The sequence below is a fragment of the Paraburkholderia sp. OAS925 genome, assembly GCF_040543975.1.
Classification (GTDB): domain Bacteria; phylum Pseudomonadota; class Gammaproteobacteria; order Burkholderiales; family Burkholderiaceae; genus Paraburkholderia; species Paraburkholderia graminis.
Genome location: NZ_JBEUNO010000002.1, coordinates 1,665,975 through 1,722,466, shown reverse-complemented (window position 1 = coordinate 1,722,466; position 56,492 = coordinate 1,665,975). Strand labels below are relative to the sequence as shown.

Below are 56,492 nucleotides of genomic sequence, written 5' to 3'. Positions count from 1 at the left end.
TGTGCCGCATGTTGGTTCTCCTTGAACCGGCTTGAACGAGGCGCACGCGCACGGCGTGCCAGGAACAGGTGTAGCTGGCGGCCTGATTGGGATTGCCGCTCGTGTAAGTGCCCTTGGCGGGATTTCGGCGCGGCTGTATTGCCGTTCGTCAGTTCGATGCACGCGGCGGCAGCGTTAGCCGCATCGCGAAACCCGCCCGCCCCGAGTGAATGCACTATAGAGCACACTTAACATGCACCATAATGCTCGTTAACACTAGCGCAGCGCGTTGCATCGGGTCGACGAGGGCTCGCAGAGGGCCGCTCCGTCGACGGCCGCCGGGCGGCGATATACTCGGCTACTTCAGCCGTCCGCCTTCGTGGGAATCGAATGAATTCATCGCCGACCGACGCGGCCGCCGACGCAGCGCCCAAAGAGCCCGTGCTCGTCGCACTGGGTGAGCGCGTCCGTCTTTTGCGCGCGCGGCGAGGCATGACGCGGCGCGATCTGGCTCATCAGTCGAACGTGTCCGAACGTCATCTGGCCAATCTGGAGATGGGCAGCGGCAACGCGTCCCTGCTCGTGCTCGCGCAACTCGCGCAAACGCTGGGCTGCTCAGTCGCGGCGCTCGTCGGCGATCCGTTGAGTTGCTCGGCCGAAGGCGAGCAGATCCTGGAGTTGTTGCGCGATCAGCCACCGGCTGCGTTGCAGCACGCGCTCGAAACACTCAGGCAGTCGCTCGCCGCCCGTTCCGCGGACCCTGGCCGCTATCGGCGGATTGCATTGATCGGCTTGCGAGGCGCCGGCAAATCGACGCTCGGCAAAATGCTGGCCGATGCAATGGGCTTGCCGTTTATCGAACTCACGCGCGAGATCGAGCGGATTGCGGGCTGCAAGCCGTCCGAGGTTCATGCGCTGTATGGCGCGACCGCCTATCGGCGTTATGAGTTCAGAGCCCTCGAAGAAGTCCTGAAGCGCGAAGCGGAAGCGGTCATCGCGTCGCCGGGTGGACTGGTATCGGAGACGCGCACATTCAACCTGCTTCTGTCGCGCTGCTTCACCGTCTGGTTGCGCGCGACGCCCGAGGACCACATGCAGCGTGTTATCGATCAGGGCGATCTGCGGCCGATGGCAGGCCGAAGCGAAGCCATGGACGACCTGCGCCGCATCCTCGCCGGCCGCTCGGAACTCTATGCGCGCGCGGACGTTGCTTACGACACCAGCGGCAAGACGTTGAAGCAGGCTTATCGAGGATTGCGCGAGCTGGTGACGGCGAGCGTCGAATCAAATACGGGGGATGGCTCTTGGGCGTCAACTTCGACCTGAACGATTTGCAGGCGTTTCGAGCCGTCGTGGAGTTGGGCAGTTTCCGCAAGGCAGCGGAGGCGGTCAATATCTCGCAGCCGGCGCTGAGCCGGCGCATCGAGAAACTCGAAGCGGCGCTCGGCGTGCGGCTGTTCGAGCGGACCACGCGCAGCGTGACGCTGACCACCGTCGGCCGCGTGTTCGCTCCGAGCGCGGAACAGCTTCTCGACGATCTCGACGTCGCCTTGCTTGGCATCCGCGACGTTTCCAGCAGCCGCCTTGGTCATGTGACCATCGCCTGCGTGCCGTCGGTTGCGTACTATTTCCTGCCGAGCGTCGTTGCCGCCTATCACGCCCGCTATCCGCGCATCCGCGTCAAGCTGCTCGACTCGAGCGCGAACGAAGTGCTCGGCTCGGTCATCAGCGGCGAAGCCGACTTCGGCGTCAGCTTCATGGGCAGCCAGGAGCCCGAGGTGGAGTTCAAGGTTCTGCTACAGGAAAGGTTCGTCGCGGCATGCCGGCGCGATCATCCGCTCGCCCGCAAGACGCGCGTGTCCTGGAGCGAGCTTTATGAACACGAATACGTTTCCGTCGACAAGACATCCGGCAACCGCCTGCTGCTAGATCAGGCGTTGACCAGCGTGGCGCCGCCCGTGCCGAGCGTCTGCGAGACGCGCCATGTGACCACCCTGCTCGGCCTGATCGAAGCGGGACTCGGTGTGGCCGCGGTGCCTTCGATGGCGATGCCGATGCGCGATCATCCCATCTTGACCGGCGTGCCGCTCGTCGATCCGGTCGTGACGAGGCGCGTCGGCATTCTCAAACGCCGCGGCCGCCCGCTTGCGCCGGCCGCGCAACAGTTCCATCAGATGATTCTCGAGGCCAGACGCAGCAGCACGGCGCGCGCGGCCAAGAAGACTTCGAAATGACATTGGCCAGGCCATTGCGGCTGCTTTACGTGCAGGTGCTGCTCGGCATGGCGCTCGGCATGACCGTCGGCCATGTGTGGCCGCAGATCGGCGCATCGCTCAAACCGCTCAGCGATGCGTTCGTCGCGCTGGTACGCATGATGATCGCGCCGATCGTGTTCTGCACGATCGTCACCGGCATTACTTCGCTCGCGAGCGGCTCGAAGATCGGCCGGACCATCCTGAAGGCGCTGGCGCTCTTCTACTGTCTGACCATCGTCGCGCTCGTTCTCGGGCTCGGCACCGCGTTCGCGCTGCATCCGGGCGCGGGAATGCACATCGACGCGCATCATCTGGATACGGCCATCCTCGCGCACTATTCGGCGCGCACCGAGTCGCACGGACTCGTCGAATTCGCGCTGCATGTGATTCCGCAGACGCTCGTCGGCGCGTTCGAGAAAGGCGAAGTGCTGCCGGTTTTGCTGCTCGCCCTTCTGTTCGGCTTTGCATTGAACGCGAGCCCAACAGCCGGGCGGCGGGTGCAGGAAATGATCGACAGTGTCGCGGACGTGCTCTTCCGCATCCTCGCGATGATCATGCGGCTTGCGCCCGCCGGCGCGTTCGGCGCGATGGCGTTCACGGTCGGCCGCTTCGGCATTCGTTCGATCGGCTCGCTCGGCATGCTGATGCTGTCGTTCTACGTGGCGTGTCTGCTGTTCGTGATCTGCGTGCTCGGTCCGCTCGCGCGGCTGCATGGCTTCTCGCTGTGGAGGCTGCTGCGCTACATTCGCGAGGAACTCGTGATCGTGCTCGCGACGTCGTCGACGGAACCGGTGTTGCCGCGCCTTATCGTCAAGCTCGAAGCGCTCGGCTGCGACAAGGGCATCGTGGGTCTCGTGCTGCCTGCGGGCTACTCGTTCAACCTGGACGGCACGGCGATCTACCTGACGCTTGCCTCGATGTTCATCGCTCAAGCCTGCGATGTCCCGCTCTCCGGCGGCCAGATCGCGACGATGCTCGCCGTCATGCTGCTGACGTCGAAGGGCGCGGCGGGCGTATCGGGCAGCGGGCTCGTCGCGCTCGTCGCGACGCTCGCCGTGATTCCCGACTTGCCGCTTGCGGGTGTCGCGCTGCTGGTCGGAATCGATCGATTCATGTCCGAAGCGCGCGCGCTGACGAGTGTGATCAGCAACGCGTGCGCGGTGATCTTCGTATCGATGTGGGAGCGTGCCTGCGACCGGACGCGTCTGGGAGAAGCATTGAGCCTCGCGCACGCGCCGGAAGAAGCATTCGATCAGCCCGCCGATCTGCCGGGCTGAGTGCTTGCCTTCAATGATTGCGTTGAATGGTTGCCTTCGTCAGTGCGAGGCGACGGAATCGAGCCCGGTCGATCGCACTTCCGGCTGCGCGGCGGGCGACGCAAGATACTCAAGCAGCGCTTTGGCCTCCTTCGGATGCTGCGCGCCGACCGGAATGCCGGCCGCGAAGCGCGTGACAGACTGCAGCGACTCCGGAATCTTGCCGACGTACGCCGCGCCCTTCACGGGCAGCAACTCGCTCACCTGCTGAAATCCCAATTCGTAATCGCCGCTTGCAACGACCGACGCCACCGGGATCTTCGGGATCATTTTCGCCTTGCCCTTCATCTGTTCCTCGATGCCGAGCCGCTTGAACAGTTCGCGCTCGACATACACGCCGCTTGCGCTGTCCGAGTAAGCGATCGAGCGGGCATGCAGCAAGGTTTGCTTAAGCGCCGCCTCGGAGCCGATGTCGGGCTTCGGCGAGCCCTCACGCACGACCATGCCGATGCGCGAATCCGCGAGTTCGACGCGCGAATCGGGGATCACCTTGCGCTGCTTGATGAGGTCGTCGAGTGCATAGCCGACCATGATGACCACGTCGGCCGGCTCGCCGCGTTCGAGCCGGTTCCGAATGGCTTCGGGCGACTTGCCCATCGACGGGCCGAACGCGGTATCAAGTGTATTGCCCGTCGACGCCGCGAATTGCGGTCCGAGCACTTTGTAGGCGGCCGTGAAGCCGCCCGAGCTCATCACGCGCAGATCGGCGGCCTGCACATTCGTCACAGCGGCGGCGCTGCCGAGCAACGCCACGGTACACAAGTTCAGGAAGAAGGATTTCATGGTCGGAAGAATGTCAGTGTGAAGTCCGAACGAGCGACGCAGCGATGCATCACTAAGCTGCACGCAGCGGCGCGGCACGGCGTCGATACAGTGCGATGGTCGCGCCGAGGCCGCACATCGCGGCGAAGCTCATCCAGTAGCCCGGCGCGGCCTTGTCGCCTGTCATGTGAATCAGCGCGGTCGAGATGACGGGCGTGAAGCCGCCGAACACCGCGGTCGCGAGGCTGTATGCCAGCGAGAAGCCAGCCACGCGCACTTCGACCGGCATCACTTCGGTGAGCGCGACGACCATCGCGCCGTTGTACATGCCGTACATGAACGAGAGCCACAGCAGCACCAGCAGCATGTTGACGAAGCTCGGCGCGTGAGCCAGCAGCGACAGCGCGGGATAGGCCGTCGCGATCGCCAGAAGCGTCATGCCGAGCAGCAGCGGACGACGCCCGATGCGATCGGACAGCGCGCCGCCGATGGGCAGCCAGATGAAATTCGAGATGCCCACGCACAGCGTGACGAGCAGACTGTCCGCGGTGCTCAGATGCAGGACCGTCTTGCCGAAGGTCGGCGCATACACCGTGATCAGATAGAAGCTCGTGGTGGTCATCGAGACCAGCAGCATGCCCGCGACCACGACATTCCAGTTCTGCACGAGCGTCGCGAAGACTTCTTTCATGCTCGGGCGATGCTGACGCTGCTTGAATTCCCGCGTCTCCTCGAGATTGCGTCGCAAGATGAAGATGAACGGCACGATCATGCAGCCGACGAAGAACGGCACGCGCCATCCCCACGCAGCGATCGCCGCCGTATCGAGCCACTGATTGAGCCCGAAGCCGAGCGCCGCCGCGATCACGATCGCCACTTGCTGGCTCGCCGACTGCCAACTGGTAAAGAAACCCTTGCGGCCCGGCGTCGCCATTTCGGCGAGATAGACCGAGACGCCGCCCAGTTCCGCGCCCGCCGAGAAACCTTGCAGCAGGCGTCCAATCAGCACGAGCGCCGGCGCAACAAGTCCGAGCGTCGCGTAGCCGGGTACGAATGCGATCAGGATTGTGCCGCTCGCCATGATCGACAGCGTGACGATGAGGCCTTTACGCCGGCCGACATCGTCGATATACGCGCCGAGGATGATCGCGCCGAGCGGCCGCATCAGAAAGCCCGCGCCGAACACGGCGAACGTCATCATCAGCGAAGCGAATTCGCTGCCCGCCGGGAAAAACACGGCGGCGATCTGCGTGGCGTAAAAGCCGAACAGGAAGAAGTCGAACTGCTCGAGGAAGTTGCCTGCCGTCACGCGCAGCACGGCGGATGTCTTCGATTGCCCGGGAGCCACAGGCGTTGAGGAAGCATGCATCGAGGGTGTCTCCAGAAATTTCGAACTCGCGGGGGTGCGGGCGGTTTGTTGTTTGTCGAATCTTCGCCCGGCGCGCGGGAAACGATAAGTGCTATTTTCTGAATGATCGATGCACGGTGGTTATCAATCGCGGCGCGGCTCAACCGGTCTGCGATTGCGGGCACTCCGTCTGAAACCAGTAGTCGACGAGGCGCTGCGCGGCTTGCAGATCGTCGGGATAGTAGGGATCGTCATACCAGGGCGACGGGTCGTAGCCGGCTTTCCTGAGAGCCGCGAGTTCGCTTTGATGTTGGCCCATCGTCGGCGGCGCGTTGGTTTTTAGCGCCGCGAGGTCGCGGCACTCCGTCGGGCTGAGATGCGGTCCCGCGTATGGCGCGCCGCCGACCACGCAACCGGCGAGCAGAAGCGCGAAAGCCGACGATGCCCACACTGCCGGCAGTGCCCACCGTGCCGGCCGAAATGTTTGCCGTGTGCTCATACCGGTTGCGCTCCACAAAAATACTGCATGTCGAATTTACGACCGTTACACGCGAATGTTGGAACAGCGTCTATTCGTCTCCACTGTAGTACACATAGCCCGGCTGACGCAGACGAACCTGTCCGTACGGTTCATCGGTCGTATTGCCTTGCATCGGAAACTTGTCCCACAGCAACGCCCTGCCCTCCATCTGCTGTCTGTCCACCTCGGGATGCGTCGCCTTGTACTGATTGAGAAACTGCTCGAAGGGCGATACGTATAGCCCTTTTGTCGCATCCGAAGCGTTATTTGACGAGCGGCCGAATAGCTTCATTTCACTCTCTCACATCGTCCACATTGAAGGCGCACGCCGAACCGCGCGTGCGCGTGTGCATTGCTGAATACAGCTAGCCGCGTGCCACGCGGCGCATACCGGCAACAAGCGCTAACGCGGCCCGTGCCGTTGCTTTGCGCCGCCGCCGGCTCCGTGGTCCTTGCCGGCCTTGGTGTGATTCGCCGCGTGTTGTCCGCTGCCCGGCTTGCCGCTGGGCGTCGTTGCAGGCTTGCCGGAGTTTGCTTCGGCCTTGGCGTCCTGCTCGGTGCGATTATCGGGGGGAGCGGTCTTCACGATTGGTCCTCCATTTGCGCATGGCGCGGTAACGATCCAGCGACGCGCGAGCCGCACACGTCGCTGGTCCAAAAAAACAAGCGCTGCTTCGCGAGCGGCGCTTCGATAGGTCACTTCGACGAAGACACCCCAAGCGCTTGTGCCAGCTCGGCTGCATGTTGCAGATGTTCCTTGCCGACGGGCACACCTCGCGCCGCGAATGCCTTGACGTCCCGGTCTTCGCCCTGCGCGGCCTCGCTGGCATAGAGCGAGTTACCCATCCGATGAATGTGCAGTTGCGAGATCATGTATTCGCGATCGAATTGCGCTCCGGACAAATGCGACAGTTCCGAGTAAAGCGTGTGATTCGCGGGGTCCATCGCCTTCAGGAGCCGGACATGTTTCGTGTCCGCGAGCTGCGTGAGCTCGGCGTTGATCCGCGTATGTTCGGCGACCATGTGCTCGCCGAACGAGCGGACTTCCGGCGAACTGCCTCGCGTCGCCGCCAATTGGCCGAGGTCGATTTCAGCGGTTCCGACGCTCGCCGCCGTCAGCATGAACTGCTGATCGGTGGGCGTGACTTCGGCGCCCGACTGCATTAAACGGCATCCCGCTGCGGCGAGCATCGTGGCGCAACACAGCGCGGCAAAAGCAAAGAACCGGCTTCGCGGCGCGTGGCGCGACGTGTTGCGCGCCTGGGTTGACGCGCCGCTAGTGCTGTCGATGCGATTCATAGTCGGCTCTCCCGGATGCAACCGCCTGCGATGCGTGGGCAGCGGTCGTTGCTCGTCGAAGGCGATGGCGGCCTCGTTCATCCGCTCGCGATACGCGGATGCCTGGGCGCAAGTTCATCTCGACGACGTACCGAGCATGGGCTATGCCTGGCGCGCGATCAGCCCGGTTGAGCTTGCGTGCATTCGGTCTCGTACCAGATGTTCACCTGGCGCTGCGCCGCTTCGAGATCGGCCGGGTAATAAGGATCGAAGCGCCATTCCGGGTGATAGCCCGCGCTGCGCAGCGCCGTCAGCTCGCTCATGCTGCGCTCGTGCGTGGCGGGCGCCTTGTTGCGCAGATCGGTGAGATCGCGGCATTGCGCGGCGCTCAGATGCCGTTGCGCGGTCTGCTGCATGCCGCCCGTCGCGCAACCGGCGAGCGAGAGCACCAACGCCGCAAGCAGCGGCTCGAACTTCGTCGCGATCTTCATGTGGTGTCTCCTTTAATCCAACTTAGCCAAACTTGATCCAACGATCACGGCGGCGCATGCCGTGTTCCTGGCTCACAGTGCGGACGTCGGCGAAGATGGCCAAGTCTGCAAGAGCTCAATGCGACGACACATACGTCGCATCCGCGAAAGCCGGCAGCGCGAAACTTTCGCGCATGCGCTTCGCCTCCGCCGCCGGCGTCAAGCCGAACAGGCGCTTGAACTCGCGGCTGAACTGCGAAGGACTCGTGTAGCCCACGGCGTGACCGGCGGCTTCCGCAGTCAGGTCCTGGCGAACCATCAATAGACGAGCCTGATGCAGACGCGTCGACTTCACGTACTGCATCGGCGACACCTGGGTGACCGCCTTAAAGTGGCTATGGAAGCTCGGCACGCTCATGCCCGCCTCGTCGGCAAGCTGCATCACGTCGAGCGGCTCTGCAAAAGCGGCATGGATGAGGCGCAGCGATCTGCCGATGCGGCCGAACGGTCCGCGCATTGCCAGCGCCTCTCTCATCGAGCGTCCCTGCGCGCCGGTGAGCACGCGGAAGTACAGTTCGCGCAGCAGCCCCGGACCGAGGACAGCGCCTTCGAGCGGCCGATGCAACGCTTCGAGCAAGCGCAATACCGACGACTGCATGGCCGCATCCATCGGCGTCGACATCATGCTCTGGGGCGCCTCGATGGCTTCCGTCGCGGCTTCCGTCACGCCTTCGCGATCGATCTGCGCGGCGAGTTCCGCGGCCATCGCGAGATCGAGATGCAGATACAGCGCAAGCAGCGGACGCGCCGGGCTCGCGTCGGTTTCCATCGTGAACGGTACGGGCACGGACACGGCAAGGTAATGGCGCTCGTCGTAGAGATAAAGCTGATCGCCGAAGTAACCTCGCTTGCGTCCCTGGCAAACGATCACAATGCCGGGATCGTAGAGCACCGGCGTACGCGACAGCGCCCGGTTCGAGCGCAGGATGCGCACGCCCGGCAACGCGGTCAGGTTGTAGCCCTCGTCGGGCGCGAGCTTGCGCAGCAGCGCAACGATGCGCTTCTGGTTGGCGCGCAACAGTTCAGGCTGCTCGGCGAAGACGCGTTTTGCGTTCATAGTTTGCGTTCATAGCTTTAGGCAAGAAAATTAGTGGAACCGGGCTTTCGGTGTCCCGCTCGCAAGATTAGCATGCACTTTTCACTCAACACGACGGAGCGTGCTTCAATGTCATCCAGCAAAACTCTGCTTATCACGGGCGTCAGCAGCGGCTTTGGCCGGGCGCTCGCGCAAGAAGCGCTCGCGATGGGCCACCAGGTCGTCGGTACGGTAAGAAGCGCGGAAGCCAGGCGCGACTTCGAGTCGCTCAGCGCGAGCGGCGCTATTGGACGCATTCTGGATGTGACCGATTTCGATGCCATCGACGGCGTCGTGGCCGAAATCGAAACCAGCGTGGGCCCGATCGATGTGCTCGTGAACAATGCCGGCTACGGTCATGAAGGCATTCTCGAGGAATCGCCTTTATCGGAGATGCGTCGACAGTTCGATGTGAATGTGTTCGGCGCTGTCGCCATGATCAAAGCCGTGTTGCCCTTCATGCGAACGCGCCGGCGCGGCCACATTCTGAACATCACGTCGATGGGCGGCTACATCACCATGCCTGGCATTGCTTACTATTGCGGCAGCAAATTCGCGCTTGAAGGCATGTCCGAAGCGCTTGCCAAAGAGGTCAAGCCATTCGGTATCGCGGTGACGGCCGTGGCGCCCGGCTCGTTCCGCACCGACTGGGCCGGCCGTTCGATGAAACGGACACCCCGCTCGATCGCGGACTACGACCAGACGTTCGATCCCGTGCGCCAGGCTCGCGAGGAAAAAAGCGGCAAGCAACTGGGCGATCCACGCAAAGCCGCGCGCGCGATGCTTGCCGCAATCGACGCAGCCAATCCGCCCGTTCATCTCTTGCTCGGCAGCGATGCACTCGCGTTGGTGCGAGGCAAGTTGTCGTCGCTCGAAGATGAAATCCGCGCGTGGGAAAGCGTCACTGTCTCGACGGATGGCTGAGCATGCCAGGCAACGTGCAAGCACGCTGCATTGCCTATTCCTCTCGAAGCGCGGCGCCTGAAGCCTCGCGGGCGTACTGCGTCGGCGGCATGCCGACATGACGTGTGAACGCGACGCTGAATGCGCTCGCCGAGCTATAACCTACGCGCGTCGCGATGGTTGCGACGCCGACTTCGGCCCGGCGCAGCAGGTTTCTAGCGATCGCCATGCGCCACGACAACAGGTATTCCATCGGCGCGACGCCGACTGCGCGGCTAAATCGGTCGAAAAACGACGAGCGTGAGAGCGCGGCGGCCTTCGCGAGTTCTGCGACGGTCCAAAGCTTTTCCGGGCTTTCGTGCATCTGGCGAATCGCAGGCGCGAGACGCGCGTCGGCGAGACCGCGGATGAGTCCGGGCGATGCGCCGGTTTGCGTCGATCGCAATGCTTCAATGAAGAGCACTTCGAGCAGGCGCGCGAGCACGACTTCGCGCGCGGGCCGCTGCGCGCGCGATTCGTCCCGCACGAGTTTGACGAGCGTCGCGAGCCGGCGATCGCCGCGCACCAGCACGAGCCTGGGCAGAAGCGAGACCAGCAACGCGGCATCCGGCGAACCGAACGCGCAGAGGCCGGCAAGCCACTGCGCTTCCGGCGCGGCGGAGGGATCGCCGAAACGAAACGTGCCGTCGGGCAGCGCGGTAGGCGCGCTCTGAGGCAACGCGTCGTCGTCGGGCGGCTCCATGCTCGTTACCGAAAAGCCAAAAACCTCCGGGACGAGCACGAAGTCATCGGCCTGCAGAACGAGCGGCTCGCAGCCGTTGACGGACAGACGCAGCGACCCGTCGAGCACCACGCAATAAAACGGCTGTCCGATTTCCGTGCGGCTCGCGCGCCAGCGCCCGGCGCCGCTCAGCACCTTCGAGAAGGTCGGAGTCGGCTGAAGCAAGGTGACGACTTCAGCGAGCGGATCGGTCATGGATGGACGATTTCGAATGAAACATGGACGTTCGATTGTAGCAAGTCCGACCCTTCACGAAGTATCGTCTGGGGACTGTCACCGACCCCAGGAGTCGACATGAAGACCGTTTTGATTACCGGCTGCTCGTCCGGTTTTGGCGTGGAAATCGCGCGCTATTTTCTCGCTCGCGACTGGCGCGTGATCGCCACCATGCGCACGCCACGCGACGATGTGTTCGCAGCTTCCGACCGTCTTTTGATTCTTCCGCTCGACGTAACGGACGCGCAAAGCATTCGCGCCGCCGTCGATGCGGCCGGTCCGATCGACGTGCTCGTCAACAACGCCGGCATCGGCTTTCTGAACGCCGTCGAAGGTACGCCGATGGACACCGCGCGCGAGATCTTCGAGACCAACACGCTCGGCACCATCGCAATGACCCAGGCCGTGTTGCCGCAGTTTCGCGAGCGCCGCGAAGGCGTGGTCGTCAATGTCACGTCGACGGTGACGTGCAGGCCGTTGCATCTGCTCTCGGTCTATACCGCGAGCAAGTCGGCGGTCAATGCGTTCAGCGAATCGCTCGCGCTCGAACTCGAGCAGTTCAATGTGCGCGTACGGGTGGTGCTGCCGGGACGCGCACCTTCCACGCGCTTCGGCGAGAACGCACGGTCGCGGATGCAAAGCGGCTTTCCCGAGCCCTACGGCGCGCTCGTCGAGCAGATATTCGCAAACTGGGAGAAAGAGACGACCGTCACGCACGCAGCAGATGTCGCGGAAGCTGTCTGGCTCGCGGCCACCGATTCTTCGAGCCCGTTCAATATTCCCGCAGGAGAAGACGCTGTCGAGTGGTACAACGCGCGCGGCCTACGCTAATGGAATTGTCCGTCGTATCGGCAACGTACTTCGACGTTCGCCATCCTAACTAATTAGTCGCGCATTGGCCGCCATGTTCCGACATGGCCGGCATGCACTTGCGGCGAGCGACGCAAGATAAACTTAAACGTCGCCCTGCCGCAATACACCTGCTATCCAACGTTCCTCCGACGCTTTGAGGTGCGTCCGCATGGCCGTCTGCGCGGCAATCGGATCGCCGCTCTGCAGCGCCTTGAGAATTTCCTCGTGCTCCCGTACCGCGGCCGACCAGGTTTCGGTGCTTTCGGAGTGATCGCGAATCGCCGCCGCAATCGGGTCATGGCGGCTATCGAACATCTCGGCAACGAAGCGGCTCAGCACCGAATTGCCGGCAATCTCCGCGATCAGCATATGAAATTGCCGGTCGGCATCGACCGGCGATTTGCCCGCGGCCGCCAGGCGCTTCATTCGCAGCACCGTGCGGCGCAATCTGTCGAGCGTGGCCGCCGACAGCTTGCCTGCTGCCAGCACGATCACAGTCCCCTCTATTGCCGCCCTCGCCTGCATCAGTTCGGAAGGACTCTCGCCGAGGGCCGGCACCGCATTGTCGCCGCCGGTCTTCGAATCGCGGACATAGACGCCCGAGCCCATCCGTATCTCGATCTGCCCGCCTATTTCGAGCGCGATCAACGCTTCACGCAACGAAGGACGCGATACGGCGAGCGTATTGGCAAGCTCGCGTTCGGCGGGCAGACGCGCGCCCGGCTGCAGCCCGGCCTGTTGAATTAGCGCGAGAATCTGCGTCGCCACAGATTGGTAAAGCCGCTTTGGCTCAGTTTGCTTCATTGTCCGCAGGGTCCGTCGGAGGGCCGCAAAGCGCGGCCGCGGCAAAGTCTAGCACGCGGCCACGAGGCCCGGCCACGCGTGCAGTTGCGAACTCAGGGTTTCCCTTATTGGAATGACCAGTTGTGCAACGCTAAATTGGCTTGACCAGATAAGCGGTTATGCGCTCTAATTTGCTCAAATTGGACTGACCAGTCGGCGGGATTCCGTTCCTGTGTGCCGGCTCGCAGATTCCTGAACAAATGGAGACGGGATTGACACAAACGACCGCGCAGCCGCGGCCAGGCCAGGCGCCTGAGCCGCCAGTTCCCCGGGAGGTCTTGCAACTCAGGGGAGTGGGCAAGCGTTTCCCCGGCGTCGTGGCGCTGGACGGCGTCGATCTCGATCTGCGCTCCGGCGAAGTGCACGCGATCTGCGGCGAGAACGGCGCGGGCAAGTCGACGCTGATGAAAATCATCAGCGGTCAATATCACGCGGACGATGGCGTGATGTGCTACGACGGCGCGCCCGTGCAGTTCTCTTCCACCTCGGAGGCGCAGGCGGCCGGCATCGCGATCATTCACCAGGAACTGAACCTGGTGCCTCATCTGTCCGTCGCGGAAAACATCTTCCTTGCGCGCGAACCGAAGCGCGGCCCGTTCGTCGACTACCGGACGATGAACGCCAACGCGCAGCGCCTGCTGCAACGCATTGCGCTGAACGTGTCGCCCACTACGCTGGTCGGCGCGCTGTCGATTGCGCAGCAGCAGATGGTGGAAATCGCGAAGGCGCTGTCGCTGAATGCGCGCGTGCTCATCATGGACGAGCCGACGTCGTCGCTGACTGAATCGGAAACGGTCCAGTTGTTTCGCATCATCAAGGAACTGCGCGCCGACGGTGTCGCGATTCTTTATATCTCGCATCGGCTCGACGAAATGGCCGAGATCGTCGATCGCGTCACGGTGTTGCGCGATGGCCGTCATATCGCAACGACCGATCTCGCGGCGACCAACGTGAATGAAATCGTCGCGCGGATGGTGGGCCGCGCGCTCGACGACGCCTATCCCGCGCGTCAGTCCACTCCGACGAACGACATTCTGCTCAGGGTGCGCGATCTGCAGCGAGCGGGCACCTTCGGCCCGGTCTCGTTCGAGTTGCGCAAGGGCGAAATTCTCGGCTTCGCGGGCTTGATGGGCGCGGGACGCACCGAAGTCGCCCGCGCGATCTTCGGCGCGGAGCGGCCCGACTCGGGTTCGATTCTGCTCGGCGATACGCCGGTCGAGATCCGCTCACCGCGCGAAGCGATTCGTCACGGCATCGCGTATCTGTCCGAGGACCGCAAGAAAGACGGCCTCGCGCTGTCGATGCCGGTGTCGGCAAACATCACGCTCACCAACGTTCGCGCCATCTCGTCGCGCGGCTTTCTGCGTTTCGCCGAAGAGACGGCAATCGCGGAACGCTACGTTCGCGAACTCGCGATCCGCACGCCGACGGTCAGGCAGATTACGCGGAACCTGTCCGGCGGCAATCAGCAAAAGATCGTGATCGGCAAATGGTTGTACCGCGGCTCGCGCATCCTGTTTTTCGACGAGCCGACGCGGGGCATCGACGTCGGCGCGAAGTACGCGATCTATACGCTGATGGACCAACTGGCCGCGAAAGGCGTCGGCGTCGTGCTGATCAGTTCGGAGTTGCCGGAACTGCTCGGCATGACCGATCGCATTGCCGTATTTCACGAAGGGCGCATTACCGCGGTCCTCGAGACAAGACAAACGAATCAGGAGGAGATCTTGCACCATGCATCAGGGAGAAGTCATGCTTGAGATCACATCGGGCCGCGAGCAGGCCATCGAGAAGCAGGCGCGGCAGCGACGCCGCGACCTGATCCAGAAATTCGCGGCGCTCGGGAGCCTGGCAGTTCTGGTCGTCGCGTTTTCGCTGACCAGTGCCGCGTTTTTCTCGGTGGGCAATCTGCTGACCGTTGCGCTCCAGGTCACGTCGATCGCGTATCTCGGCGTGGCCGCGACGTGCGTGATCATCACGGGCGGCATCGACCTGTCGGTGGGATCGGTGCTGGCGCTGGCCGGTGTCGCGGCCGCGCTGCTCGTCAAGGCGGGCGTACCGGTTCCTGTCGCGATGCTGGGCGGCATGCTGGTTGGCGCAGCGTGCGGATGGGTCAACGGCATTTGCGTCACGCGCATGGGCTTGCCGCCGTTCATCGCAACGCTCGGCATGATGCTCGTCGCCCGCGGCGTCGCGTTGCAGATCACGGGCGCAAGACCTGTCTCCGGTCTCGGCGACGCCTTCGGCGAACTCGGCAATGGCGCGCTTTTCAAGGTCTCTCACATCGGCGCCGACGGTTTTCCCGACACCGTCTTTCCGGGCATTCCGTATCCGGTCGTGATCATGGTGGTGCTGTTCGTCGCGGTGTCGATACTGCTTTCGCGCACCTCGCTTGGCCGTCATATCTACGCGGTCGGATCGAACGCGGAAGCAGCGCGGCTTTCCGGCGTCAACGTGCAAGGCGTCAAGCTCTTCACCTATGTGCTGTCCGGCGTGCTGGCCGGCGCGACCGGCTGCGTGCTGATGTCGCGCCTCGTCACCGCGCAGCCGAACGAAGGTGTGATGTATGAACTCGATGCGATTGCGAGCGCGGTGATCGGCGGCACGTCGCTGATGGGCGGCGTCGGCACGATTTCCGGCACGGCCATCGGCGCATTCGTGATCGGCGTGCTGCGCAACGGGCTGAACATGAACGGCGTATCGAGCTTTATCCAGCAGATCATCATCGGTGTGGTGATTCTCGGCACCGTATGGATCGATCAACTTCGAAACCGGAAGTCATAAAGTCGTAATCAGAAGACGCAGTTGAAACCACAAATCAAGGAGCGAGACATGAAAAAGGTATCCGTACTGGCTGCGGCCGCGGCGATGTGTGCAATGTTCAGCGCGTATGCGCAAGCGGCAGGCGGCGAGATTGCCGTGATCGTGAAGACGGCCAACTCCAACTACTGGCAGAACGTCCAGAAAGGCGCGACCGCTGCAATGGCCGATGCGAAGGGCTACACGATGACCTTCCAGGGTCCCGCGACGGAGTCGGCTATCGCGGACGAAGTCAACATGGTCGAGAACGCTGTGAACCGGCATGTGGCGGGCATCGTCCTCGCGCCGTCGGACCCGGATGCGCTCGTGCCCGCGATGAAGAAAGCGTGGGAAGCCCATATTCCCGTGGTGCTGATCGACTCCTCGGTGTCCGATGCCGGCAAGCAGTACTACCAGTCGTTCCTGTCGACCGATAACGCGAAGGCCGGCGAACTCTGTGCAAAGGCGATGATCGACCGCGTCGGACAGACCGGCAAGGTGGCGGTCATGTCGTATGTGCCGGGCGCCGGATCGGAAGTTGGCCGCGTCGGCGGATTCCGCAAGTACATTGCCGCGCATTCGAAGCTGCAACTGGTCGGCCCGTTCTACTCGCAGTCGCAGATGGCGAACGCGCTCAATCAGACCACCGATGTACTGTCGGCCAATCCCGATCTCAAGGGCGTCTTCGGCGCGAACGAGCCGACCGCCGTGGGCATGGGACGCGCCCTTCAACAGTCGGGGAAAAGCGGCAAGGTGATTGCCATCGGCTTCGACGGCAATCAGGATTTGCAGGGCTTTGTTCGCGACGGCACGATCCAGGCCATTGCGGTTCAAAGCTCGTATCAGATGGGCTACAAGGGAATCGAGACGATCGTGAAGGTGATCGAGCGCAAGCCTGTGTCGAAGCAGGTCGACACTGGAGTGATGATGGTCGAGAAACAGAACCTCGATTCGTCCGAGGCAAAGAACGTTCTCTATTGATGAGCGTTCGCCGGCGCGGCGCTTTATAGCTGCGCGCCGGCATGTGCCCATTCGGACGACCTTCGTGCCCACGCCAACGTTTTATCGGCAACGTATGCCGTTTTTTTACAGAGTCGATCCGCCGTCCGGTGATCGACAAGACCAATCAAGAGGATGCCGAAATGCTTAGCGTCATTTGCGAATCGCCTGGCGTGCTGCGCCGTGAAGACCGCGAACCACCTCACCGTGCCGAAGGCGAAGTGCTTTTGCGCGTCAGCCGCGTGGGTATTTGCGGGACCGATATGCACATCTATTCCGGCAACCAGCCTTACCTGCAGTATCCGCGAGTGATGGGCCACGAACTGTCGGCCATCGTCGCCGAGGCCGATGCCAATGCGCACGTCGTGCCCGGCGACGCCGTTTATGTGATGCCGTATCTGTCGTGCGGAAGCTGCATCGCGTGCAGGCAGGGCAAGACCAACTGCTGCGTCAATATCAAAGTGCTCGGCGTGCATCGCGACGGCGCGCTCACGGAGTTTCTCTCGGTGCCCGCGCAGTTCGTGCATAAGGCCGAAGGCGTCACGCTCGATCAGGCGGCCATGCTCGAATTTCTCGCGATCGGCGCGCACGCGGTTCGCCGTGCCGATGTGTCGGCCGGCCAGCGCGTTCTTGTCGTGGGCGCGGGCCCGATCGGCATGGCGGCCATGTTGTTCGCGAACCTGCGTGGCGCACAGGTCACCTGTCTCGACACGCGCGAGGATCGTCTCGCATTCTGCCGCGAACATATCGGAGTCTCGGCGGTTCAGATCGGCCCGAACGACGTCGACGAACTCGCGGCGATGACAGGCGGCGAGTTCTTCGACGTCGTATTCGATGCAACTGGAAACATCAACGCGATGAATCGCGGCTTCCAGTTCATTGCTCACGGTGGCAAATACGTGCTGATTTCGATCGTGCCCGGCGAGGTCACCTTCTCCGATCCGGAGTTTCACAAGCGTGAAGCGACGCTGCTCGGCAGCCGCAATGCGACCGCCGAAGACTTCGAGACGGTTCTCGAAGCGATGCGCGCGGGCCGCATTCCCGACAAGGCGCTCAATACGCACCGAATGAGCTTGTCGGATGTACCCACCGAGTTCCCGAAGCTGATGGAGCCAGGACAGACCGTCGTCAAGGCGCTGGTGGAGTGCTGATTTAAGTCCGTTGGGTCGAACGGAACGCAGTGCTGTCACAAAGCAAAAAAATCCGCGTACTGCGAACTATCGCAAACAACGAAGTCGCAAGATTTAAGCGCAGAAGGCCACTGCGCTTAATCACATGGCGCGTTTTACTTATACGCGATACGCGCCCGCACTAAACGACAACCGCCGAAAAAGCCGTATTCACTAATCGAAATGCGCCAACAGTTCGCGATATGGAGACTCACAAGCCATCGCGCGCATCGATTGAACCTATACTCCCCCGCTGCGTGACGGCACTCAAGAGTGCCACGCTAGTCCGCTATCTACATGCCGCTTGCCGGGTCCGCCTCGGCATCGAAAGTTTTCAGAAAGCACTAAATCCTGTCCGATGTCTCCCGACCTCGGATGCGTTTGTCTTCTTCGGGGAGGAAGTGGCCAATGAATATCAAGAGTTTTACTTCACTCCGTGGTTTGGCCTGTCTGGCTGTCGTAGGAACTCATGTCTGGACCCTGTTCGATCTTCAGCGCCTGATCACCGCGCGATACGGCGTGGATTCGTTTCAGAACAAGATAGCCATATTCGTTGACAGAACGTTCAACGGACAAGCCGCAGTCGAAGTCTTCTTTGTTCTCAGCGGATGTGTACTCGCTTTGTCGTTGATGAGCGGCTCAGCCGCGAATAAGCCGTCGTGGGTCAAGACGTTTTATGTAAAAAGATTTTTCCGCATTTATCCCGCGTTGTGGTTGTCGATCGCGCTTGCGCTCGCGCTGTGGCCGCTCATCAAGACGGGACTGTCCTCTCCGGCCTATAGCGCCTGGGCGACGAGCGCCTTCCCGGCAAAGATCTCGGCTCCGCTGGTCGGCCTCTCGCTCGCATCTATATACGTCCATTTGAATTGGCCGATGTGGACACTTCGCGTGGAGCTGTTTTATTCGGTTCTGTTCCCGGCAATCTATCTGCTCGTGCAAAACCCGCGCACGCGCAAGCCGTTTCTCGTTTTCCTGGCACTGGTCGCGCTCGCTCCGATTCCGCGCACGCTGTCGCTGCACTATGCATTGGCCTTTGGTCTCGGCGCGCTGATTCCGCTCACGCGCGGAATCAGCCATTTCCGTTACCGCCTGATCGGCCTCGGCCTCATCCCGGTGTTAATGTATTCGCGCATCCTGCTGGAAGGTATCTTTGATATGAAGAATATAGAAACGATGGAGATTCTGATTGCCTTCGGCATCGTCTATTGCCTGTTTCACAACAAGAGAAGGATGCCGCTTCTGGATCGGCCGATATTCGAGTACATGGGCACAATCTCATACAGCGTGTACGTGCTGCATTTTCCGATCGTGTTCGGTCTCGGTGCCTGCTTGGTAAAAGCTCTTGGAACATCCGCCGTTCAACAGCAGCCGTTGCTCATGGCTTCATTACTGGGCGTGTCGACTTTGATTATCACTCTGCCGCTCTCGATGCTCAGCAACAAGTTCGTCGAAGATGCAGGCAATACGCTCGGGAAACGTCTCGCGGCTTCGTGGTACGGCCGCCGCCAGGAGGCACCTGTCCTCGCAGCGACCGTGGAAGAACAATGATGCGCGCGCCCATCACCGCATTTTGACAACCACTTTCCCTTTGGCGCGTCCGCTATCGACATAGGCCATCGCCTCTCCGATCGAATCGAATGCAAAGATGCGATCGACAACCGGGCGTATCACGCCGCCTTCGATAAGCGATGTGATCTGCGCGAGCTGGTCGCCGCTTGCGCGCATGAACAGGAAGGAATAGCTGATTTTCAGGCGTTTGGCCGCCTTCCTGATCCGGTAACTGAGTAGACGCGTCGCCAGCGTCAGGAAGCCCGGCAAACCAAGCTCTTTTGCGAAGTCGGGGTCCGGCGGCCCCGAGATCGAGATGAGCCGTCCGCCGGGTCGCAGCACGCGAAGCGATTTGTGCAACGTCGCCGCGTCCAGACTGTTTATCACCACGTCATAGCCGGCGAGCGTTTTCTCGAAGTCGTCCTTCTTGTAGTCGATGACGACATCGGCCCCGAGGCCCTTCACCCATTCCACGTTCGCCGTACTCGTTGTCGTCGCGACGAATGCACCCAGGTGCTTCGCCAGTTGGATCGCGAACGTTCCGACGCCGCCGGAACCTGCATGAATCAGGACCTTTTGTCCTTTCCGCAGTTGCGCTTTCTCGATCAACGCTTGCCACGCAGTGAGACCCACGAGCGGAATCGAGGCGGCCTCTTCCATCGTGAGTGTTTTGGGCTTGATGGACACGTCCGCTTCTTTCACTGCAATCAGTTCCGCAAAGGTGCCGATCCGATCTTTATCCGGCCGCGCGTAAACTTCGTCGCCGACCTTGAATCGCTGCACGCGCGGTCCGACTCGCACGATCACGCCGGCTACATCGTTGCCGAGAATCAGCGGCAAACGATACGGCAAAATCAGCTTGAATTCGCCGTCGCGTATTTTCGAATCGAGAACATTAAGGCTGGCGGCGTGGACCTGGATCAGGACGTCGTCGTCGCGTAGTTGCGGCTCCGCCACGTCGGCGATATGCGCGCCATGCTTGCGTCCGTATCGCTCGAGAATGAATGCTCTCATGATGCTTTCGGGTCCCCCGGTGTGATCTGGCGCTGCATGTTTTTCATTCTTGCAAGAGAGGGCTTACCGACTGCGACGCCGGTATCGTGTCGAGTCGAAGATCTTTACGAAGCCCGGCATCCACGAGTGCGGCCGGCGCGAATCTGCGCAGCATTTGCAGACGGCTCGCAAGCGCGCCGGCCGGGTAGCGCAGCTTCGGCTTCGCGGCTATTGCCGCCTTCAACACGACTTCAGCCACGACCGAAGGCTCAGTCGCGGTCGCCATCACTTCATTGACCCGCTTGCTGACAACCGCACGGGCTTCGCGATATACATCGAGCGTGGAATCGGGTGCGAGGAAGTTCGCGTCGAACGGCGTCTTCGTATAAGCGGGTTCGATGACCGACACGCGAATGCCCCAGCCGCGCAATTCATGATCGAGCGATTCGGAATAGCCCTCGATTGCATGCTTCGTTGCCGCGTAGAGCGCGCCGTACGGCATCGGCACGAAACCGAGCACTGAGCCGATGTTGACGATGCGGCCGCTGCCCTGCCGCCGCATATAAGGCACCACCGCTCGGGTCATGCGGACGACGCCGAAGAAGTTCGTATCGAAGATCGACTGCGCCTGCGCAATCGAGCTTTCCTCGGCGCCGGCGGGCGCGACGCCGAAGCCCGCGTTGTTCACGAGCAGATCGATGCGGCCGGCTCGCCGCATAACCTGGGCGACCGCGGCGTCGACGGATTCGTCGCTGGTGACGTCGAGCGTCAGCATGTCGAACGAATGCTGGCCCGCAGGCACTGGCCGCCGGCTTGTGCCGAAAACCTTGTAGCCCGCTTCGCTCAATCGCTGCGCGGCGGCCTGTCCGATACCCGAAGACGCGCCTGTGACAAGGGCGACACCCAACGGCTTTTTGTCAGTCATTTCAAGCTCCATGTGCGGAACGCCCGCGTCACTATCAAATTGAAATCGACTATACTGGGAAATCAAATCCATGTCACTATCAAAATAGTATGGACGACATCAATTCGTGCGATGACCCGTGTCCGATTGCGCGCAGCCTGGCTGTCGCGGGCGACGCGTGGAGCATCCTTATCTTGCGCGACGCCCACGCGGGTCTGACGCGCTTCGACCAGTTCCGCAAAAGTCTGGGCATTGCGCCGACGATGCTGACGCGGCGTCTGGCCGCGCTGGCGGAACAAGGTCTATTGGAGAAACGCCGCTATTCGGAGCGCCCGCCGCGCGACGAATACGTGCTGACGGCAGCGGGCATGGACTTCCTGCCGGTGCTGTTCATCATCGGCGCATGGGGGCGGCAGCACCGCGGGGATAGCAAGCTGGTTCGCTTCCTGGACGCGGAAACGGGAACGGAGATCAAGGCGATTGCGATCGACGAAGTCACCGGCGCGAAGATCGGGACGCGCCCGATACGCATCGTGAATGTCGATGAAAATTGACGAAGCGTTCGCGCCTTGGCGCCGACGAGTGCTACGGCTTCTTCTTCGGTGCAGACAGGCGTGAAAGCGCGCCCGACTCGCAGGCTTGGAGGATTTCATCCGCGAGAGGCGAGTCATCGGGACAGGCGCGCGAGAGCACGACCGCGCCCACCAGTTGCGCGATGGCGTCGATCGAGCGGGCTCGCGCTTCACGCTTGGCCGCGGCGCTTGTCGCGTTAGTCGCGTTAGTCGCATTAGTCGCGCCGTGCTTGCTCACCATGCTGGTCAGCAGCCGTTCAATGCCGTCGGCAAAGGCTTGCTTGACCTGTTCCGGCTGACGCCCGGCATCCACGGACAACGCCGCCATCGTGCAGCCGGTGCCGGGCGTATCGCGATGCTCGCGGGACAAGTACTGCTTGACGAACGCGGCGATGTCGATCCCTTCACTGCCGGCCGCCGACTCCGAAAAGCCACAGGCCGCAGCCTCCGCCATCAGATCGGCCTTCGAGCCAAAGTGCTTATAAAAGCCGCCGTGCGTGAAACCGGCGGCCGCCATCAGGTCCGCGACGCCCACACCGTCGTAGCCTCGCTCGCGAAACAGCGTCGCTGCCGTCTCGACGATGCGCGCCCGGTTCGCCTGCGCTTGCGCTTTAGTGACCTTCATGTTCGGTGCCTCTCTTCGACTAACGCCACGCTAAAGTGTTAACTATACATTGATGTCGATCATCATCAAAGTCGTTGACTTTTTTGATGACGACCATCATTATTAACGCCAGCCTGCACCGCCGCCCTCGCTGATGGGCGGCAGCGGTCCCCACTCAAGCCAAGGAACACCAAGATGAAAGCCCTGCCCACTGTCCTCATTACCGGCGCCTCTTCGGGCATCGGCGCCGTTTATGCGGAGCGTTTTGCGCGCCGTGGCCACCCGCTCGTTCTGGTCGCGCGCGACAAGGCGCGGCTCGAAGCGCTGGCCAGCCGCTTGCGCGACGAAACGAAGGTCGATGTGGACGTGTTGCAGGCCGATCTGACGGAGCCCGCCGATCTCGCCGCAGTCGAAGCGCGCCTGCGCGAAGACGCGAACATTCGCGTGCTGATCAACAATGCCGGCCTTGCGCAGTCAGGCGGGTTTGTCGAGCAGAGCGCCGACGCCATCAATCGTCTGGTGACGCTCAACATCACCGCGCTGACGCGGCTCGCGGCCGCCATCGCGCCGCGCCTCGCGCAAGCCGGCGAAGGGTCGATCGTCAACATCGGCTCGGTCGTCGGTCTCGCGCCCGAGTTCGGCATGACCGTGTACGGTGCAACGAAGGCGTACGTGCTGTTCCTGTCGCAGGGCTTGAGCCTGGAGCTGACGCCCAAAGGCGTGTATGTGCAAGCCGTGCTGCCGGCGGCCACGCGCACCGAAATTTGGGAGCGCGCCGGCATCGATATCGATACGCTGCCCGAAGTGATGGAAGTGGGTCAACTGGTGGATGCCGCGTTGATCGGCTACGACCGCCGCGAGTTGGTGACCATACCGCCGCTTCACGTCGCCGAACGCTGGGATGCACTCGACGCCGCGCGCCAGGGTTTGCTCTCCGATATCCGGCAAGCGCAAGCTGCGGAGCGTTATCGGGCAACGGCCTGACCCGCTTCGGCTGAGCGGAGCGCAGGCGTTAGCCCGCGTCGCTCGAACCGATGACCGCTTCGGGAAGCACGACGATTTTCCCGCGTCTTTCGCGGTCGAAGGTTGCGAGCACAGCGTCGCTTGCGTTGGCGAGAGGGAAAGCGATGGTCGCAGGCGGTCGAAGATGACCGCGCGCGACCATCGAAAACAGCGCGGCGCGTACACGCCGCGCCTGTTCCGGCCGGGTTGCGAGGAAATAGCGCACATCGACGCCATGCAGCGTGGCGTTCTTGAGAAGCGCGAGATTGACCGGCAGCGACGGAATCGCGCCGCCCGCAAATCCGATCACGAGATAGCGGCCGCCTTTCGCAAGCGAGCGGAACGCAGGCTCCAGCATGTTTGCGCCGACGGGGTCGAGCACGACGTCGACGCCTTCGGGCGCCACACTCCTGAGCGCGTCGCGCCAGTCGGGAAGTCTGTAGTCGATCGCGGCCACGGCGCCGAGTTCGCATGAGGCTTTGCGCTTGGACTCGCTCGATGCCGCCGCAATCACACGAGCGCCCGCATGCACCGCAAGCTGAATGGCGGCGGACGACACCGCGCCGCCCGCTCCGAGCACCAGCAGCGTATCGGCGGCTGTCAAACGTCCCTGATCGAACAACGCGTAGTGTGCCGTCTGATAGTCCACCAGCATGGCCGCGGCGATCGGCATGGGTAGCCCGCTCGGGGCGATGTCAACGTCAGCGGCATCGACCACCACGTATTCCGCGAGGCCGCCGCCAAGCTGCCAGGTGACGACACGTTCACCGACAAGCGGCCGCGTCACGCCCGGACCCACAGCGTCGACGACGCCGGCAATCTCTCCGCCGGGCACGTAAGGCAAGCGCGGTTTGATCTGATAGCGGCCTTGCATCATCAGCCCGTCGACGAAACCCAGAGCCGTTGCTTCGATGCGGATGCGCAGTTGTCCGTGACCGGGCTCCGGCATCGGTTCATCAACTAACGCATAGGAGCCGATGTCGAAGCTTGTTCCAACGAAGCTTTTCACGCTCTATCTCCGTCTCTCTTACACAATCATCAGCATACCTACTAATGCGTGTGATTGCAGCCGCGCTTGACTGCGCAGCGAATGGCGGCTTCGCAAGACAACGTGCGTCATCCCGCCAGTCGCGTAATCGCGATTCGACTGCCCGCCTGCTCGCGCAAACGAAACTTCTGGATCTTCCCTGTAGCGGTTTTCGGCAATTCGCCGAAAACGACGCGGCGCGGGCATTTGAAATGAGCCAGTCTTTCACGGCAGAACGAGATGACGTCCTGCTCGGTTATGTCGAGAGCATCCGGCTTCAGTTCGATAAAAGCGCAAGGCGTCTCGCCCCATGTGTCGTCCGGCTGCGCGACCACGGCTGCATTGAGTACACCCGACATGCGATAGATCACCTCTTCCACTTCCACGGATGAAATGTTTTCTCCACCAGAAATGATGACGTCCTTCGAGCGGTCCGTGATCTGGATATAGCCGTCCGGATGAACGACCGCAAGATCTCCGGTATGAAACCAGCCGCCGGCGAAAGCTTTTTCGGTTGCGTCGGCATTCTTGAGATATCCCATCATCACCGTATTGCCGCGGACGAGAACTTCGCCGCACGACTGGCTATCGGCCGGCACCGGTTCGAGCGTCGCGAGATCGGCGACCGACATTTTCTCGAACGCCGCCGCACGTACGCCTTGCCGCGCTTTCAATTTGCCTTGCTGCTCCGGCGGCAACGTATCCCACTCGTCGTGCCATGCACAGCTAATCGGCGTGCCGGAGATCTCGGTGATTCCGAATACGTGATCGACGTCGAAGCCCATTGCGCCGACGGCTTCGAGCACCGCAGCGGGCGCCGGCGAGCCGGCGGTGAGAACACGCACGCGACGCGGCAACGGCTGACGTTCCGACTGCGGCATGCTCGCGATACCGGCGAGAACAATCGGCGCTGCACAGAAATGATCGACGCCATGTTTCTGGATCGCGGAAAGGATATTGGCCGCGTTGACTTTGCGCAGGCAGACATGCGTTCCCGCCGCGGCAGTAATCGCCCATGTGAAGCACCAGCCGTTCGCATGGAACATGGGGAGCGTCCACAGATAAATTGGCGCACGCGGAAGCGGCCAATTCGTCATCTGCAGCAGGCTCATCAGATACGTGCCGCGATGGCTCGGAACGACGCCCTTCGGATCGCCTGTTGTGCCCGATGTGTAGTTCAACGCGATCGGCGTCCATTCGTCGACGGGGCCGCGGCCAGTAAATGCCGGGTCACCGCTCGCGAGCAGCGATTCATAATCGGTTTCGCCGATGGCGGCGCCGTCGGGCGCTTCGTGATCGTTGATGTCGACCAGACGCGGCGGATTCGGGACTGACTGCAACGCTTTTTCGACCAACGCAGCAAACTCGCGATCCACCAGCAGAAGCTTGCATTCGCCGTGGCGCAGAATGAACGCGATGCCGTCAGCATCCAGACGGCAATTGATGGCATTAAGCACGGCTCCCGAAAGCGGCACGCCGAAGTGCGCTTCGAGCATCGCCGGTGTATTCGGTGCGATGATCGACACGGTATCGCCCGGCTCAATGCCCAATTGAACGAGCGCCGACGCGAGGCGATAGCAACGCTCGCGAGTCGTCGCCCACGTCTGGCGGAATTCGCCATGAATGATCGCGGTGCGTTGCGGATAGACGTCGGCGGTCCGGTCGAGGAAGGTTAATGGGGTCAACGGAACGTGGTTCGCCGGATTCTTCTCGAGCCCTCGCGAGTAGGCCTTTGCACTCATGACTTTGTCTCCGTTCATTCATTATAGAAAGTAGTGAAATCGCTCACTGGGACACGGTCCGTCACTAGCGAATTCTCGATACAGTCGTGATCGGCATAACCGAGGCTCATTCCGCAGACCAGCATCTGGTTGTCGGGAATCGACAGTTCGTCGGCGATCACGCGGTGGAATTTGTTGAAAGCCGCTTGCGGGCAAGTGTCGAGGCCGCGCGCGCGAGCGGCGAGCATCACGCTTTGCAGGAACATGCCCGTATCCAGCAGACTGCCTTCGCGCATCACGCGGTCCACTGTAAAAAACAGGCCGACGGGTGCATCGAAGAAGCGATAGTTGCGGCCGTGCTGGACGTGCATTCGTTCCTTGTCGCCCTTCTCGATGCCGAGCAATCCATACAGGTTCCAGCCGACCTTGCGGCGACGGTCCACATACGGCGCGATCCATTCGCGTGGGTAGTAGTCGTAGGGCTCGTCGAGGTCCGAGCTGCGGGCGGGATCGTCATTGATCTCGTTGATGGCGGCAGACAGCCGCGACTTCTTCGCGCCTGTCACGACGTGCACATGCCACGGCTGAATGTTGACGCCGGTAGCACTGAAGCGCGCGACCTCCAGGATGGACTCGATGTCCTCGCGCGCAACCGGTGTCGGCAAGAAAGCGCGAACGCTGCGCCGGGTGACGAGCGCCCAGTCGACGGCTCGACTGACGTCGATAAACGAGGTGAAAGGAGGCGGAGATAGACGATCCATTTCTTTCTGCATGTTAAAAATGTACTGCCGCGTAGACGTGGCTTTTCTCGAGTGAATAACCTGCAATAGTCGCTATTAGCGCCCTGCACTGCGCTGAACCGCGGGAATAGCCGCACTGCGTCCGCGATAGGAATCGGCACGCGCGTGATCGATCAGCGTCACGGCCATTGCACCAATCAAACCTGCCACGCCGATTGCCATGAAGTTCTGTTCCAGCGGCAGCCTCAGCGACACCAGCCAGCCGATTAGCACGGGCGCCACGATCGCGCCGATGCGGCCCACGCCAGAAGCAAAACCGACACCCGTAGAGCGGATTGCATGGGGATAGAAACCGCCCGCATAAGCATAGGCGAGCAATTGAGTACCGAGCGTCGATGCGCCCACAACGAATACAACGACAAACAATGACGCTGTCGATTTGGTGTACCCCATCAGCGAGAGTGCGACGGCTCCCACGACGTAGAACGCGATCAGCACCCGCTTGATATTCACCCTGTCGCCGAGCCAGCCGCCGAGAATCGCACCCGCAATGGCGCCGACGTTAAACACGATCACGAAGTTCAAAGCCGAACCGAGGCTGTATCCCGCCATTGCCATGAGCTTGGTCAACCACGAACTCAATGCGTACACCATGAAGAGGCCCGTCATGAATGCGACCCACATCATCGTAGTACTGAAAGCGCGGCCGTCCTGAAAGAGTCGTCGCACCGAGACGTCCCTGTTTTTGTCCGACGAGGGTCCTGCAAACTGCTCGTCGTCACTCAACGAATAGTCGGGCACGAGACGCTTCACGAGCGCGCGCAGTTCTTTATGTCGGCCGTTCTTGATCAGAAAGGTCATCGAATGAGGCATCGTTTTGATGATGAACGGAATCAGCAGGACTGGCAGGCCCGCGGCAAAGAAGACGGATTGCCAGCCATAACTGCCGATAAGCTCCTTCGCAGTAAGCGCGACGAGAATGCCGCCAACCGAATATCCCGCGAATACGAGTGTGACCAATCGCGTGCGCAACGCATTAGGCGAGAACTCCGCCATTTGCGCGGTGACAATCGGCAAGACGCCGCCGATGCCGAGGCCCGCGATGAATCGGGTCACGCTGAAACTGACAGGATCGTTCGTCAGTCCGGCGGCGGCGGTAAAGAGACTGAACAGCGCCACACACACGCAGATCATCATGGGCCGGCCGAAACGGTCAGCCAGCGTGCCGAGGAAAATAGCCCCGAGCATGACGCCAAACAGTGCCGATGCGGCCATGATGCCGGCACTGGTCGCGTCGATGTGCATGCCCTTCATGATCGACGGCAACGCTGCACCGACGATGGCGAGATCGTAGCCGTCGACTATCAGCATCAACACGCACCAGAACAGGACCAGCCTGTGCAAGCCATTGAACCTGGCCTGGCCCGCGAGTGAATGAACATCGATCTGGTTCATGCTTGTCTCCTTTGGTTTAATGTCGTGGCCGAAGTCCGCGCAGGCCGCTGTGTTACAAGCAGTGTCGGGCGAAGGCAGCGGACAGTCGATGTCCATTAACTTCAAGATGAGTGAGGTCGCCGAACACCTGCGTTTGCGGTGTTGTGACACTGGCGATCCCGGTGTAACGCTAACGCCCGGAACCGCACATGGCGCGCGCTGCCAACGGGATTAGTTAGAGCACACGAAGCTGGCCGCAAGGTTCTGATCGCCGCCGACGTATTTGGGCCACTGCGGGTATTCGCAGATTGGCCGCGTGCGTCCGACTGTCGGCGGAGCGAGGTCGGTGATAACCAGATTTTTGGGTTCGACGCCTTTCGTCACCCAGTTGTCCAATGCCGTCAGACCGTCATATGAACCATTGAATTGCCCTCCGGCACTGTGCGCCGCGCCCGGCACCACGTAGAACTTTAGAAATTGACCCAATGGCCCCTGCCCAAACCGGGATACCAGCCGGTCGTAGTAATCAATCGACAATTGCGCCGGAATGAACTGATCGGATTGTCCGTGCTGCAGAATGATCTTGCCGCCGCGCGCCTGGAATTGACTCAGGTCGGTACTCGTGCTGTCCATGAGCGCGCTCACCGCTTGCACGCGCGAGGTTAATGATCCGGGGTTGGCCGGATTAAAGTTCAGCGTGCTCAAGCCAGGATCGCGAGCAACCGCGAATCGAAGCATGTCATTTGAAAACGTATAGAAGAACGCGCTTTTGCCGATCACGCCAGGCTCGACTACCGCGTCGGTGGCTGACGCGCCCCATGCAAAGGCGACGGACCAGAAGTCTGCTCCCGTGAACGCGTTAAATGCGGGGAAAGTCTGGACTCCGTTTGCCAGGTTGAAGCTAAGGTTAAGCGGCGTGCCGGCGGTGGTCATCGTATTGATTTGCGTGTCCGACAAGCAGCTATCGCCAGTGTCGACGCCGCTCGGGCAACGAATCGTTGCTGGATCGAATACGCACGCCGCGGGGTTACTGATAATGCCGTCAGCCACGCCATCCAGAGCATCGCATTGCTTGATGACTGCTTCGAGAAGAACCTTGCCTTTGGCAGGCGTGACGTATCCTCCGGGCGCCAGCAGCGATCGCGAGATCCTGCCCATCTGAAGCCACAGTCCTGTTATTCCTGAAGCGGGATATGTGGAAATGATGCCGTCGTAGTCATGCGGGAATCGTTGTGCCGCGATCAGACCTTGCCGGCCTCCGCCTGAACCGCCAATAAAATAACTGTGCGTGAAGTCCGAGCCGTATCTTGCCTTTGCGATGTACGCTGCGAAGTCACGCGTCTTCTTGATGTGGTCGCCTGAGTAGTTGGCGAGTGCCTCATCGTTTGCCGCGAACGAACCGTCCATAAAGTTTCCCTCATGCCCAGCGTCGCTGCCGACAGTCACATAACCTCTGCGCAATGGTGTACTGACGCCTGCGGGCTCTGCCCCGGATAAGAACCCGTCCGCGGGAAAGCCTTCAGTATCGGGGATGGTGCCGTCGAATCCCCCGCCGCCAAAGTGAACGACTTTGCCGTTGAAGTTAGTCGGTAGATCCGCCTCCACTCGAATATCCGGCGCATTGAAATCCACCGGATGAATAGCTCCGAGAACCTTGCAGTACTCGCCGTTGCTGTTGCCGGAATCGGTAGCTGCAACGAGCGTCGCGGATACGATAGTGGCACCCGTTGTCGGCAATCCGATCGAGCCGGCGGGAACGGTCGTACCCGCCAACGCACTACATTTCGCGGCGGGCGTCGCGACCGCGACGTTGCCCGGCGCGGAATCACTGCCGCCGCAGCCGGATACGGCAATCGCCGATACGGCGAATAAAGCACTCACCATTGCCGAGCTTCGGCGGCTTCTCAACCGGGTTCTCATTCTCGTCTCCGTCTATTTTTTATACCGCAATGAGTGGCTCGGTTGCTTTGCGCAACCGGGCGCGACGCGTCCCTTGATCTGCCGAACGCGAGTGCAGTGTCAGCCTGCTCGGCGCACCGATCCATGTCCGCCGACCTCAGTTTTCGTGAGGCGTGCGGACACGCTCCGCTTAATCGAATGAGCGTTCGCGCGAGGCGTGATTGGGAGAAGAGGATTGAATCTCTCGACCATTCAGACGTGCAAGCACATCTGAACGCGTGAATGGTGTGATGACGATGCTATGAGTTCTAACGGTTAGGGATTCGCCTTGCCATGTCGGTACATTCCCGGACTCGCCCCCGTCCACTTTCTGAAGGCCCGATGAAAAGCACTCGTTTCCTGAAATCCAGTGCGCGCAGCGACTTCTGCGACCGTGAGAGTACTGTTCGAAAACAACTCGATTGCGATGTCACGCCGCAATTCGTCTTTCAGTTGCCGATAGTTCGTGCCTTCAGCCAACAGGCGGCGTTGCAGCGTGGCCGCGGATAGATTCATTAGTCGCGATAGCTCGTCGAGGTCGGGCCAGTCGTCGGGAATCTGGTTTCTTAGCCGGCGTCTGACGAGGGCCGTAGTACTCGATTCGTTGCGATACTTGACCAGGATATTGGCGGGTGCATTTTGCAGGAATGCACGCAGGCTCGCTTCCGTCTCTGACAGTTTGAGGTCGAGAAAACTGCGATCGAACCGGATCAGCGTTTCTTCCGCGGAGAACGTCACATCCTCGCAAAAGCGCATACGGTAGTCGCTGTCATCCGTTGGCGCCGAAGCGCGGAACCTCATCTCGATCAGCGGAATGCGTCTGCGTGCGAGCCAGCACGCGAGACCGTGCACGAGGATAAACCAGGTCCCGTAGGCAAAGAGGCGGCGCGTCCGGCCATCGTCATGCAGGACGATCAGTGCATGCTCGCCTTCGCAGCGCAACTCGCCATGAATGTCGTCGAGAACCGCGCGCAGGAACTTCAGCATGCGACGCAGCGCGTGTTCGAGATTGTCGGCATGCAGCACGGCGTGACACATCAAAGCGTAACTGCCTCGCCGCAATGCATGGCTGTCGAGACCAAAGAACTCGTCGTCCATCAAGTCAGCGAGAGCCGCCCACAGACGCGAAAAGGCTAACGCCGGCACTCGGGCTCTCGGCGCATTCAGCAATTCCGCCGCGATTCCCGCGTGCTGGAGAACCGCCGAGACGTCGAGATTGCGCTGCGTGGCAACGAGAATTGCTTCGCGCACGAGGCCGATAGAAGTTGTGCCCTTGTCTTGAGCGTCATTCATGGTCAGGGTCTACCTACAGAAAGTGCACTGATGTTAATCGCTGCCGGGCGTAAGCGAAACCTGGTATCACTGAGCATGAGCCGCACGATATGTCCGAAAGGCGCACGCAGGAAGAGGTCGATGGACATGGGCGTGGTTTCGCGTGCCGCTTACGATGATCAGTCAGTTGGTCGTCGCGAATATGGCTTTGCCGGCCGGTCACTTTGAGGAGACAGCATTGCAGATTCAAGGGAAAGGTTTCGTCGTCACAGGCGGCGGCTCAGGGCTCGGCGCAGCCACGGCGCGCCGTCTGGTAGCGGGCGGCGCCCGCGTGCTGCTGATCGACCTCGACGAGGACGCCGGTGCCTCACTCCCGGCGGAACTCGGCGCTAATGCCCACTTCGCGAGGGCCGACGTATCCGACTCCGCGAGCGCCGAGCGTGCGTTGGCCGCGTATTGCGAGACCTTCGGCGCGCTGCATGGCCTGATCAATTGCGCAGGCGTTGCGCCCGCCGAGAAAGTGCTCGGACGCGAAGGCCCGCATCGGCTGGAAAGTTTTGCGCGCACCGTTCAGATCAACCTGATCGGCGCCTTCAACATGGTGCGGCTGGCCGCGGCGTGCATGGCCGGGAACACGCCCGAGGCCGATGGCGAGCGCGGGGTCATCGTCAATACCGCTTCGGTTGCGGCCTTTGACGGCCAGATTGGACAAGCGGGCTACGCTGCATCGAAAGGCGGTGTCGTGGCGATGACGCTGCCTGTCGCGCGCGAATTGGCCCGCCACGGCATTCGCGTGCTCGCCGTCGCGCCCGGAATCATGGAGACGCCGATGCTTAAAGGCATGCCCACAGAAGTACAGGACGCGCTTGGGAAGATGGTGCCCTTTCCCCCGCGCCTCGGACGGCCGGAAGAATTCGCGGCACTTGTGCTGCATATCATCGAAAACACTTACCTCAACGGCGAGGTGATTCGTCTTGATGGCGCCATTCGTATGGCGGCCAGGTGAACTTAGTCATCGCCGCCGCCGGGTTCGAGTGGCAGTGATTCATCGACGACGACACCTTCCTCACCACCCTTTGCAACGCCGCCATGAAGCGGCGAATGGAGACTCGCATGACTGCCTCTTCGATTTCCGATGATCCCGTTGTGATCGTCGCTGCTGCCCGCACGCCGCTGGGTGGTTTCCAGGGCAACTTCGCTTCGCTGACGGCGCCTGTACTGGGCGCGCACGCGATCCGGGCCGCGGTGCAACGTGCCGGACTGCAACCCGACGCCGTCGATGAAGTGCTGATGGGCTGCGTGCTGCCCGCGGGCCTCGGCCAGGCGCCCGCGCGCCAGGCGTCGCTTGGCGCGGGTTTGCCGCTATCGGCGGGCTGCACCACGATCAACAAGGTCTGCGGCTCGGGGATGAAGGCGGCGATGCTCGCGCACGATCTGCTGCTCAGCGGCAGTCAACGAGTGATCGTTGCGGGCGGCATGGAATCCATGAGCAACGCGCCGTACCTGTTGCCCAAGGCACGCTCGGGTCAGCGTCTGGGACACGGCCAGGTACTCGACCATATGTTCTTCGACGGCCTGGAGGATCACTACGGCCTCGCCTCCGATGGCCGCCTCATGGGCACCTTCGCCGAGGACTGCGCGCGCCGTTTCGATTTCACACGCGAGGCGCAAGACGCGTTCGCTTCGACCTCCACGCTGCGCGCGCAGCAGGCGCAGCGCGACGGCCTGTTCCGCTGGGAGCTTGCGCCGATGACCGTGCCGGGTCGTAACGGCGAGATACTCATCGACGAGGATGAAGCGCCGGCGAAGGCGCAACTGGACAAGATCCCGAAACTCAAACCCGCGTTTGCAAAAGACGGCACGGTCACGGCCGCGAACTCGAGTTCCATCGCCGACGGTGCGGCGGCCCTGGTTCTGATGCGTCAGTCGACCGCACGCGAGCATGGCTTGACGCCGCTCGCCGTGATCCGCGGACACGCCACGCATTCGCAGGAACCGGCCTGGTTCACGACGGCGCCCGTCGGTGCGATTCAGAAGCTGCTCGCCAAGGTTGGATGGCGGGCGAGCGATGTCGACGTTTGGGAGATCAACGAGGCATTCGCTGTGGTGGTCATGGCCGCGATGCGCGAGCTGGCGCTTTCGCATGAGCGCGTGAACGTGCATGGCGGCGCTTGCGCGCTCGGTCATCCGATCGGCGCGACGGGCGCGCGGGTTATCGTGACGCTGTTGGGTGCGCTTCGGCAACGCGGTGGGAAGCGTGGGGTGGCTAGTCTTTGTATCGGTGGGGGGGAGGCTACGGCGGTGGGGGTGGAGGTGGGGTGAGGGGGATGCGAATCGGGAGGTAGTGTTGTGCGGGAGATTGGGTTCTAGGGGGCTGCGTCTGGGCTGTTCGGCGATGACCGGTTGTCGAGGACAGTCCAGCTGCCTCGGCACGCTCTTGGTGATGCCGGATGCGCCGGGACACAATCGGACACAATCGGTCATTCGACACGGCCCATCAATCGTTGACAATGTCGCGAAGTTAAGCAGATTTTGTACACGAAAAAAATGAACTGACTTGGGCATCGTAAACTCCATTGACCACCGACCGGCACAGGGATTGGGACCCGCACTGAGAGGACCTCTGCAGACTTCCTGATAGACGGACAGTCTTTGCTCGAAATGCCGGTGCAAAATGCTGGGGACACTCCGACTTCATGGGCTGCTTCGTGAGCGGTTATGCCGCAGAATGCGAACGCATGTCCGCGATGCTGCTAGACGCTCCGCGTGAGAGCGGAAAGCGCGTGCTGCTTTACATCTGCCCAGAGTGCGGCGACGTCGGCTGTGGTGCCTACTTGGCCCTTGTGCGGCGCCATCGCGAATCCTACGTCCGGGAACGCTTCGCGTACCAGACGAGCGAATCCACTTTGACGCCAGTTGAGAATTTTGGGCCGTTTGTTTTCAGAGCAAATCTACATACAGCCGCGTTGGTCTGCGCGTCGAGATTTGATGGAGCTGCGTAGGTTTGGGGCAACAGACGGCCCGAGTTCGGTCATGCGACCTGACGGTGCGTGTCTATCGGCGCGGCCGCTGTTATGTGACAGCTGGCTGTCGTTTCAGCTGGTAGGGTAAGCGATGGCCGCTTCATTCGATGGTCGAATCACGGCCGCCGCGGCTAAGTCCTCGTATCGACACGAGCACCCGCCTTCGAGAAACAGACTACTGTTTCGAGTAGAATCCAGCAAAAATCGTCTTCTGACGCTTATCGCGTTTTGATGCCATTTAACTCGTAAACGCAAAATACCGATGCTCACAGGCGCATTACGTACTCAAGTCGATTCCATCTGGAACGCTTTCTGGTCGGGGGGAATTTCGAATCCGCTCGAGGTCATGGAGCAAATAACCTACTTGTTGTTTCTCCGTCGCCTCGATGACATCCATACGCTGGAAGAGCGCAAAGCCACTGTCACCAAGAAGCCTATGGCGCGGCGCATTTTCCCCGACGGAAGCGACTCGGGCGGTCAGCCCTACGACAACATGCGCTGGTCTCGCTTCAAGCACTTTGCCGCGCAGGACATGTTCTCGCTAATCGACAAGCACGTGTTTCCGTTCTTGCGGACGATGAATGCGGACGGCTCGACGTACGCTCACCACATGCGCGATGCGCGGTTTACCATCCCGACACCAGGTTTGCTAGCCAAGGTCGTGGACATGCTCGACCACGTGCCGATGGAGGATCGCGACACGAAGGGCGATCTCTATGAATATATGCTCGGCAAGATTGCGAGCGCCGGGCAGAACGGCCAGTTCCGCACGCCGAGGCACATCATCCAGTTGATGGTCGAACTCACGGCGCCAGTGCCCGCCGACGTTATCTGCGATCCAGCCAGCGGTACATGTGGGTTTCTGGTGGCAGCCGGCGAATATCTGCGCGACAAGCACCCCGCGATGCTTCGCAACGCTGCCCAGCGAGAGCACTTCCACCACGGCATGTTTCACGGCTACGATTTCGACAACACAATGCTGCGAATCGGCAGCATGAACATGGCGTTGCATGGCGTAGACAATCCGGACGTCCGGTACAAGGATTCGCTTGCGCAAGGGCATGCGGAGGACGATGAGAAGTATTCGCTGATCCTCGCGAATCCGCCGTTTGCGGGTTCCTTGGACTATGAGAACACGGCGAAGGATTTGTTGAGCATCGTCAAGACGAAGAAGACGGAACTGCTGTTTCTCGCGCTGTTCCTGCGACTATTGAAGCCGGGCGGGCGGGCGGCGGTGATCGTGCCCGACGGCGTGCTGTTCGGATCGAGCAAGGCGCACAAGGAATTGCGTCGGCTGATCGTCGAAGATCAGAAGCTGGATGCGATCGTTTCGTTGCCCTCGGGCGTGTTCAAGCCTTACGCGGGCGTGTCCACTGCAATTCTGCTTTTCACCAAGACGAATTCGGGCGGCACGGATCACGTGTGGTTCTACGACATGAAGGCGGATGGGCGAAGTCTCGATGACAAGCGTCAGCCTTTGCTGAGCGAGGACAAGCTTGGCGTTGCGCCCGCGACGCCGTTGACAGATGCGGAGCACGAGAAGAACAATCCTGCCGGATGTGCTTGCGCGGTGGAAATTGCGCGAGACCACGGAGCGTCAGCGGGCGCGTACGGCACAGAGCTTTTGCGTGCCGAAGGCGGAAATCGTTGAGAAGGGTTATGACCTGTCTATTAACCGCTATAAAGAAGTAGTGCATGAAGCGGTCGAGCATTTGCCGCCGCTGGAAATTCTTGCGAAGTTGAGTGCGCTCGAAACGGAGATTCAGGCGGGGATGAAAGAGCTTGAGGGGATGTTGAAGTGAGAGACGTGCCGAAAGCGTGGCCCATTGTGGAACTGCGGGAGGTTGCTGAACAGTGTCTTGGAAAAATGCTCGATGCGAAGAAGAACAAAGGCTCGCTACAACCATATTTAGCCAACCCAAATGTGCGTTGGTTCGACGTCGACTTATCGAACACGAAGCTAATGCGTTTTGAAGCGCATGAAGACGAGAGATACGGACTTCGTGCCGGAGACATCGTTATTTGCGAAGGCGGAGAGGCCGGTCGCGCGGCTGTGTGGGATGGTCGTATTCCCAATATGAAGTTCCAGAAGGCGCTCCATCGAGTGCGGCCCGGAGCACGCCTTGATGCCCGATTTTTTGTGCATCGACTCAGGGCAGATTATGCAAGTGGACGGCTAGCTGATTACCATACGGGCGCCACTATAAAACACCTTACGGGACAGGATCTCGCGAGATATCGCTTCCCTTTGCCGCCTATCGAGGAACAACGCCGCATTGCCGCGATTCTCGATAAAGCCGACTCGTTGCGCACCAAGCGGCGCAAAGCAATGACGTATCTTGATAGCCTCGCACAATCAATTTTCGCGGAGATGTTTGGACATCCGATTGAGAATCCAAAGCGCTATCCGACAGAATCTTTAGTTGACGCGTGCCATTGCTATAGCGGCGGCACTCCATCGAAGTCTAATGAGTCTCTCTGGGATGGTGACCTACCCTGGTATAGTGCAAAGGACCTCAAGCACAACGACCTCTTTGACTCACAAGACCACATCAACAGATCGGTGACTCAAACGACGAATCTCAAGCTTCTGCCGAGCAATACGGTCGCAATCGTTGTGAGAGGGATGATTTTGGCACATACGTTTCCGGTCTGTGTCTTGAGAACGGAATCGACCATCAATCAAGACCTGAAGGCACTGATACCAAAGTTGTCCATTAATGCTCAATATCTCGCATTTTGCCTAAGGGCCCAGGCGAGCCACATTCTTCAGCAAGTGTCTGAGGCCGGACATGGCACCAAGCGACTAGACACTGAAGCTTTGCGCAATATTACGGTTATGCTTCCGAGCCTTGAATTGCAGGAAGAGTTCGCCGCGCGTATAGCCGCTATAGAGAAACTGTCTCGTTCGCATCAATCAGCGCAAGACGGGCTCAAAAGCCTCTTTCGCTCCCTCCAACATTGCGCCTTCACCCGCACCTTATAAAAACGCACAAAAAATGACCAACTTCGCCTTCCTCTCCCCCGAATGGTCCATGCTCTTCGACGCGGGCGACGAGGGCGGAGGCATCCGCGAACACCGACCCGCGCGCGTCGTGCTTCTACGCCCGCCGCGCGCTGGAGATCACGGTCGCATGGCTTTACACGCACGACAAAGCATTCAAGCTTCCGTATCAAGACAACCTCAGCGCATTGATCCACGAACCGACGTTCCGTCAAAACGTCGGCGAAGCGCTTTTCACCAAAGCGCGCTTCATCAAAGACCTGGGCAATCTCGCCGTACACGGCGTGAAGAAAATCGCCGTGTCAGACGCGCTCAACGCCACGCGCGAACTGTTTCATCTCTGCTATTGGCTTGCGCGTACCTACAGCCGCACGACTCGTCCTGCCCCGAGCCTCGCGTTCTCGCTCGATCTTATTCTCAAGCCCGTCACCGCAGCCCCGCCAGCGAAGACGCTCGAACAAATCCAGCGCCTCAACGAAGAACTCCACGCAAAGGACAAGCGCCTCTCAGACCTGCTCGCCGATAAGACCGCGCTCGACGAAGAACTTCAGAAATTGCGCGAAGAAGTTGCCGCTGCCAAGAAGACAAACAGCGCGCAACCGGACACGCACGACTACTCGGAAGCCGAAACGCGTCGAGCTTTCATCGACTTGATGCTTAAGGAAGCAGGCTGGACGCTTGACCCCGCGAAAGACCACGAAGTCGTAGTCACCGGCATGCCCAATAACCAGGGTGTAGGCAAAGTCGACTACGTGCTTTGGGCCGACGACGGCAAACCATTGGCCTTGATCGAAGCCAAGCGCACAACCAAGAGCCCGCTGGAAGGCGAACAACAGGCCAAGCTCTACGCCGATTGCCTCGAGAAGAAACACGGCCAGCGCCCGGTCATTTTCCTGTCGAACGGCTACGAGAACTGGATCTGGGATGATCAGTCCTATCCGCGACGCGCGCTGCAAGGCTTCTATAAAAAGTCAGAATTGGAACTGGTCATCCAACGCCGCACAAGCCGCAAGAAGTTGGCGGAAGCGGTCATCGATACCAGGATTGTCGAGCGGTTTTACCAAACGCGTGCCATTCGTCGCGTCGGAGAAACGTTCGAAGTCGAGAATCAGCGCAAAGCATTGCTTGTGATGGCGACAGGTACGGGCAAGACGCGCACGGTCATCGCGCTCGCCGATGTGCTGATGCGTTGCAACTGGGCCAAGCGTATTCTCTTCCTCGCGGACCGCGTGGCGCTCGTCAATCAGGCGGTCGGCGCGTTCAAGACGCACCTGCCAGATGCATCCCCGGTCAATCTCGTCACTGACAAGTACACCGAGGGGCGTGTGTTCGTATCGACTTATCCGACGATGATGGGACTCATCGACGAAGCCCACGACAGCGTGCGGCGCTTTGGCGTTGGCCACTTCGACCTCATCGTGATCGACGAAGCTCACCGCTCGGTATACCGCAAATATCGGGCTATCTTTGACTATTTCGACTCGATGCTCGTCGGCCTGACCGCCACGCCCAAGGACGAAGTCGACAAGGACACCTACAGCCTGTTCGACTTGGAAAAAGGCGTGCCCACGGACGCATACGGCCTCGACGAAGCCGTGGCGAATTCACATCTCGTGCCGCCTGTGCCGATTTCCGTCCCGCTCAAGTTTCAGCGTGAAGGCATTCGTTACGACGATCTCTCCGAGGAAGAGAAAGAGCAATGGGACGCCGTCGAATGGAACGAGGACGGCATCATGCCAGCCGAAGTCGATACCGAGGCGATGAACAAGTGGCTCTTCAATATCGATACCGTCGACAAGGCGCTTGAAGTGCTGATGACCAAGGGGCAGAAAGTGGCGGCCGGCGATCTGCTCGGTAAGACCATCATCTTCGCGAAGAACAACGATCACGCCGCGTTCATTGCGAAACGCTTTGACGCGAACTATCCGCAATACAAGGGACATTTTGCGCGCATGGTGACTTACAAGACCACGTACGCTCAATCGATCATTGACGACTTTGCGAAACCTGAGAAGATGCCGCATATCGCGGTTTCGGTCGATATGCTCGATACCGGCATCGACGTGCCGGAAATCGTCAATCTCGTCTTCTTCAAGGCGGTGCGCTCCAAGACGAAGTTCTGGCAGATGGTCGGACGCGGCACGCGCCTCCGCCCCGATCTGTTCGGTCCGGGCGAGGACAAGAAAAACTTCTTCATCTTCGACTTCTGCCAAAACCTTGAATTTTTTGGCGCCAGCCGGGATTTTGCTGAGGGCGCAACTACTGAACCACTCGGGACCAGACTGTTCAAAGCCCGCCTCGAAATGATCGGAGAGCTCGATCAGCGCTCGAAAGACGAGATAAACGAACCCGAACCGCCACCCTACGCAGACCCCGTTTCCGAAGGTCAATTGCGTGCAGCGACAGCCGCCCTGCTGCATTCGCAAGTTGCAGCGATGAATGTCGACAACTTCGTCGTTCGGCCGCGGCGCCAGTTCGTCGATAAATTCAGTAAGGCGGATGCATGGGCAATACTCTCGCCCGAAGACTTCCACGAATTGTCGGAGCGCGTGGCCGACTTGCCGACCGAACTGATTGACAGCGACGAAGAAGCCAAGCGCTTCGACATGCTGGTCTTGCGTGCCCAGCTCGCCATTCTACAAGCAGGCACCGGCTTCGCCGGACTACGCGAGAAGATTCAGCATATCGCTGGCGAACTGGAGGAACAGATTGCGATTCCCGCAATCAAGGCGCAAATCCGACTTATCAGTGAGGTCACGAGCGACGAATGGTGGGAAGACGTCACCCTGCCGATGCTTGAAACCGTGCGTCGTCGGCTCCGCGCGCTCATCAAGCTTATTCCGAAGACCAAAAAGAAGATCGTCTATACGAACTTTGAGGACGAACTCGGCGAAATGGTCGAAGTCACACTACCTCAGGTGACGGCAGGTCTCAACATGGCAAAGTTCAAGGAAAAGGCGAGAGCATTTTTGAGGGCACACGAAAACCATCTGGCTCTTCAGCGACTCCGTCGTAACCAGCCGTTGACAGCCGCCGACCTCCAGGAGTTCGAGAGGATGCTAGTCGAAGCAGGCGGTTCGCCAGCACTCATCAAGGCCGCGACAGAGCAAAGTGAGGGCCTGGGCATCTTTATCCGCTCGCTAGTAGGACTCGAACGTGAAGCCGCGATGCAGGCCTTCAGTGAGTTCGTCAGTGGAACGACCGCTACGCCGGATCAAATCGAATTCATTAACCTGGTTATCGAAGAACTGATCCAGAACGGGGTCATGGACGCGTCGCGTCTATATGAGACTCCGTTCGTGGACATATGTCCTTCTGGACCCGAGGCGATTTTCCTCGCGGATCAGGTCGTTCAGTTGGTTACGGTGCTGGATTCAATCCGTGCGAGGGCCGCCGCGTAGAACGCGTTATCTCAGCACAACGTTAACCATGCGACGAACGCACGCACCGACGGGTGCGGACGCCTCCCCCGCCTCGCATCCGCCCCCCTCACCCATGCAACCCCAACCCCTTCACCGCCTTATCCACCGCCTTCCTCGCCCCATGCACCGCGAGCCCCACTAAATCCAGATTACCCGCATCCTGAGCACGAAACACCTCACGATTCGCCGCATCGTGCCCAGTCGAAAACATCGCATGGACATACGGCACAATCTCGAGCTCGCGGTTAACTGCCTGCCGATGCGCAGCCTGCAAACCCGGCAAATCGGCGGCGAACACCAGCATCGGTTGCCCGAGCATGCGGCCATACCGACGTCCCGCAGCGTCCTCATAAGGCTCGCCTAGCGCGTCAGGTATCGCAGCCGCCACGCCCGTCGCGAGAAATGCGACGACGTTGAGTTTTTGCCACACCGCCAGATCGTCGCGCACGATCAGCGCCACTTTTGTGTCGAACATGAACGTCCCTCCTTGGAACGCTCATGGTCCACGATCCGCGGCGATCAGTCTGGAACGTTTGTGCACATGCGCCGATAGGCCGCCGGCGTCATCCGGTACGCGCGATGAAACCAGCGGCCAAGATGACTCTGATCCGAGAACCCGACAGCCGCCGCAACCTGCGCAGGCTGATGACCGCTCGCCAGCATTTGACGCGCGGCGCGCAGACGCAAACGCACCAGATACGCATGCGGCGACGTGCCGAACGCGCGCTTGAAGAGGCGCGTCAACCTGAACCGGTCGATGCCCGCAGCCGTCGCCAGTTCGTCGAGTCCGATATTGCCGGCCATCTGCTCGTGCAAAAGATCGCGCACGCGAAGCGCGGCGAGCGGTATCGCGGAGCCATTCGTCGACGGGGCATCAAGCACGTGGCCGCTGAGTTGCGTCAGCACGCGATCGAGCGCCTGGTCGCGCGCCAACCTGCCCTCGTCGTGATAAATGGCGAAAAAAGCCGCCCGAATTGCATCGACGAGATATTGGTCGTCCACCAGCGTATGGCTAAAGGCCGCCTCAACCCCGCGCAACCCTGGAAGATTCAGTTGACGCGCCGCGTGCTCGACCCAGCCTTGCGGCAGGTACAACGCGGCATACGTGAAGCCGCTCGCCTCCGGCGCGTGACCGTCATGCAGCGCGCCGGGCTCGATCAGGATCGCCCGACCCGGTGTGCTCGTGTGCAAAGACCGGTGGCACTGAAAACGTTGGACGCCTTGCTCCGTGTAGCCGATCAACATGTCGTCGTGATCGTGCGGATCGTAGGCGTGGCCTCTGAAATGCGCACGCAGCCCTTCAATGCCCGTCTCGGGATCGCGCCGCGCGACGAGCCAGTGATCGGTCCGCTCGTTAAACACGGTTGCGCCTGTCATCGCTTACTCCAATGGTGTCGGCATATTGCGTTAGCGCACGACTACTGCGTAAATGCGTTCCCTATGCCCGATCATCTGAACCTCGATGAGTCGCCGTATCGCGTCTTCGCAAGCGACTCGTTGATCAGCCAAAGCGGACAAAGCGGACAAAGCGGACCCTAAGCGAGCTCCCGCAATTCCCGCTCACGCTCACGCCCGCAGCGCCTTCGCAAGATCGGCCAACCGATACGGCTTTTGCACGAATATCAGATCCCGCAGTTCACTCTTCTCGTCGTGCAGCGGAGCCGGCGAATAGCCCGACGTGAGCACCACCCTGATCGCCGGATAGTGCGCGCGCACGAGTTGCGCCAGTTCCAGCCCGCTCATGCCGTGGGCCATCGAGATGTCGGTGAAGACAACGTCGATGTCAGCCCGCTCCTCGAGAATCAGCGCCGCCTCCGACGCACTGCTCGCCGGCACCACCTCATAGCCGATGTTCATCAACAGTTCGGACGCAACGCCGAGCACGTCGGGCTCGTCCTCGACCAGCAAAACGGTCTCATGCCTTGCCGTCGACGGCAGACCGACGGCTGCCGGCGGCTCCGCGACCGGCAGATAAAGATCGACCGTCGTGCCCTTGCCCACTTCGCTCGATAGATGCACGTCGCCGCCCGACTGGGCGATAAACCCGTACACCTGGCTCAAGCCCAGTCCCGTGCCCTTGCCTGGCTGCTTGGTCGTGAAAAACGGCTCGAACGCCTGCGCGAGCACGTCCTCCGACATGCCGCTACCGGTATCCGCAACCGAAATGCGGACGTAGTGCCCGGCAGGCAGCGCCGGGGTCACTTCCGTCTCCGACTGCACCGTGTCGGTGGTAATCGTGACCGCGCCGCCGGTCGGCATGGCGTCGACCGCGTTGACAACCAGATTGAGCAGCGCCGCCTCGAAACGCGCGGCATCGACGGATGCGAAAGCGTGCGTGGCATGCAGGCCAAGCTCGACATGCGTGTTGCGGTTGCCGGCGCGCGAGAGCATGGGCGTGAACTCGCGAATCAATCCGTTCAGGTCGTGTACCTGCGCCTGCAACGGCTGTTGCCGCGCGAACGACAGCAACTGCTGCGTCAGCGACGCGCCGCGGTCGATCGCCCGCCGCATCCCGTCGATCATTTTCTTGTCGAGCGGCGTGCGCGCCTGCAGCGCGAGCACCTCGAGACCGTTGGACAGCACGGCCAGCAGATTGTTGAAGTCGTGCGCGACGCCGCCCGTCAGCCGCCCGATCGCCTCCATCTTCTGCGCCTGGAACAGCGCGGCGTTGGCTTTCTCGAGCGCGGCCGCGGCTTCCTTGCGCTCGGTGATGTCGCGCGTCACCTTTGCAAATCCGACGAGAGAACCCGCTTCGTCGCGGATCGCATCCACCACGACGTGCGCCCAGAAGCGGCTGCCGCCTTTGCGAACCCGCCATCCTTCGCGTTCGGCACGGCCTTCTCTCGCCGCGATCGCGAGTATCTGCGCGGGCGCGCCGGCCGCTTTGTCCTCGTCCGTGTAGAAACGCGAGAAATGCTCGCCGATGATCTCCGACTGCCGATACCCCTTGATCCGCTCGGCGCCGACGTTCCAACTCGTGACAACTCCGGCAGGCGAAAGCATGAATATCGCGTAGTCAGTGACGCCCTGAACGAGAATCCGGAACTGCTCCTCTGTTTCGCGCGTCACATCCTGCCTGTCGTCACTCTGACTCATAAGGGTTGTTCCAAATCGGTAAAAAATGTACTTACCGGACTCATTTTACCCTCGGCACGCGCGGACGGTTCGAGCGGCAACCGGAAGCCTGTTTGCTTGCTGATGGCGCCGCTATCGAATTGAAGATGAAGGTCGCGCGCATTCGGCAACACGTCGTTGAATGCGACCGCACGCCGCACACCGCGCATCCCTGATAATCTTAGCGTCCTGGCCCCGCGGCGCGGCAGTTGGACGCGCGCCGCATTGCCGTCGACCGAACTCCGATGCCGCCACTGTTTCGCCGCTTACTACTGCTTTACCACGCGCTGCGATATGGCGCGCGCCTGCTCTGGCTCGCCGCGCCGTCCGATCGCAAGCTCCACTGGATGATCGAACTCGTCGGCCGCGTGCATGCGTCGGCGGACAGCGCGCGCAGCGTGCACGGCCTGCTGCCGGCGCTCGGCCCGCTTGCCGGCCGTTTCGCGAAGACGCTAGTCGAGCGTCCGGAACTGGCGAACGCGACATTGCACGACGCCATCGACGCCGTCGATCATCTCGAAACGCCGCTGCCGCCGCGCGAATCCGAGGAGGCGCTGGCGCGCGCGTTCGGCCGCCCGCTCGCCACGCTTTTCAGCGCGGTGGACCTGGTTCCGGTGCGCAGCGGTTTTGCCGAACAGACGCATTTCGCTCGGCTCATCATGCCCGTCAACGGTCATCGCGAGGTGGCGATCAAGCTGCTGCGCGCCGGCCAGTTGCAGCAGATCGGCGACGAACTCGCGCTGTTGCGCTGGGTCGCGCGCTGGCTGGAAAAAGTGTCCGGCACGGCGCGCCGCCTGCGGCTGCGGGCGCTCGCGCAAACCTTCACCGACGACATCCTGCGCCGCTTCGATCTGCGCGCCGAAGCCGCCAATCTGAGTCAGACCGGCCATCATTTCGACGGCGACACGCGCATCGTCGTGCCCAACGTGATCTGGGACCTGTGCACGCCCCTCACGCTCACCATGCAGCGCATCGACACGCTGCCGGCGAGCGACCTGAGCGGCCTGCACGCGCATCACGTGAAACTCGCGCCGCTCGCCGCGCATATCGTCGAAGTCGTCACCGAGCAGGCTTTCGAACACGGCTTCTTTCATGCGACGCTCGACGCGCGGCGGGTTCGCGTGAGCATCGAACCGGATTCGCTGGGCCGCCTCGTGCTGGCCGAGTTTTCGATCATGTCGAGCCTGTCGACCGGCGAGCGCGAGTTCTTCGTGCATGGCGCGACTGCGCTGTTCGAGCAGGACTATGGACGGCTCGCGGAACTGCATCGCGACGCGGGACACGTGCCGCACGACACGCGCGCCGAGCTGCTCGAAGCGGAGTTGCGCACGCGTGCCGAAGCGCATTTCGCGGCGGCGCCAGAGGACCGTTCGGCGGGCTCGCTGTTTCATCATCTGCTGCACGCGGTGCATCCGTTCGACGGCACGGTATCGAGTCGCCTCGCCACCGCGCAACGCTCGTTCCAGCAGGCCGAAATGCTGGCGCGTGCGCTGCATCCGGGCGTCGATACATGGAATATCGCGCGCGGTGTGCTCGCGGATATTGCGCGGCGCGACGTCGATCATCGCGGCTGGTTCAAGCGCATTTCACGCGAACTGCCGCATCTCGCGCACATGCTGCCGCGCGTGCCGCAACTGGCGGTGCGCTATCTGCAGCACGAGCACGATCGCGCGCGCTCGCCGGGGCAGAATGCTCGACTGCTTGCCGAGATCGGCCGCGAATATCGGCGCACGCGCGCGCTGTTGTGGGCATGTGTGTTGTGCGGCGGCGTCCTCGGTGCGGGCACCGTGTTGTTGATGTGGTGATGTTGGCGTGACGCGTTGATGTGTTGATGTGCGCTTGCGCGGCCCGTCGCGTTCTGCCGATCAAAACTTCGCGGGTCCGCTACATGCTCGTACGATCGCGGAAGCCGTTCTTCATCAGAAAGCACTGCGCCACAAGCAAGGAGCAAGACAACCATGAAGCAGACCGATCCAGCCACTGTTCAGACCAACATCGCGGCGGAAATGCACGTTAGCGCCGGCTTCGACGCCAACGAGGAAATCGAGCGCCGCATCTCTTTTCTCGCGAACTATCTGCGCAGCAACGGCCTGAAGACGTACGTGCTCGGCATCAGCGGCGGCGTGGATTCGACGACGGCCGGGCGCCTCGCGCAACTGGCCGTCGAGCGCTTGCGCGCGGAAAATTACGACGCGCGTTTCGTCGCGATACGCCTGCCGCACGGCGAGCAGAAAGACGAGGCCGACGCGCAGCAGGCGCTTGCCTTCATTCGCGCGGACGAGACGCTGACCATCGACATCAAGCCCGCCGCCGACGCGATGCTCGCGTCGCTGCATCAAAGCGGCCTGCCGTTCGCGGACGAAGCGCAGGAAGACTTCGTGCACGGCAACATCAAGGCGCGGCAAAGAATGATTGCCCAGTACGCGGTGGCGAGCACGCGCACGGGCGTGGTGATCGGCACGGATCACGCGGCTGAATCGCTAATGGGATTTTTTACGAAGTTCGGCGACGGCGGCGCCGATGTGCTGCCGCTCGCGGGACTCAACAAGCGCCGCGTGCGTGCGGTCGCGAAGGCGCTCGGTGCCTCGGACGCGCTCGCGCACAAGGTGCCGACCGCGGACCTCGAAGCGTTGCGCCCGCAACGGCCCGACGAAGATGCCTACGGCGTACCGTACGAGACGATCGACGACTTCCTGGAAGGCAAACCGGTCAGCGACGAGGCACGCAACATCATCTTGCGTTTCTACGATGTGACGCGGCACAAGCGCGCGCTGCCGTACACGCCGTTCGACTGGCCCGCGCCCACGAGCGAAGCGTGAGCCGCAACGCCAACCGCCGCTCAGCGCTTAGTGCGCGGGCGGCTGGGCGGGCGGCGAGTCGTCGGTGAAAAGATCGGCGCTCGCCTCGAGCGCCATTCCGCCGAGGTGCTTGCCATGAATCTGCCGCGCGATGACTTCGCCGACATACGGCACTTGCGCATCGAGTTCGACCGTGGCGTAGGCGCCAGGCGTGCCCGCGTCGACGACCTCGACGTTGCGCGCGTAATGCCCCAGCTCGTGCTTGAGGAATTCGCGCACTTCCTGCTCGGTGCACGACGGCGCGATGTTGCGCACGATCAGGTTCATGCTGCCTACTCCTGGCGGCTGCCGCCGGACCTGTCGACGCGCACGCGCGCCGGGCGCAATGCCGCGCGTTGTCTCGCCTGTGCGGCGGCCAGTTCGCGGATGAGTGCGGCGCCCGCCGCGCCGAGCGCGGCCAATGACAGGTAGAAAGCGATCATTTGAATCTCCGATATTCCGCGCGGTATTCCGATGAGCCCGCCGGGGTCCTGTTTAAGGATAGCCACTTACGATCGGACACGCGATGCGACGCGGCGTCACCATGACAAGCTCGCACCGGGTAGCACGATCAATGTGCACTGTACCTGAACCGCGCCCTTTCCGTTCGGCAGCAACACTGTTTTGACTAACTGCGCCGCGGCGCCTGGAAATTGTGCTGAACATTGCGCGTGCAGACGCGGGTTGCAAGAAGCGGACCGCGGCATGCATGCCGGAGTTCGTTGCGCCGATCGGCGAACGGAAGCTGCTGCTCGCCGCGCGAGCGTCAGTCCGCGTCCTGCACGTTGGCCGCGCTCACCCACCACGCGTTCTTGCCTTGCGGCAATGCGACCAGCACCGCGGACGGATCGTCCACGCCGTCGTCCGCCACTTCGCACACGGCAAGTCCGTCGGGCAAATGCTTCACTTCCCCTGCCGACTGAAAGAGCGCGATGCGCTGCGCGTTCAGCGGACGCAGTTGACGATAGACATCGAAGCTGATGGCCGCGGGCACATCGCCGCGAATTTGCAGCGCGTCGGCTTTGCCGCAATGCGCCGGCTCGGCGGCGAACACGGGCGCGGCGCCGACGGCGCATGCAACGCTCAGCACGGCAAGCGTCGCTGCGGCAAGACGTGAATAAGTCATGGTAATTCTCCAGGAATGAGTTGATTCGGCGAGTTCGATGCGAAAGCCGCGTGCTGAAAGACGGCAAGCGGCGACGACAAGTAAGTAATGCGGGCTGGCGGCACGCGCTGACAAAAAGCGTTTGTGGGTCACGCCCGCAAAGTTGGAGACAGGATCGAGCGTTCCGGCGCATTCAACCTTTTTCGCAAGCGCCGCGCGATCCGCGCCGACACCAACCGTTACGGCTGCGTGCCGCGCCCCGCTGCGCGCCCGCTGTCGGCGCTCGTCGCAACATCCAGCCGGCTGATGTCGCAAGACTCCTGGCTAAAGCCAGAATAGACCACCGACCAATCACCGACGATCGCCGCCTGCGCTTCCGCAAGACTCAACTTGCCTTCGCAGACGCAGCGCTTGAGCATGACCGCCGCGCGCGCCTTGCGCCGCTCGCCCTGCCGTCCCGCCCAGGGCAGAAGGCCGAGATTGGACGGCGCGTCCGGCGAGCCGCCGAGCACCACGGGCACGCGCCGATCGAGCGCGAACTCGGCGCCGTCGTCTGCGTCGATGCCGCGCTCCGCGAGCATCCGGTCCTTGTGCGCCATCAGTTCATCGAACGGCGGCGAGACCGCGCTCGCATAGCCAGGGCGGCAAATCGTCTCGCGGATGGATTGCTGCGTCACGCGTTCGTCGAGCATGGCCGCGTCCTGCGCATACACTGCGCCGACGCGCACTGCGAGCAGCGCGGCAAGACCCAGCGTCAGCGTGAAACGCGCGCGCCACGCGCGCCGCCGCGCGAACGCAACTGCGCGCGGTCGAAAAGTACTGCCTATGTGGTCGCCGGAAGCCTCGCCGCGACGCCTGTCTGCAATGCCTGCCTTCATTCGTCGGCGCGCCTGTCGAGGCACGCGGTAGTTCAATTCGCAAGGCAATTAAAACACATTCGATACGCATACGGAAAAAACCGCCGACTCTGAGCGGTGCGCCGGAGCGCTACCAACTTTCCACGGCGACCGCGACAGCCGCCGTGGAACCCCGCGTTTTGGCTATTGCGCCGTGCGCGCCTGCAGTGCCCGGATGCGGCTAAGTGCCTCAGTGTTGGCCACCGTCGAGTCATACATGTGCGCGAGGTCCGCCTTCAGCGCGGTGCGCGAGCCGCCGTCGAGATAAATCATGTGGCCCGACGGATAAAAGCGCGCCGACAGGTTCTGCCGCACCTGCTGACTGAGCAGCGGCATTTGCTGCAAGTCGAGCACCGTCTGATAGAACGGCGTGACGAAATCATAAAAGCCGTTTGCCGACAGCACCTTCAGATCGGGATTGAGCGCCATGACCGCCGCGAGGTCGCCGGCCGTGTAGAGAATCACGTTGCCCTTGTCGTCCACGCCCTTCTGCGCGCCGGTCGGGTCGATGTGGCTGAAGTCCCAGAACTGGAACGCCTGATCGTTGAGATCCGTGAAGGCCGAGTTCGACGTGTACTTCAACTGCTCGTTCAGATAGACGTTCCACATCGTCGTATAGACGCCGGACACGGCCGTCATGGTCGGATCGTTGCCGCCCGAGTTCGGATCGATCTTGCCCGCAATGCCGGTGCCGATGGCGGTGACGCGGCCGTCGTAAGCGCCCAGCACGAGACCCTTGGACTTGAGCAGCGTGGTCAGGAACAGCGAATTGCCGCGGCTGTCGTACGACGCTATGTCGAGGCTCCACGCAAGCAAGGTCGTCTTGTCGATGCCGGTGTATTCGGCGAGCTTTTCGACCGTCGCTGCGTCGGTGGTCGGGAATTTGCGCAGCGCCGCGAGGTAATCGGTGCGGGCGAACTGCGCGACTTCCTCGGCGAACGCGCCGAGATCGGTCGGCCGCGGCGCGATGCCGAGCTTCTTGTGATACCACGCGTCGGCGGCGGCCGTGGGCAGCGCGCCGACCGGATTACCGGCCTGCGTGTAATCGAGTATCGACGATTGCAGCGTGATGCCGTTCAGATCGACGCCGCCTTCGTGCAACCGGTAAGCGACCACGCAGCTTCGCGCGGTGCCGTACGACTCGCCGAACAGATACTTCGGCGAATTCCAGCGATTGTTCTTCGTCAGAAAGCGCTTGATGAACTGCGCGATCGAATCGGCGTCCTGGTCGACGCCCCAGAAGTCGCGGTTCTTCTTCGGCGCGACGGCCGCGGAATAGCCGGTTCCGACCGGGTTGACGAAAATCAGGTCGCTCTTGTCGAGCAGGCTGTCGGGGTTGTCTTCGATCGTGTACGGCGCGGGCGGCGTGAAGTTCGGCATCGACGTCCTGATGCGGCGCGGCCCGAACGAGCCGAGCAGCACGAACACCGCGGAAGAACCGGGGCCGCCGTTATAGAAGAACGTGAGCGGCCGGGTTTCCTCTTTCTGGTTGTCCTGCGTGAACGCGACGTAGAACATCCGCGCGGCGGGCTGCGAACTGCTCGGGTCGACGATCACCAGATGGCCGACCGTCGCCGTGTAGTCGATCTTTTTGCCGTCTATCGTGACCGAGTGATGCGTGATCGCAGCGTTCTCGTCGGTCGCGGTGACGGAATCGTCGGGGCCGTTGCCGTAGGCGACCGGATCGAAGAAGGGCTGGTCGCCCGCCTTGTGCTTGCCCGCCGCTGCCGGCCTGGCTGACGCTTCGGAATTGTGCGGCGACTGCGGACTAACGGACGCTGGCTCTGTGCTTGTCATGATCGCTCCATGGGTACGTTCACGTCTTGTGCCGGTGCTGCGGGACTCGTGCCGATCGACTCGCTAGACAACTCGCCGATCAACCTGCTGACTATAGTGCGGCAGCCACTTTCTGACCATTGGGACTGCCGAGTCCCGTGCAGGCGTCCCAGCCCTTGGACGCCGCGAAGCTGCCGTTATTGCCCTGCGTGATGTCGTTGCACACGCCCGCCGCCTTGTACAGCTTCGGATTCACGAAGCCCGCCGGCGCGCCCTTCGCCGCATTGATGCGCGCAATCAGCGCGGCCCACAGCGGCGCGACCGCGCTCGTGCCGCCCACCACCGTTTGCGTGCCGCCGACCAGCACCGTGTAGCCGGTAAGCGGCGAGGCATCGCCGGCGACATCGGGCACGCCGCGCTTCGCAAGCGGCTTCTTGCCGCCCGCCGACAACGCCACCGAAAGCCCCTCCTGCCACGCCGGCAACGCAAACGCGCCGCTCACGCCACCGCCGCCCGCGCCGCCTTGCGGTCCGTCGTTCCACACCACCTCGTGCGTAATCGACGTGCCGGACGCGGTGAGGCTCGTGCCGCCGCACGCGAGCACATACGGGCTCGCCGCCGGAAAGTCGACGTTATCGCCGCCATTGGCGCCGTCGCTCGAGCCGCTGTCGCCCGACGCCGCGCACACCGTCACGCCGAGCGCCGCCGCGGTTTGCAGCACGCTGTTGAACGCCTTCAGCGACTGGCTCGTCCAGATCGACTCCGGCCCGCCCCAACTGATCGAAATCACCGACGGCTTGTTGACCGTGTCGTGCACCGCGCGGCTCACCGCGTCGATAAAACCGGCGTCGCTGTTCGGCGCGAAGTACACCGCGATAGTCGCGCCCGGCACGATGGCGCCGACAATCTCGATGTCGAGCGTGACCTCGCCGTCCGGCCCGTTCGGGTCACCGGTCGGTTCGTTGCGCGCCTGGTCGACGCTGACCGATTTCACCGTCGGCGAAGGCACGCCGAGGCTCGCGAAGTACGACTTCAGATCCGCCGGATCGTAACCGCCGCCCAGCTCGATGATGCCGACACACTGGCCGCTGCCGTCGCCCTGCGGAAACTTGTAGAGCGACGCCAACTGCAGCGGCGTGAACGAAGCCTGATGTGTTTTAGCCGGCCTGAACGGCGGACGAATGCGAAAGTGCGGCCGCGCCTGCGGGCGGTTGTCGAGCCCGAGCACCGCCTCGACGACGTCGTGCAGATCGTCCGGCACGTTGACCGCGCCGGTCCGTCCGCGGAATTCGCCGGACGTATGGTGCTGATACTTTTCGAGCTTGACTTCGAACGCGCTCTGGAACTGCGCGACAGTGCCCGACAGCAGCACCGAGCGCGCGGCCAGATCTTCGCGCACCACCGTCAGCCCATGCGCGGCGGCAAATGCCTTGACTTTGGCGACGTCGTCGGGGGCTGCGCCGTAGTCTTTGGCCATCGCCTCGCGCGACAGCGGCTTCACGTTGGGGTCGCCGGCTTCGATCCGGCTCATCAGCGCGTCGAACTGCGCCTGCTGCTGACGGCGCAGCATCACGAAGACCTCGATCTTCTCCGATGGATCGCAGTCGCCGATGAGTTTGGAACCTCGTTCTACGTTGCGCTCGCTTCCGGGCAGCGGATGCTTGGTGGCCATGTGCGACTCTCCTCTTGGCATGACGGCGCCGGATGCGAGACGGACCGGCGCACGCGCCCATCCACTCAACGCCCGACGACAGCTATTGGAAGGTGCTGCATGCGAAGCGCGGCATGCGAGACTTCGCAAACCTTCGGACCAATGCATTCGAACACAGTTCCAGTCCGAGCGGCAGTCGGCCGAATGGCCAGGCGCCGCGGCGTCCGATGCATGGCCCGCGGCGCTCGGCTATGATGCTGCAGCGGCCGTTTAGCCGTTACATTGCATTGCCTCGCGCGTCCGCGCGCAAGATCGAAGAATCAGAGGAACTCCATGTCAATCTCGATGTATCAAGCATCACTGCCCGTGCTGATTCGCGGCCTCACCAATCTGCAAGGCATCCTCGGCAAAGCTCAGGCGCACGCCGCGCAAAAGCAGATCGAACCCGCGGTGTTCACGAACGCGCGCCTCGCGCCGGACATGTTGCCGCTCACGCGTCAGGTGTATATCGCAAGCGATACCGCGAAGGGCTGCGCCGCGCGGCTTGCGGATGTCGAAGCGCCCAAGTACGAAGACGTCGAACAGACTTTCGACGAACTGCACGCTCGCCTTCAAAAGACGATCGACTATCTGAAGGAATTCACCCCTCAGCAGATCGACGGATCGGAAGAGCGCGCGATCACATTGAAAATGCGCAGCGGACCGATCGAGTTCACCGGTCAGTCGTATCTGCTGGGATTTGTGCTGCCGAACTTTTTCTTCCACGTGACGACCGCGTACGACATCTTGCGCCATAACGGTGTGGAGCTCGGCAAGCTCGACTATCTGGGCGGGCTGAAGTAAGAGCCGGCCGTATGCGCGCGGCCGAAGTTCAGTGATCGGCCGCGCCGGCCGGCGTCGTCGAGACGCCGGCTGTGGGTCGTAGCGTCGGCACGCAGGCTGTCGGCGCACGACACGAGCCGCGAGCGCAGCGTTAACTCGCAGGCGTCCGCCCAAGCCGCGTCAATCGAGCGACAGCCGCACCGCGAAGCCGATCAGCGCCGCCGAAAAAGTCCAGCGCTGCAGCGTTTGTGCAAGCGGATGCGCGCGCATCCATTGGGCGATCCGCGCGGCGCCAACTGCATACGCCAGGTCGAAGCAGAAGCCGACGGCGAGCAGCACCGAACCCAGCTCGATCATCTGCAACGCGACCGGTCCCGCTTCGGGACGCACGAACTGCGGCAACAGCACCGAACAGAACAGCAGCGCCTTCGGATTCAGCAGGTTGGTCAGCAAGCCCTTGACGAACGCAGCCCGCAACTGCGGCATGCCCGCTTGCGAAGCCTGCTGCTGCACGCCGCCGGTCCCGTCGCGCGCGGCGCCGCCCTCGGGCAACGCGAACACCGGCGAGCGAAAAATCTGGATGCCGACCCAGGCGAGATAAACCGCGCCGCCATAGCGCACGACGTCGTATAGCCACGGCGCGTTGCGAAGCAGCGCGGCCGCGCCGCAAGCGGACAGCGTGACATGCGTCGCGCGTGCGACGCCGAGCCCGCAAGCCGCCGCGAAACCGCTGCGCACGCCGCGCCCAATACTGGTTTGCAGGATCAGCGCCATGTCCGGGCCAGGCACCGCGTAGACGACCAGCAGCGCGGCGATATAGACGGCGAGAAGATGTGCGGAAATCATGAGAGCCTCGTGGATTCGATGGCTCTATCTTGCTATCGTCGAAGGAGGGTTTGTTGGCGAATTTCCGGCGCGGCGGCGTGAGGTTTGGTGGAATACGCTAACATCGCGTCATCTACATCAGCTTTCCCCCAGCACAAAACATCGGCCGCCCGACCATGACAACCGACCTCGACAAGACCGACCGCGCGATTCTCGCGGCGCTGCAAAAAGACGGCCGCATGTCGAATGCGAAGCTCGCCGAACTCGTCGGGCTGAGCGAGACGCCTTGCGCGCGGCGGCTCAAGCGCCTGGAAAACGAAGGCTATATTGGCCACTATCGCGCCGTGCTCGCGCGTCCGGCGCTCGGCTTCGGCGTGGTCGCTTTCGTTCTCGTGCGCTTTGCCGTGCACGACAAGAATCTCGCCAACCGCTTCGAGCGCGAGGTGCAGGCGATACCGCGCATCATCGCGTGCCACAACGTGTCGGGCAGCGCGGACTATATCCTGCAAGTGGTCGCGCGCGATCTCGACGACTACGGCACTTTCATGCGCGACCAGATGCGCAGCCTGCCTGGCGTGACGTCGGTGGAATCGGCGCTATCGTTGCGCGAGGTGAAGGCGGACAGCGGCTTGCCGCTATCGTGAGTGCGAACGTGGCATAGTCACGCCTTTTCACGGGGTGCGCGTTGCATCAACGTTGCATCGCAGGTGGCATCAATCTGACGCCGGCAACGCGTCGGCGAACACGGAGTTTTCATGGACAACATCGATCACGAGAAAGCGCGGGCGGAAGAAGCCGCCGCAATGGAGCGCGTATTGACGGCGACGCAGCGGGTCAAGACCGCGTTCGCTTCGTTGCAGTCGCAGTTTCCGCCGGCCGGCAGCGGCAATCCCTCGCAATTCGCGCTGCAAACTTTCGACGCCGCGCTGCAGGAACTCGAAGACGCCCAGGCCGCCTTCGACGAACTGCTGGGCGACCTGCTCGACGGCAATCGGTAAAGCGCGTTGAACGTCCGGTAAAGGCGCGCGTCAGTGCTCAGCCCGCACGCGTTTCGATCGCCGGTTCGCACAGAATCGGAAAATTGACCGAGTTCGCGATATAGCACTTCTCATGCGCCGTGTGGTGCAACTGCTGCGCCAGTTCGGCGTTGCCGCCCGCCTGAATGATCACGCGCGGACGCAGCACGATCTGCGAAAAGCGGCCCTGCTGCGGACTGTCGAGCATGGTCCCTTCGGCGTCGTCGCGATAGTCGACGACGACAATGCCCGCGTCCGAGCAAAGGTGCAGATACCACAGCTTGTGACACGCCGAGGCCGCCGCGACCAGCAAATCCTCGGGGTTCCACCGTTTTGCGTCGCCGAGAAACGCGGCGTCGGACGAGCCCGGAATGTCCGGCTTGCTTCCCGAAGCGATCACGTGATCGCGGCTGTAGTCACGATAGCCGGATGTGCCGCTGCCGCGATTGCCCGTCCATTGAACGGAGACCTGGTAGTTGTGCTCGCCGTATGCCATGCGCGCTTCCTGTGATGGGGTGAACCGGTGGATGAAGCGTTCATTTTAAAGCCGCTTATGCGCTGCAAACCACCGCTCGCGCGCGTCGATCTAGCGCGGCGCCGCCGGCCTGCCGCTGAGACTCGGCACTCGCGGATCGGGGTTCTGATTCAGGCTCGTGCCGTTCGCTCGCATCGTGTTAGGGACGTGGCCTGAGTTCAGACCCGTGCCGACGCCGCCTGCGCTGAGGCCTGTGCCAATAGAGCCGCCAGGCGTCGCAAGTCCCGGCGAAGGCGTGAGCGTCGAGCCGACCGTTCCGCCGCCGCCAGCCACGTTTCCGGTAGACGGCGCCGTGCGCGTGCCGCCCGACTGCGCGCACGCCGTTCCGACCGCGCCGCAAAGGGACGCCGCGATCACCACTGTTGCTGCCATACGGCCCATTACGATTTTCATTGCTCCACTCCGTCATTCCGTCCGTTGGACTGCGCGCGATAACGCGCCGCTCAACCTGTATGACGAACCGCGGCCTGCTTCGTTCACGCTCGTAACAGGTTATGTCCGCGTTTCGCCTCCGGCCGCCTGCCGCTGTGCAAAGTCGTACAAATCCTTACAAAGCAGCGCGGGCGGAACGTGCACCGGACGCGTCGCGCAACCGTTATTGCAGGCACCTACCCGCGGAGACCGCAATGAATACGAACGTCACGACCAGCACTTCACCGCGCAGCCGTATCCATCCGTTGATCGCCGGCGCAGCGGTGGCCGTCATCGTCGCAAGCGCGACGGGGATCGCCGCGATGACCGGCTTGCTGCCCACGTCGCATGCAGTGACCGAACCCGCGGTTTCGCCCGCGGCGCTCGCCGCGCAAAGCGCGAGCGGCACGCTCAACGCGCAGCAGCCGTCGATTGCACAGCAAACGACGCAGCAGGCCGTGCCGCAAAACGTGCAGCAGCCCGCCGCGCAAACGGCGCAGGAGCCGGCACAGCATGCTGCGCCCGCCAAACCGCCGGTGCATCGCACGCATAGCGGCGGCGCGACTGCGCCCCGCTACGCGAACAACAACGGCTACCAGACGGCCAACGAACCGGCGACGCGCCCGGTTCCCGCCGATCCGTACGCCGGCGAAGTGGTCGCGATCAACACCGTGC

The 56,492-nt window shown here is 61.9% G+C and carries 53 protein-coding genes and 2 pseudogenes (2 of these 55 cut by a window edge); 23 read left to right on the top strand and 32 right to left on the bottom strand.

The features are described from left to right. Positions 1-10 carry the 5' end (the start) of an MFS transporter gene (locus ABIE53_RS26510; RefSeq protein ID WP_053859365.1) on the bottom strand. 1,322 nt of this gene lie to the left of the window's left edge, so only the first 10 of its 1,332 coding nucleotides appear in the window; the start codon lies at positions 8-10; its stop codon lies beyond the left edge, outside the window. A gap of 359 nt (positions 11-369) precedes the next feature. Between ABIE53_RS26510 and ABIE53_RS26505 the strand changes: the two genes are divergently transcribed. From ABIE53_RS26505 to dctA, 3 genes are read left to right on the top strand one after another with little or no spacing between them, the layout of a single operon-like run. Further along, positions 370-1,305, top strand: a complete 936-nt coding sequence (locus ABIE53_RS26505; RefSeq protein WP_107707532.1) for a helix-turn-helix transcriptional regulator — start codon at positions 370-372, stop codon at positions 1,303-1,305. Continuing rightward, the gene (locus tag ABIE53_RS26500) at positions 1,284-2,213 is read left to right on the top strand and encodes a LysR family transcriptional regulator (protein WP_006052116.1); all 930 of its coding nucleotides are present in this window, start codon (positions 1,284-1,286) and stop codon (positions 2,211-2,213) included. The genes ABIE53_RS26505 and ABIE53_RS26500 overlap by 22 nt, the downstream gene beginning before the upstream one ends. Further along, entirely contained in the window at positions 2,210-3,511 is a 1,302-nt protein-coding gene (gene dctA / locus ABIE53_RS26495) for a C4-dicarboxylate transporter DctA (RefSeq protein ID WP_006052115.1), read from the top strand. Before ABIE53_RS26500 ends, dctA begins: the two co-directional genes overlap by 4 nt. Positions 3,512-3,550: 39 nt before the next feature. On the opposite strand, the gene ABIE53_RS26490 is transcribed toward dctA, so the two are convergent. From ABIE53_RS26490 to ABIE53_RS26455, 8 genes are all read right to left on the bottom strand, one after another. Beyond that, on the bottom strand, positions 3,551-4,333 hold the full coding sequence (locus ABIE53_RS26490) for a substrate-binding domain-containing protein (protein ID WP_192699234.1): 783 nt from the start codon (positions 4,331-4,333) through the stop codon (positions 3,551-3,553). Positions 4,334-4,385: 52 nt separating this feature from the next. Continuing rightward, positions 4,386-5,681 (bottom strand): MFS transporter, encoded by a 1,296-nt coding sequence (locus ABIE53_RS26485; RefSeq protein WP_006052113.1) that lies wholly within the window; start codon positions 5,679-5,681, stop codon positions 4,386-4,388. A 139-nt stretch (positions 5,682-5,820) separates the two neighbouring features. Beyond that, on the bottom strand, positions 5,821-6,159 hold the full coding sequence (locus ABIE53_RS26480; RefSeq protein ID WP_006052112.1) for a DUF4148 domain-containing protein: 339 nt from the start codon (positions 6,157-6,159) through the stop codon (positions 5,821-5,823). Positions 6,160-6,229: 70 nt separating this feature from the next. Next, complete coding sequence (locus tag ABIE53_RS26475) at positions 6,230-6,472, bottom strand: DUF3460 family protein (RefSeq protein WP_006052111.1); 243 nt, start codon at positions 6,470-6,472, stop codon at positions 6,230-6,232. Positions 6,473-6,583: 111 nt separating this feature from the next. Next, the gene (locus ABIE53_RS26470) at positions 6,584-6,766 is read right to left on the bottom strand and encodes a hypothetical protein (protein WP_006052110.1); all 183 of its coding nucleotides are present in this window, start codon (positions 6,764-6,766) and stop codon (positions 6,584-6,586) included. A gap of 110 nt (positions 6,767-6,876) precedes the next feature. Next, positions 6,877-7,479 (bottom strand): DUF4142 domain-containing protein, encoded by a 603-nt coding sequence (locus ABIE53_RS26465; RefSeq protein ID WP_006052109.1) that lies wholly within the window; start codon positions 7,477-7,479, stop codon positions 6,877-6,879. A gap of 158 nt (positions 7,480-7,637) precedes the next feature. Then, positions 7,638-7,949 (bottom strand): hypothetical protein, encoded by a 312-nt coding sequence (locus ABIE53_RS26460; RefSeq protein ID WP_006052108.1) that lies wholly within the window; start codon positions 7,947-7,949, stop codon positions 7,638-7,640. Positions 7,950-8,064: 115 nt separating this feature from the next. After that, positions 8,065-9,045: an AraC family transcriptional regulator gene (locus ABIE53_RS26455; RefSeq protein ID WP_006052107.1), complete on the bottom strand. Its 981-nt coding sequence runs from the start codon at positions 9,043-9,045 to the stop codon at positions 8,065-8,067. Positions 9,046-9,153: 108 nt separating this feature from the next. Here ABIE53_RS26455 and ABIE53_RS26450 point away from each other — a divergent pair, with 108 nt between their 5' ends. Then, entirely contained in the window at positions 9,154-9,987 is an 834-nt protein-coding gene (locus ABIE53_RS26450) for an oxidoreductase (RefSeq protein WP_006052106.1), read from the top strand. Positions 9,988-10,021: 34 nt separating this feature from the next. On the opposite strand, the gene ABIE53_RS26445 is transcribed toward ABIE53_RS26450, so the two are convergent. After that, positions 10,022-10,942 carry an AraC family transcriptional regulator gene (locus tag ABIE53_RS26445; protein ID WP_006052105.1) on the bottom strand — a complete coding sequence of 307 codons (921 nt, stop codon included), beginning with the start codon at positions 10,940-10,942 and terminating at the stop codon, positions 10,022-10,024. A gap of 99 nt (positions 10,943-11,041) precedes the next feature. Between ABIE53_RS26445 and ABIE53_RS26440 the strand changes: the two genes are divergently transcribed. Further along, positions 11,042-11,794 carry an SDR family oxidoreductase gene (locus ABIE53_RS26440; RefSeq protein WP_006052104.1) on the top strand — a complete coding sequence of 251 codons (753 nt, stop codon included), beginning with the start codon at positions 11,042-11,044 and terminating at the stop codon, positions 11,792-11,794. A gap of 123 nt (positions 11,795-11,917) precedes the next feature. On the opposite strand, the gene ABIE53_RS26435 is transcribed toward ABIE53_RS26440, so the two are convergent. Further along, the gene (locus ABIE53_RS26435; protein WP_006052103.1) at positions 11,918-12,619 is read right to left on the bottom strand and encodes a FadR/GntR family transcriptional regulator; all 702 of its coding nucleotides are present in this window, start codon (positions 12,617-12,619) and stop codon (positions 11,918-11,920) included. 239 nt (positions 12,620-12,858) lie between these two features. Here ABIE53_RS26435 and ABIE53_RS26430 point away from each other — a divergent pair, with 239 nt between their 5' ends. From ABIE53_RS26430 to ABIE53_RS26410, 5 genes are all read left to right on the top strand, one after another. Further along, positions 12,859-14,418, top strand: a complete 1,560-nt coding sequence (locus ABIE53_RS26430) for a sugar ABC transporter ATP-binding protein (protein WP_232292376.1) — start codon at positions 12,859-12,861, stop codon at positions 14,416-14,418. Continuing rightward, a complete protein-coding gene (locus ABIE53_RS26425) occupies positions 14,411-15,442 on the top strand; it encodes an ABC transporter permease (RefSeq protein WP_029966054.1) in 1,032 nt (343 codons plus the stop codon). The genes ABIE53_RS26430 and ABIE53_RS26425 overlap by 8 nt, the downstream gene beginning before the upstream one ends. 48 nt (positions 15,443-15,490) lie before the next feature. Continuing rightward, the gene (locus ABIE53_RS26420; protein WP_006052100.1) at positions 15,491-16,438 is read left to right on the top strand and encodes an ABC transporter substrate-binding protein; all 948 of its coding nucleotides are present in this window, start codon (positions 15,491-15,493) and stop codon (positions 16,436-16,438) included. Positions 16,439-16,599: 161 nt separating this feature from the next. Next, a complete protein-coding gene (locus ABIE53_RS26415; RefSeq protein ID WP_192699235.1) occupies positions 16,600-17,607 on the top strand; it encodes a zinc-binding alcohol dehydrogenase family protein in 1,008 nt (335 codons plus the stop codon). 426 nt (positions 17,608-18,033) lie between these two features. Beyond that, a complete protein-coding gene (locus ABIE53_RS26410; RefSeq protein ID WP_192699236.1) occupies positions 18,034-19,173 on the top strand; it encodes an acyltransferase family protein in 1,140 nt (379 codons plus the stop codon). 12 nt (positions 19,174-19,185) lie between these two features. On the opposite strand, the gene ABIE53_RS26405 is transcribed toward ABIE53_RS26410, so the two are convergent. Together ABIE53_RS26405 and ABIE53_RS26400 are read right to left on the bottom strand one after the other, a co-directional pair. Next, positions 19,186-20,187, bottom strand: coding sequence for an NADP-dependent oxidoreductase (locus ABIE53_RS26405; RefSeq protein WP_192699237.1), 1,002 nt, complete (start codon positions 20,185-20,187; stop codon positions 19,186-19,188). A gap of 43 nt (positions 20,188-20,230) precedes the next feature. Next, entirely contained in the window at positions 20,231-21,091 is an 861-nt protein-coding gene (locus tag ABIE53_RS26400; protein WP_192699238.1) for an oxidoreductase, read from the bottom strand. Between the two features lie 89 nt (positions 21,092-21,180). On the opposite strand from ABIE53_RS26400, the gene ABIE53_RS26395 reads away from it, so the two are divergent. Then, positions 21,181-21,624 (top strand): winged helix-turn-helix transcriptional regulator, encoded by a 444-nt coding sequence (locus ABIE53_RS26395; RefSeq protein WP_053859379.1) that lies wholly within the window; start codon positions 21,181-21,183, stop codon positions 21,622-21,624. A gap of 31 nt (positions 21,625-21,655) precedes the next feature. On the opposite strand, the gene ABIE53_RS26390 is transcribed toward ABIE53_RS26395, so the two are convergent. Continuing rightward, positions 21,656-22,267 (bottom strand): TetR/AcrR family transcriptional regulator, encoded by a 612-nt coding sequence (locus ABIE53_RS26390; RefSeq protein WP_192699239.1) that lies wholly within the window; start codon positions 22,265-22,267, stop codon positions 21,656-21,658. Positions 22,268-22,441: 174 nt separating this feature from the next. Here ABIE53_RS26390 and ABIE53_RS26385 point away from each other — a divergent pair, with 174 nt between their 5' ends. After that, complete coding sequence (locus ABIE53_RS26385; RefSeq protein WP_192699240.1) at positions 22,442-23,230, top strand: SDR family NAD(P)-dependent oxidoreductase; 789 nt, start codon at positions 22,442-22,444, stop codon at positions 23,228-23,230. Between the two features lie 28 nt (positions 23,231-23,258). On the opposite strand, the gene ABIE53_RS26380 is transcribed toward ABIE53_RS26385, so the two are convergent. The 6 genes from ABIE53_RS26380 to ABIE53_RS26355 all read right to left on the bottom strand — a co-directional run bounded on the left by ABIE53_RS26380 (position 23,259) and on the right by ABIE53_RS26355 (position 31,401). Continuing rightward, positions 23,259-24,257 carry an NADPH:quinone oxidoreductase family protein gene (locus tag ABIE53_RS26380; protein WP_192699241.1) on the bottom strand — a complete coding sequence of 333 codons (999 nt, stop codon included), beginning with the start codon at positions 24,255-24,257 and terminating at the stop codon, positions 23,259-23,261. Between the two features lie 107 nt (positions 24,258-24,364). Further along, positions 24,365-26,017, bottom strand: coding sequence for an AMP-binding protein (locus tag ABIE53_RS26375; protein ID WP_192699242.1), 1,653 nt, complete (start codon positions 26,015-26,017; stop codon positions 24,365-24,367). Between the two features lie 14 nt (positions 26,018-26,031). Then, positions 26,032-26,757 carry a nitroreductase gene (locus ABIE53_RS26370; protein ID WP_051153874.1) on the bottom strand — a complete coding sequence of 242 codons (726 nt, stop codon included), beginning with the start codon at positions 26,755-26,757 and terminating at the stop codon, positions 26,032-26,034. Between the two features lie 75 nt (positions 26,758-26,832). Further along, the gene (locus ABIE53_RS26365) at positions 26,833-28,191 is read right to left on the bottom strand and encodes an MFS transporter (protein ID WP_192699243.1); all 1,359 of its coding nucleotides are present in this window, start codon (positions 28,189-28,191) and stop codon (positions 26,833-26,835) included. Between the two features lie 210 nt (positions 28,192-28,401). Then, positions 28,402-30,090: a tannase/feruloyl esterase family alpha/beta hydrolase gene (locus ABIE53_RS26360; RefSeq protein WP_192699244.1), complete on the bottom strand. Its 1,689-nt coding sequence runs from the start codon at positions 30,088-30,090 to the stop codon at positions 28,402-28,404. Between the two features lie 294 nt (positions 30,091-30,384). Further along, a complete protein-coding gene (locus tag ABIE53_RS26355; protein WP_192699245.1) occupies positions 30,385-31,401 on the bottom strand; it encodes an AraC family transcriptional regulator in 1,017 nt (338 codons plus the stop codon). A 217-nt stretch (positions 31,402-31,618) separates the two neighbouring features. Here ABIE53_RS26355 and ABIE53_RS26350 point away from each other — a divergent pair, with 217 nt between their 5' ends. The 5 genes and pseudogenes from ABIE53_RS26350 to ABIE53_RS26330 all read left to right on the top strand — a co-directional run bounded on the left by ABIE53_RS26350 (position 31,619) and on the right by ABIE53_RS26330 (position 40,808). Beyond that, positions 31,619-32,386, top strand: coding sequence for a 3-hydroxyacyl-CoA dehydrogenase (locus ABIE53_RS26350; protein ID WP_192699462.1), 768 nt, complete (start codon positions 31,619-31,621; stop codon positions 32,384-32,386). Positions 32,387-32,493: 107 nt separating this feature from the next. Beyond that, the gene (locus ABIE53_RS26345; protein ID WP_192699246.1) at positions 32,494-33,702 is read left to right on the top strand and encodes an acetyl-CoA C-acetyltransferase; all 1,209 of its coding nucleotides are present in this window, start codon (positions 32,494-32,496) and stop codon (positions 33,700-33,702) included. Positions 33,703-34,665: 963 nt separating this feature from the next. Continuing rightward, positions 34,666-36,205: pseudogene (locus ABIE53_RS26340) on the top strand (type I restriction-modification system subunit M). Beyond that, positions 36,202-37,389, top strand: coding sequence for a restriction endonuclease subunit S (locus ABIE53_RS26335; protein ID WP_192699248.1), 1,188 nt, complete (start codon positions 36,202-36,204; stop codon positions 37,387-37,389). The pseudogene ABIE53_RS26340 and the gene ABIE53_RS26335 overlap by 4 nt, the downstream one beginning before the upstream one ends. Positions 37,390-37,402: 13 nt before the next feature. Further along, positions 37,403-40,808: pseudogene (locus ABIE53_RS26330) on the top strand (DEAD/DEAH box helicase family protein). A gap of 88 nt (positions 40,809-40,896) precedes the next feature. Here the strand turns inward: ABIE53_RS26330 and ABIE53_RS26325 are convergent. The 3 genes from ABIE53_RS26325 to ABIE53_RS26315 form a co-directional block, all read right to left on the bottom strand. Further along, complete coding sequence (locus ABIE53_RS26325) at positions 40,897-41,304, bottom strand: DUF2000 domain-containing protein (RefSeq protein ID WP_192699250.1); 408 nt, start codon at positions 41,302-41,304, stop codon at positions 40,897-40,899. 44 nt (positions 41,305-41,348) lie between these two features. Next, positions 41,349-42,206, bottom strand: a complete 858-nt coding sequence (locus ABIE53_RS26320) for an AraC family transcriptional regulator (protein ID WP_006052083.1) — start codon at positions 42,204-42,206, stop codon at positions 41,349-41,351. A 189-nt stretch (positions 42,207-42,395) separates the two neighbouring features. Further along, complete coding sequence (locus tag ABIE53_RS26315; RefSeq protein ID WP_114157028.1) at positions 42,396-43,925, bottom strand: PAS domain-containing hybrid sensor histidine kinase/response regulator family protein; 1,530 nt, start codon at positions 43,923-43,925, stop codon at positions 42,396-42,398. A gap of 263 nt (positions 43,926-44,188) precedes the next feature. On the opposite strand from ABIE53_RS26315, the gene ABIE53_RS26310 reads away from it, so the two are divergent. Continuing rightward, positions 44,189-45,748 carry an ABC1 kinase family protein gene (locus tag ABIE53_RS26310; protein WP_006052081.1) on the top strand — a complete coding sequence of 520 codons (1,560 nt, stop codon included), beginning with the start codon at positions 44,189-44,191 and terminating at the stop codon, positions 45,746-45,748. A gap of 153 nt (positions 45,749-45,901) precedes the next feature. Further along, complete coding sequence (gene nadE, locus ABIE53_RS26305; protein WP_107707554.1) at positions 45,902-46,762, top strand: NAD(+) synthase; 861 nt, start codon at positions 45,902-45,904, stop codon at positions 46,760-46,762. Between the two features lie 27 nt (positions 46,763-46,789). Here the strand turns inward: nadE and ABIE53_RS26300 are convergent, their stop codons facing one another. The 6 genes from ABIE53_RS26300 to ABIE53_RS26275 form a co-directional block, all read right to left on the bottom strand. Then, the gene (locus ABIE53_RS26300) at positions 46,790-47,068 is read right to left on the bottom strand and encodes an RNA-binding protein (RefSeq protein ID WP_006052079.1); all 279 of its coding nucleotides are present in this window, start codon (positions 47,066-47,068) and stop codon (positions 46,790-46,792) included. 5 nt (positions 47,069-47,073) lie between these two features. Next, positions 47,074-47,223: a hypothetical protein gene (locus tag ABIE53_RS26295; RefSeq protein WP_006052078.1), complete on the bottom strand. Its 150-nt coding sequence runs from the start codon at positions 47,221-47,223 to the stop codon at positions 47,074-47,076. Between the two features lie 323 nt (positions 47,224-47,546). Continuing rightward, the gene (locus tag ABIE53_RS26290) at positions 47,547-47,906 is read right to left on the bottom strand and encodes a hypothetical protein (RefSeq protein WP_006052077.1); all 360 of its coding nucleotides are present in this window, start codon (positions 47,904-47,906) and stop codon (positions 47,547-47,549) included. Positions 47,907-48,124: 218 nt separating this feature from the next. Continuing rightward, a complete protein-coding gene (locus tag ABIE53_RS26285; RefSeq protein ID WP_029966092.1) occupies positions 48,125-48,763 on the bottom strand; it encodes a hypothetical protein in 639 nt (212 codons plus the stop codon). 162 nt (positions 48,764-48,925) lie between these two features. After that, positions 48,926-50,578, bottom strand: coding sequence for a S10 family peptidase (locus ABIE53_RS26280; protein ID WP_006052075.1), 1,653 nt, complete (start codon positions 50,576-50,578; stop codon positions 48,926-48,928). 91 nt (positions 50,579-50,669) lie between these two features. Further along, the gene (locus ABIE53_RS26275; protein WP_006052074.1) at positions 50,670-52,229 is read right to left on the bottom strand and encodes a S53 family peptidase; all 1,560 of its coding nucleotides are present in this window, start codon (positions 52,227-52,229) and stop codon (positions 50,670-50,672) included. A gap of 312 nt (positions 52,230-52,541) precedes the next feature. Here ABIE53_RS26275 and ABIE53_RS26270 point away from each other — a divergent pair, with 312 nt between their 5' ends. Further along, entirely contained in the window at positions 52,542-53,051 is a 510-nt protein-coding gene (locus ABIE53_RS26270) for a DUF1993 domain-containing protein (RefSeq protein ID WP_006052073.1), read from the top strand. Positions 53,052-53,210: 159 nt separating this feature from the next. Here the strand turns inward: ABIE53_RS26270 and ABIE53_RS26265 are convergent, their stop codons facing one another. Next, on the bottom strand, positions 53,211-53,876 hold the full coding sequence (locus tag ABIE53_RS26265) for a LysE family translocator (RefSeq protein WP_192699251.1): 666 nt from the start codon (positions 53,874-53,876) through the stop codon (positions 53,211-53,213). A 155-nt stretch (positions 53,877-54,031) separates the two neighbouring features. Between ABIE53_RS26265 and ABIE53_RS26260 the strand changes: the two genes are divergently transcribed. Further along, complete coding sequence (locus tag ABIE53_RS26260; RefSeq protein WP_006052071.1) at positions 54,032-54,499, top strand: Lrp/AsnC family transcriptional regulator; 468 nt, start codon at positions 54,032-54,034, stop codon at positions 54,497-54,499. 111 nt (positions 54,500-54,610) lie between these two features. Continuing rightward, positions 54,611-54,853 carry a hypothetical protein gene (locus tag ABIE53_RS26255; protein ID WP_006052070.1) on the top strand — a complete coding sequence of 81 codons (243 nt, stop codon included), beginning with the start codon at positions 54,611-54,613 and terminating at the stop codon, positions 54,851-54,853. Between the two features lie 37 nt (positions 54,854-54,890). Here ABIE53_RS26255 and ABIE53_RS26250 read toward each other — a convergent pair whose 3' ends face one another. Continuing rightward, on the bottom strand, positions 54,891-55,367 hold the full coding sequence (locus tag ABIE53_RS26250; RefSeq protein WP_192699252.1) for an OsmC family protein: 477 nt from the start codon (positions 55,365-55,367) through the stop codon (positions 54,891-54,893). Positions 55,368-55,457: 90 nt separating this feature from the next. After that, the gene (locus ABIE53_RS26245) at positions 55,458-55,799 is read right to left on the bottom strand and encodes a hypothetical protein (protein WP_192699253.1); all 342 of its coding nucleotides are present in this window, start codon (positions 55,797-55,799) and stop codon (positions 55,458-55,460) included. Between the two features lie 233 nt (positions 55,800-56,032). Between ABIE53_RS26245 and ABIE53_RS26240 the strand changes: the two genes are divergently transcribed. Beyond that, positions 56,033-56,492: the 5' portion of a glycine zipper 2TM domain-containing protein gene (locus ABIE53_RS26240; RefSeq protein WP_192699254.1), read on the top strand. Its footprint extends 293 nt past the window's final position; the window shows 460 of its 753 coding nt (coding positions 1-460); it begins with the start codon at positions 56,033-56,035; its stop codon lies beyond the right edge, outside the window.

Coding starts and splice junctions, on each gene's coding strand:
- ABIE53_RS26505 (WP_107707532.1), top strand. CDS start 370: ATGAATTCATCGCCGACCGACGCGGCCGCCGACGCAGCGCCCAAAGAG.
- dctA (WP_006052115.1), top strand. CDS start 2,210: ATGACATTGGCCAGGCCATTGCGGCTGCTTTACGTGCAGGTGCTGCTC.
- ABIE53_RS26490 (WP_192699234.1), bottom strand. CDS start 4,333: ATGAAATCCTTCTTCCTGAACTTGTGTACCGTGGCGTTGCTCGGCAGC.
- ABIE53_RS26485 (WP_006052113.1), bottom strand. CDS start 5,681: ATGCATGCTTCCTCAACGCCTGTGGCTCCCGGGCAATCGAAGACATCC.
- ABIE53_RS26480 (WP_006052112.1), bottom strand. CDS start 6,159: ATGAGCACACGGCAAACATTTCGGCCGGCACGGTGGGCACTGCCGGCA.
- ABIE53_RS26475 (WP_006052111.1), bottom strand. CDS start 6,472: ATGAAGCTATTCGGCCGCTCGTCAAATAACGCTTCGGATGCGACAAAA.
- ABIE53_RS26465 (WP_006052109.1), bottom strand. CDS start 7,479: ATGAATCGCATCGACAGCACTAGCGGCGCGTCAACCCAGGCGCGCAAC.
- ABIE53_RS26460 (WP_006052108.1), bottom strand. CDS start 7,949: ATGAAGATCGCGACGAAGTTCGAGCCGCTGCTTGCGGCGTTGGTGCTC.
- ABIE53_RS26455 (WP_006052107.1), bottom strand. CDS start 9,045: ATGAACGCAAAACGCGTCTTCGCCGAGCAGCCTGAACTGTTGCGCGCC.
- ABIE53_RS26450 (WP_006052106.1), top strand. CDS start 9,154: ATGTCATCCAGCAAAACTCTGCTTATCACGGGCGTCAGCAGCGGCTTT.
- ABIE53_RS26445 (WP_006052105.1), bottom strand. CDS start 10,942: ATGACCGATCCGCTCGCTGAAGTCGTCACCTTGCTTCAGCCGACTCCG.
- ABIE53_RS26440 (WP_006052104.1), top strand. CDS start 11,042: ATGAAGACCGTTTTGATTACCGGCTGCTCGTCCGGTTTTGGCGTGGAA.
- ABIE53_RS26435 (WP_006052103.1), bottom strand. CDS start 12,619: ATGAAGCAAACTGAGCCAAAGCGGCTTTACCAATCTGTGGCGACGCAG.
- ABIE53_RS26430 (WP_232292376.1), top strand. CDS start 12,859: ATGGAGACGGGATTGACACAAACGACCGCGCAGCCGCGGCCAGGCCAG.
- ABIE53_RS26425 (WP_029966054.1), top strand. CDS start 14,411: ATGCTTGAGATCACATCGGGCCGCGAGCAGGCCATCGAGAAGCAGGCG.
- ABIE53_RS26420 (WP_006052100.1), top strand. CDS start 15,491: ATGAAAAAGGTATCCGTACTGGCTGCGGCCGCGGCGATGTGTGCAATG.
- ABIE53_RS26415 (WP_192699235.1), top strand. CDS start 16,600: ATGCTTAGCGTCATTTGCGAATCGCCTGGCGTGCTGCGCCGTGAAGAC.
- ABIE53_RS26410 (WP_192699236.1), top strand. CDS start 18,034: ATGAATATCAAGAGTTTTACTTCACTCCGTGGTTTGGCCTGTCTGGCT.
- ABIE53_RS26405 (WP_192699237.1), bottom strand. CDS start 20,187: ATGAGAGCATTCATTCTCGAGCGATACGGACGCAAGCATGGCGCGCAT.
- ABIE53_RS26400 (WP_192699238.1), bottom strand. CDS start 21,091: ATGACTGACAAAAAGCCGTTGGGTGTCGCCCTTGTCACAGGCGCGTCT.
- ABIE53_RS26395 (WP_053859379.1), top strand. CDS start 21,181: ATGGACGACATCAATTCGTGCGATGACCCGTGTCCGATTGCGCGCAGC.
- ABIE53_RS26390 (WP_192699239.1), bottom strand. CDS start 22,267: ATGAAGGTCACTAAAGCGCAAGCGCAGGCGAACCGGGCGCGCATCGTC.
- ABIE53_RS26385 (WP_192699240.1), top strand. CDS start 22,442: ATGAAAGCCCTGCCCACTGTCCTCATTACCGGCGCCTCTTCGGGCATC.
- ABIE53_RS26375 (WP_192699242.1), bottom strand. CDS start 26,017: ATGAGTGCAAAGGCCTACTCGCGAGGGCTCGAGAAGAATCCGGCGAAC.
- ABIE53_RS26370 (WP_051153874.1), bottom strand. CDS start 26,757: ATGGATCGTCTATCTCCGCCTCCTTTCACCTCGTTTATCGACGTCAGT.
- ABIE53_RS26365 (WP_192699243.1), bottom strand. CDS start 28,191: ATGAACCAGATCGATGTTCATTCACTCGCGGGCCAGGCCAGGTTCAAT.
- ABIE53_RS26360 (WP_192699244.1), bottom strand. CDS start 30,090: ATGAGAACCCGGTTGAGAAGCCGCCGAAGCTCGGCAATGGTGAGTGCT.
- ABIE53_RS26355 (WP_192699245.1), bottom strand. CDS start 31,401: ATGAATGACGCTCAAGACAAGGGCACAACTTCTATCGGCCTCGTGCGC.
- ABIE53_RS26345 (WP_192699246.1), top strand. CDS start 32,494: ATGACTGCCTCTTCGATTTCCGATGATCCCGTTGTGATCGTCGCTGCT.
- ABIE53_RS26325 (WP_192699250.1), bottom strand. CDS start 41,304: ATGTTCGACACAAAAGTGGCGCTGATCGTGCGCGACGATCTGGCGGTG.
- ABIE53_RS26320 (WP_006052083.1), bottom strand. CDS start 42,206: ATGACAGGCGCAACCGTGTTTAACGAGCGGACCGATCACTGGCTCGTC.
- ABIE53_RS26315 (WP_114157028.1), bottom strand. CDS start 43,925: ATGAGTCAGAGTGACGACAGGCAGGATGTGACGCGCGAAACAGAGGAG.
- ABIE53_RS26310 (WP_006052081.1), top strand. CDS start 44,189: ATGCCGCCACTGTTTCGCCGCTTACTACTGCTTTACCACGCGCTGCGA.
- nadE (WP_107707554.1), top strand. CDS start 45,902: ATGAAGCAGACCGATCCAGCCACTGTTCAGACCAACATCGCGGCGGAA.
- ABIE53_RS26300 (WP_006052079.1), bottom strand. CDS start 47,068: ATGAACCTGATCGTGCGCAACATCGCGCCGTCGTGCACCGAGCAGGAA.
- ABIE53_RS26295 (WP_006052078.1), bottom strand. CDS start 47,223: ATGATCGCTTTCTACCTGTCATTGGCCGCGCTCGGCGCGGCGGGCGCC.
- ABIE53_RS26290 (WP_006052077.1), bottom strand. CDS start 47,906: ATGACTTATTCACGTCTTGCCGCAGCGACGCTTGCCGTGCTGAGCGTT.
- ABIE53_RS26285 (WP_029966092.1), bottom strand. CDS start 48,763: ATGAAGGCAGGCATTGCAGACAGGCGTCGCGGCGAGGCTTCCGGCGAC.
- ABIE53_RS26280 (WP_006052075.1), bottom strand. CDS start 50,578: ATGACAAGCACAGAGCCAGCGTCCGTTAGTCCGCAGTCGCCGCACAAT.
- ABIE53_RS26275 (WP_006052074.1), bottom strand. CDS start 52,229: ATGGCCACCAAGCATCCGCTGCCCGGAAGCGAGCGCAACGTAGAACGA.
- ABIE53_RS26270 (WP_006052073.1), top strand. CDS start 52,542: ATGTCAATCTCGATGTATCAAGCATCACTGCCCGTGCTGATTCGCGGC.
- ABIE53_RS26265 (WP_192699251.1), bottom strand. CDS start 53,876: ATGATTTCCGCACATCTTCTCGCCGTCTATATCGCCGCGCTGCTGGTC.
- ABIE53_RS26260 (WP_006052071.1), top strand. CDS start 54,032: ATGACAACCGACCTCGACAAGACCGACCGCGCGATTCTCGCGGCGCTG.
- ABIE53_RS26255 (WP_006052070.1), top strand. CDS start 54,611: ATGGACAACATCGATCACGAGAAAGCGCGGGCGGAAGAAGCCGCCGCA.
- ABIE53_RS26250 (WP_192699252.1), bottom strand. CDS start 55,367: ATGGCATACGGCGAGCACAACTACCAGGTCTCCGTTCAATGGACGGGC.
- ABIE53_RS26245 (WP_192699253.1), bottom strand. CDS start 55,799: ATGAAAATCGTAATGGGCCGTATGGCAGCAACAGTGGTGATCGCGGCG.